A 56479-nucleotide genomic window follows, 5' to 3' on the forward strand; every position below is an offset into this window, starting at 1 on the left:
TCGACTAAACGTGCAGCGTGCGCGGGCCCTCCCGACGGGAAACGAAAAAGCCCGGTTTAAAACCGGGCTCGAACAAACACGCCTATTGACAATGGCTTTCTCATATTAAAAAGGGTGGCCGGATAACCCGACCACCCTTGTGCATCTTCTGGATGCCGCAGACTACTTGCGGACGACCTTAACGATGGCGTCACCGGCGGCGACGGCAGACTCGGCCTCGACGGCGAGCTCGACATCGGCAAACTCGGCGGTGTTGGACACGGCCACGACGACGCAGTCCTTGTAACCGGCGGCAGCGATCTTGGCGCGGTCGATCTTGAGCAAGGGCTGGCCGGCCTTCACGACGTCGTCGGCCTTGACGAAGCCCTCGAAGCCGTCGCCATTCATGTTGACGGTATCGACGCCAACGTGCACCAGAACCTCGATGCCGCTATCGGACTGCAGGCCCACGGCGTGACCCATGGTGACGGTCACCTTGCCGTCGGAGGGAGCGTAGACCAGGTCGTCCTCGGGCCACACGGCGCAGCCCTTGCCCAAAACCTCGCCAGCAAAGACGGGATCGGGCACGTCGGCCATCTTGATGACCTTGCCCTTGACGGGCGAACACAGCACGTCGGCGCCGGCAGAAGCAGAAATGGAGGCCGGAGCAGCGGCAGCCACGGGCTCAGCCTTCTTCTTGAACATATCAAACAGACCCATACGTTTTCTCCTCTTGATTAAGCGCAACGTTATGCGCATACCTATGGTGATTATAGTGCCAAATGGCCAAAATGCTAAGGCAAGGGCCCGAATCACAAGCCCTTCCAAGCCCTTCCAAAACCTTTTCCCCAGTGGCACTCATATTGTCGATTAAGCCTCGATAAGCCCCGGGTGAACAAAAGCGTTCCAGATGCCGTCGTCATCGACGTCGGTGGTCACGTAGTCGGCGGCCGGTCCGGCGTTCGGCGGAACGCCGGGGCTCAATTATTCCAAGCCCTCGGTGCCGTTGGACTTGATGATCTTCTGGTATGCGAAGAAGCTGTCCTTGCGGCGGCGCTCGTAGGTACCGGTGCCGTCGTCGTACTTATCGACGTGAATGAAGCCGTAGCGCTTGCGCATCTCGCCAGTGCCGGCGGAAACCAGGTCGATGGGACCCCACCAGGTGTAGGCTATCAGGTCAACGCCATCGGCAATGGCCTCGCCCATGGCCTTGATGTGGCTCTGCAGGTAGGCGATGCGATACGGGTCATGGATGGAGCCGTCCTCCTCGACCTCGTCGTAGGCGCCCATGCCGTTCTCGACCACCATCAGCGGAATCTCGTAGCGGGCGTAAATCTCGTTGAGGGCGATGCGCAGGCCCAGCGGATCGATCTGCCAGCCCCAGTCGGTGGACTCCAGATAGGGATTCTTGCCGCCAAAGGTCATGTTGCCCTCGGTCATCTCGTGATCCTTGTGGGTGCCCACGGTGCCGGACATGTAGTAGCTAAAGGTGTAGAAATCAACCTTGCCGTCGGCGATATCCTGCAGGTCGCCGTCCTCCATCACGAGCTCGACATCGTTCTCGGCCCAGAAGCGCTTGGCATAGAACGGGTACTTGCCGCGCACCTGCACGTCGGAGCAGTACCAGTTCATGGTATTCATCTCCTGCTGCGTGGCGAACACGTCGGCCGGATCGCACGTGGCGGCGTAGGAAAGGATGAAGCAGTCCATGTTGCCCATCTTAAACTGCGGGTAATGCTCATGGGCATAGCGCACGACGCGGCCGCTGGCGACAAACTGGTGATGCAACGCCTGCATACGAGCCTGCGGCGTGGTGTGGACCGCCGACGCCGGACCCTCAAAGCCCTGAATCATGCTGGTCTCAAAGAGGTTGCCCATGTCCTGAGTACCGCAGTTGATCTCGTTGAAGGTGAGCCAGAACTTGACCTTGTCCTGATAGCGGTCGAAGACGGTCTGGCAGTACTTCTCAAAGAAGCCGATGAGCTCGCGGCTCGCCCAGCCGTTGTATTTCTCGACCAGGTGATAGGGCATCTCGTAGTGCGAGAGGGTCACGAGCGGCTCGATATTGTGGGCGCGCAGGCAGTCGAAGACGCGGTCGTAGAAGGCGAGGCCGGCCTCGTTGGGCTCAGCGTCGTCGCCGTTGGGAAAGATACGGCTCCAAGAGATGGACATGCGGAACATATTGAAGCCCATCTCGGCGAACAGCGCGATATCCTCCTCGTAGTGGTGGTAGAAATCGATACCGTCATGATTGGGGTAGAAGCGGTTGGGGTCGATATCGATCGTAATCTGACGCGGCTCCTTGTAGCTGCCGCCCAAGAAATGGTCGTCGACGGAAGGACCGCGGCCGTCCACGTTCCAAGCGCCCTCAAACTGGTTGGCAGCGGTGGCGCCGCCCCAATAGAATCCCTCGGGGAACTTGATGTTTGCCATGAGCATCTCCTTTGCATCGTGGGTCGATAAGCCGAGTATCGCCCACGCGCGGGACGGGCAGAAGCGGGCGCACCAAACCCGACACTTCTTTTCGCCCTTGCGCCCCGTCACCGCCCCGCCCCTGACACTTCCTGATACCTGCCAAAAAGGGACAGGTTTATTTTGGCAGGTTTTATCTGGGCAAACGCCGGCGGTAGACGGCCGGCGTGCAGCCATAGCGCTCGGCAAACTTTTTGTAGAAGAAGCTCATGTTGGCGTAGCCGGCCTCGCGCGCCGCGGTTTCGGCAGTGGCGCCGGCGTCGAGCAATGTTGCCGCGCGTTCCAGGCGGCTCTCCTGCACGAGCTGCATAAACGTGCGGCCCGTCTGCCGTTTGAGCAGCGCGCTTGCATAGTTGGGACTCAGATGCAGGTGGCGAGCTACGTCCTCGAGCGTACAATCGCAGGCATGGCGCTCGATGTAGCTCACGGCGGCCGCGACCTGCGCCGAAGGCAGCGTGGGCATGTCCGCCTGCAGCAGCGATGTCTCATAGCTTTGCATAAGTTCGACCAGCAGCAACTCAAACAGCCTCGACACGATCTGGGGACTCGCCGCCGTCGGCTCCAGAAGTTCGCACAGCATCTCCTGCATATATCGGCGCACGCGGCGGCTGTTGCCCGTGCGAAAATGCACATGACCGCGGTGGTCGGTTTCGTCATTGAGGGCATTAATGAGGAACTGCGAGACGGCGCTTGACGGCGACAGGCTCTGCTCTAGGCTGCGGTGCAACATCACCCGCGAGATGACGATGCTCAGCATAATGTCATGCTCGCCGAGCTCGCCTACGGCATGCGGACAGGCCGCGTCGAGCAAGAGCACCTCGTTTTGGGCAAGCGTGAGCCGTGCGCCGTTGACGACCTGCGGCGCATGCCCTCGATAGACATAGCTGATTTCGACATAATTGTGCACATGCTCCGGCACGGGGTTAAAGCGCGAGTTGCGCACGATTGACAGGCCCTCAGGCATGCCTTCTTGGTGCAGGGCTCGCGTCGGGTCACCGATTTTATGGATATGTTTTTCACCGATATTCTGCTGATGACCCGAGCTGAACGCATCGTTCCAGTCATAGCGGGTGCCTGCGCAGTAAGCGCGCTCGCTGTCGGTCAGCTTGAGCAAAAGATTGTCCAAACGCGCGATATCCATATCGCCACCATCATTGATTTGGTCATATTCTGCCGTGGTTTTGATATTAGCAGGAGTGTGCGCGCGACGTACTCTGACTTCAATCGATTTAAAAGGTTTGTTTTAGAGGAGTGGATATGGCGGCATACGACAACCATGTGCTTCCGTTCTTGTGGCTCAAGGGCGAGGCGCGCGAGACGATTACCGAATACTTAGAGCAGATTGCCGGGGCGGACATCCACGAGGTCTGCCTCGAATCGCGCACGCATCCCGAGTTTTGTCGCGACGGCTGGTGGTCCGACCTGCGTTTTATCATTGGCGAGTGCAAGCGCCTGGACTTGAAGATCTGGCTGCTCGATGATGCCCACTTTCCCACGGGCTACGCCAACGGCGCGCTTGCAGGCGAGGATGTAGACCCCGCGCTCAAAAAGACCGTGCTTAAGCATCACACGGTAACGGTCGTCGGTCCCCAGCCGTCCACGACCATTAAGCTCGGCAATCTTATGGATCCCACGGAGCACTTTGTGGGCACGGCGACTTTCGACGCAGCCGGTGCACCGCTCGACCTTGAGCTCGCCGTTGAACAGACCGAGGACGGCACTCCCGTCCGCCTGCGCTTTGACGCTCCTGCCGGCATCACCACCCTCGAGCTCTACGTCACCAGCCAAAAGACCGGCTTTCGCGATGAGTACATCAACATGGTCGACGCCGATTCGTGCCGTATGCTCATCAACGCCGTCTACGAACCCACGTTTGAACATCTGGGCGACGAGTTCGGCAAGACCATTCTGGGCTTCTTTACCGATGAACCGGGCTTTATGAACGAGAAGGGTGCGACCCTCGAAGACGCTTCCACCAGCAGCTTTATTGGACGCGGCGATATGGCACTGCCCTGGTCGGATGAGCTTGCCCGCCGCTTGCACGAGGAGTTGAGCGCGAGCTGGCTTGCCGAGCTCCGCGGCCTTTGGACGCGCGACCCCGCCGGCGCTCGGGTCCGCCACACTTACATGGACATCGCCACGCAACTCTACCGCGCGTGCTTTGACGAGCAGATTGGTGACTGGTGCCGCAAGCGCGGCGTCATGCACATCGGACATGTGATTGAGGACAAGAGTTGCCACACGCGCCTGGGCCAGGGCGCCGGACACTACTTCCGCGCGGTCGCCGGGCAGGATATGGCGGGCATCGACGTTGTCATCAACCAGCTTGCCCCCAGCGTCGACCACGGACGTTACAGCTACTTCCACGGCGCGTGGAACATGGAGTTCTTTACCTACGCGCTCGCCAAGTTGGGCTCTTCGGCCGCACGCCTCGACCCCAAAAAGCAGGGGCGCTGCATGGCCGAGGTCTTTGGCGCCTTCGGCTGGCACGAGGGCTTGCGCGAGATGAAATGGATCGCCGACCACATGCTCGTCCGCGGTATTAACTGGTTTACGCCGCACGCGTTTAGCATGGCGCCCTTCCCCGATTGGGACTGCCCGCCGCACTTTTACGCACACGGCAACAATCCGCAATGGCCGCACTTTGGCCAGCTCATGAGCTATATGAACCGTACGGCAACGCTGCTTTCAGGAGGCTATGCCATGCACCCCGTTGCCATCCTGTACCATGCCGATGCCGAATGGGCCGGCAACGCCATGCCTATCGAGCGCGTGGCGGCAGAGCTCACGCGCGCGCAGATCGACTTTGATTTTGTGCCCGCCGAGGCTTTTGAGGATGAGGACCGTTACGAGGTTTCGATTGCCGACGGATTACTTACCGTAAACGATTGTCGTTACCAGGCGTTTGTTATGCCAGGAGCTTCATTTATTGGCGCTACGACGGCGGAGGCAGTGAGACGCATGGCGGATGCAGGCGTTATGGTGCTTGCCGTCGACGAGGCGCCCGGCACATTCTACGATACCGATGGCGCGGTCGAGCTGGGAGGGCTCGTCGCAACGCCGCTGGCCGATGTCGCCCGCGCGCTTGCAAGCGCGGGACTGCAGACCGTTGTGCCTGACACACCGCAGCCTTGGCTACGCGCACTTCGCTACGAGCGGGTGGGCGAGACCTACGTTATGCTCGTCAACGAACACCCACGCGAGCGCGTCGACTGCACGGTTGCACTTGCGACAGGCGAGCGCCTTTGCGGCACGCGGCTCGACCTGCTAAACGGCGCCGGGCCCGTTGCGTTTGACGGTGCGTTGGAGCTCGCACCCTTCGAGAGCTGCATCGTTGTTTTGGAAACGAGCAGCGAGAATGCGCCTGGAGACGGCGCAATCGGCGCTGATACGTCGCTCCGCCTGCGCATCGAAGGCCCATGGACCGTCGCCCTCTCTCCTGCCGGCAGCAATGGCGCCTTTGGTGAATCACAAAAGCTCAAGCACCTGTGCGACCTTACAGCCGATCTGTTCACCGGCACCTGCGGTACCTACCGATATCATGCGTCGTTTGAGCTGGCCAACGATTGCGCCGACGCCACAATCGACCTGGGAGACGTCTACGAAACCGCGACGCTCACGCTCGATGGACGCCCGCTCGGCACACGCATCTGCCCGCCCTATCGTTTTGCCGCCGGCGCACTTTCCGCCGGTGCGCATGAGCTCATGATCGACGTCATCAACACGCTCGACCATGCGATCCCCGACATTTTCGCCCTCACCGAGCCCGTCGCCCCCAGCGGCATCCTCGGCCCCGTTACCCTTTGCGGGCAAAACCTGCCAAAATAAACCTGTCCCTTTTTGGCAGGTTTGGCGAGTGTGGGAGTTCGCATGGATATCAAACGCAAGATCACCGAGGCGCAGGGCCTCACCCCCACCGAGCAACAGCTCGGCATTGCAGCCCTTGCTATCGGTCAGGACATCCGCGGGCTTTCTATTAAGGAATTTGCCGCGCGCACCAACGTTTCGGTCGCGAGCGTGCATCGTTTTTGCAAAAAGCTCGGCCTCGAGGGCTTTAAGGATCTCAAGGTCGAGCTTATTCGCTTGGCAACCGAGGCGGGAAACCGCCGCGACGTGGACATCAACTTTCCCTTTGATGCCACCTCCACCCCCGCGCAGGTTATGGAGCGCATGGAGGGGCTCTACCAGACCACGCTGGCCGAAACGCAGGAGCTGCTCGACCCCACGCAGCTCGACCATGCCGCCAAGCTCATCGCGAACGCCCGACAGGTCGACATCTACACGGGCTCGCACAACCTCTATCCAGCGGGAATGTTCCGCGACCGCCTGCTCTCCGCCGGTAAAAGCGCGACGTGCCACAACGGTATCGAGGCCCAGGTGCGAACGGCGCTCGCCTCGGATCCCGACCATGCGGCAATCGTCATCTCCTACAGCGGCCTTGCCCCCAACCTCAAGGACATCTTGCCGATCCTCAGCAGTCGGCATGTCCCGGTCATCGTCATCGGCACGCCTTATTGCGCTCGCATTCATCCCGGCTTTGCCGCCTACCTTACGGTGAGTGACCACGAGAGCATGACGCATCGCATCACGCAGTTCGCCAGCCACATCGCCGTGCAATACGTACTCGATTCGCTCTACAGCAGCTACTTCGCCAAAGACTACGCCCATTGCTCCGAATTCCTGGAGCGTTCGTTCCCCTATACCCGCCTGCCCGGGCTTAAGTAGTCGTTTAAGAACGTCCCCAATGACTACTCTGGCAACGGCAGCAAGCGGGCCGCATTCGGAGCAAGACAACGCCGCAAGTAGAGGACGGACAGCGAGCGACGTCCAGGGCGAACAAGTTGGCGTGAAAAAGGCGAGGCATTGACCTTCTGGTCATGCCTCGCCTTTTGAATGACAAATTGTCGCCCTGGGCGGCGCGCAGCGTCGGCCGGTTACGGCGTTTGGTAAAACGCCGTAACTACTCCCGAGCTCCGTACTGCTCGTAGTAGGCGTCGATGGCGGTCTTAAGTTCGTCATCGATGACGACCTTGCCATCGATCTCGTGGTTGTAGAGGGTCTCGACGACCTCGGCCATGGAGACGATGCTCGCGACGGGGAAACCGTACTTTGCCTCGATCTCCTTCTGAGCGGTGGTCACGCCACCCTTGCCGACCTCCATGCGGTTGAGAGACACAATCAGGCCCTTGATTTCGACGTCGGCAGCAGCCTTAACCTTGGGATAGGTCTCGTCGATGGACTTGCCGCTGGTGGTAACGTCCTCGACCATGACCACGCGATCGCCGTCCTTGGGCTCATAACCCAGCAGGTTGCCCTTATCGGCACCGTGATCCTTGGCCTCCTTGCGGTCGCAGCAGTACTTGACCTCCTTGCCGTACAGCTCGTGGTAGGCAATTGCGGTCACGACGGCCAGCGGAATACCCTTGTAGGCCGGTCCAAACAGCACATCAAAGTCGTCGCCAAAGTTATCGTGGATGGCCTGGGCGTAATACTCGCCCAGCTTCTTGAGCTGATAGCCCGTCACGTAAGCGCCGGCGTTCATAAAAAACGGGGACTGACGGCCGCTCTTGAGCGTAAAGCTGCCGAACTTAAGAACGTCGGACTCAACCATAAACTTGATGAACTCTTGCTTGTAAGCCTCCATGCGGGCTCCTCTCGTAATCGCGTACGTGCCCTCCAGTTTAGCGCAGGCGAAGCGTCGATGCGGGTGCTTCACGCCGGCCTTTATCTTTTTCGACAGCCTCGTTTGGCGCGCGCTACACCAGGCGCATGGCTTCCTGGACAGCACCGTAAAGGTTGGCGTCGTTGCCGAGCTCGGCCGCCTTTATCTGCGGCACAGGAATGCCGGCAAGGGTCCCTTCGTAACTCGCGAGGGCCAGCGGCATCTGCGCACGCAGGGCATCGATGAGCTCGGGATGGCACGAGATGCCGCCTGCGATCACAAAGACCTCGGGGTCGAGCACGGCCTGCAGGTTGATGAGCTGTCCGTCAAATGAGCGAGCGTAGCGGTCGAGCGCGCGCTGCGCCGCCATGTCGCCATCCGCGATCCACTCAAAGACGCGGCGGCCGTCCACCGGAGAATCCGCAGGCAGGCCCTTCTCGGCAACGACGGTATCACGGAGCGCACGCCAACCGCCCGAACCCGCAAAGGAGTTTCCCATATTCGCGGCAGTCGTGACATCGTTGCGCAAGAAGCTGAACTCGCCTGCAAAGCAGTGCGCGCCGCGCAGGACCTTGCCGTCGATGACGATACCGCCGCCGATGCCCGTGCCGATAGCGAGCACCACGCCAAAACGTATCCCGCGCAGAGCGCCAGCCGCATACTCACCGAGTGCACAGCACTTACCGTCGTTATTGACGGCAACCGGCACCCCCAGTGCCTCGCGAATGAGCTTTCCCAGTGGGCAGCCGTCCATAAACGTGAGCGCACCGCCGCGATGGATCGTTCCTGTGACGTCCCCCTCGTAGATACCGCCGGGTGCGCTGACCACTCATTTAAGTACGTCCCCAATGAGTGCGACGGAATGACCACTCATTTAAGTACGTCCCCAATGAGTGCGACGGAATGGCTCCCTTGGCAGCTTAAAGCTGTCATGCAGGAACCATTCCGTCGCAGCCTCATGAAAGGGACTGGATTGTAAATGTTGGAGAAGAGCCGTTAGCGCCCGGGGGCCAGGATCACCAGTGCGTCGTGCTCAAAGGGATGCTGAGCCACGCGCACGGTGCCGTCACCGTTGTCGCGAACGGGCAGCTTGGCGATGCGCTTATCCTCCATGTCGAGAACCGTCGCCGTCCAGCCGCGCGTGCCGTCGAGCTTAAACTTGAGCGCCGTAGTGCGCGGCAGGTACGTGACGACGCGATCGCCAACGCGCGCCACACGAATGGCCTCGCGCGCGTCATCGAGCAGCTCCTGTGCCGGAACCACGGCAAGCGCGTCGTCGCCAGCCGTAGCGCCCAAGCCGGCAAGCACATGCTCGATCGCGCCAAAGTCCCAAACGCCCGTAAACTGCAGGCACTCCTGCCAGCGGAACGGCATGTCGAAGCCCTCGCCCAGCACCGAGCCCTGGCTCCTGCTGGTCTGCCAGTTCCAAACGCCGTGCGCACCATAGGTCACGCCAGCGCTCGCACCGGCAAGGATCGACGACCACACGCTCGCGCGGCAGTCCTGCGCGGTGAAGCGCCAGTACACGTTGCGTGACGCGCCCATCTGCTCGTAACAGGGCTCGGAGTTGACCATCGGCTTTTTGGGGTAGTTGGCGGTAAAGTCCTGCGGCAGGCGCCAGGCCTCGGGCTGGCCCTCGTAGTTGTGGCCGGGCTGGAACATGTAAAAGTCCAGACGGTCCAGGTACTGTGCCGGAATGGTACGGTTGCCGCGGTTGATATGCATGGTGCGCAACGCCTCGGGCGCGCGCTTGACGACTTCGTCGAGAGCATCCTCGTAGTAGGCGATCGCCTCGTCGCTGGTAAAGTCGGTATCGCCCGTCACCACGTAGACGGGGTCGAACTCGCCCAGGTTCTCGACGACGCGGGCAACGTGGGCACGGACTTCCTCGCGTGGCATAACCTCGGCACCGCAATGCCCAGCGATCTTGGCACCCCAGGTGCCGGGCACGTAGTTGCACCACATAAGCACGAGTGCCGGACGAATGCCGTGCTCGACGGCAGCGCGACACATGGCAGCGGCGCGATCCCAGTACGCTTGGTTGGGGCGGGACCAATCAAAATGCACGCCATCCTCGCTGGCATAGGGCCAAATGCCCAGATCGGGGCAGCAGCGATCCCACTGCGGCAGCGTGTTGATCTGCAGCACGTTCATGCCCTGCTCGGAGCGACGGGTCAGATAGTAGTCCCAATCGGCCTCGGTAATGCTCGTAAACGCGCTCCAGCACGTATCGGCAAACCAAAAGAACGGTTTGCCCTCGCACAAAAAGCCGTCCTGACGACCGTTGACGGCCAGCTTTCCCAAACTCATCTGCATGTCCTTTCGTTTGATAAAGGAGTTGCGAACCGGCAGATTCTTTCGCGGTAACCCCGCGCGAAAGCCCCTGGCGCTTAGCAAGCCCCGGCGAGCAGGCGCCACGCGCCCCCAATCAGTCTACCTTGTAAAAAGGGCCCCGCCGGGCTTGCGCCTGACGGGGCCCTGTCGTGTAGGTAAGGTCGTATGTGACCGAATGGTTTGGCCTTAGGCCTCCATCTCGGCGAGCTCCTCCTTGGAGAAGCCAGTGACAAAGACGACGGCAGCGGCGATGGCAAAGGAGATTGCCATACCGACGATAGCCCAGACGGTGTTCATCTGGCCACCCTGCAGGTAGTTGGTGAAGACCAGGAAGTTGGAGGCACCGCCGGCCAGGTAGTAAGTAACACCCATGAGGCCGGAGAACACGGCACCGATGGCACCGCCGATGAACATACCGAGCATGGTGCGGCGGAAGCGCATGAGGATACCGAAGAGTGCGGGCTCGGTGACGCCGCCGGCGATGGCGGAGATGACGTAGCCCAGAGCAAGACCCTTCTCGTCGGGGTTCTTCATCTTGAGGAAGGCACCGAAAGCGCAGCCCCAGACGGCGGCCATAGCGCAGTTGGTGGAAACGAAGACGAAGGGATCGTAGCCGGCGGCGATGATCTGAACCTGAGCGAGCAGGATGACGGGCATGTGCATGCCGCAGACCACGAAGAGCTGCCAGAAGGCGCCGAGGACGGCCATGACGATCAGGATGCCGATACCGCCAAGGTCGGCGAGACCAAAGAGGGCGTTGGCAATCAGCGTACCGAGCTCGTTGCCGATCGGGGCAAGGACGATGAAGGCGATGGGGATGGTGACGATCATGGTGCAGAACGGCGTGAAGACCGTGGACAGCACGTCGGGCATGACCTTCTTAAAGAACTTCTCAACAAAGTAGAGGACCGGCACCGAGAGGATAATCGGCAGGACGGACTGCTGGTAGTTGGCAGCGGTGATCTGGATGCCATAGACGGAGATGATTCCGCCACCCTCCTGAGTCGCGACACTCACGACGGACGGGGCCATGAGAGCGCCGCCGAGGAGCATGCCCAGAACCGGAGAGGCGCCGAGCTTCTTAGCAGCGGCATAGCCCAAGTAGATGGGGATAAAGGTAAACGTGGCCTCGTACAGGGTGGTGTAGAGGAACGTGTAGGTCGGATCGGTATCGGAGATAACGCCGAGCATGGTGGGACCAAGAACCGCAGCGATGGTGCGGAACAGACCGCCGGCCATGAGCAGCGGAATCAGCTGGGTCATGGAACCCGACAGGTAGTCGAGGATGATGTTGGGCAGGTTCTTGAGCTCGAACTTCTCCTTAGGAGCGTCGAGGTTCTCGTCGACCGCGGCACCCTGCTTGACGCCGGACATGGCGACGAACTCGGCGAGCACCTTGGGCACGTTCTGGCCGATGATGACCTGGAGCTGGCTGCCGGCGAACTGGCAGCCCAGAACACCCTTGACCTTCTTGATCTTCTCCACGTCGGCCTTGCTGTTATCCTTGAGCGTCAGACGCAGGCGCGTCATGCAGTTGGTGGCGACGGTGACGTTTTCCGCACCGCCCACGAGCTCGAGGACATCGGTGGCAATCTGCTTGTTATCTACTGCCATGGGACCCCTCCCCATATCGTCGTGTGCCTAATCGCTTGGGCGCAGGCACGCCTTTGGCCCGGTGACTATAACCCCTTACGGTTACCGAACCCTTGGATACGCTGTCGTAAACAATCTGTTTACTGAACGTTTACAGCGCTTAGTTTACACTCAGCATTGAATTTGTGGCAGTTTTGCCGTTTGCAGTCCGGTGAACGGTAGGAAATCGGGGGTGAACGTAATTGAATGCAGAGGCATTACATATAGTGCCATTTATTTATAAATGGTCTTTTACGTGGGATTTTATATAATCTGGCATCTCAATGCCTTGTTGACTCATCAACAAAAGCCCTGCTAGATAGTAGTAAACGAGTGTTTAGTAGTTCATTGAACGTTTGATGCTACCGTTTACCGAGTTCATCCGCTTATTCTCAAATTCTGCTTTACACTAAACATGTTTAGATTGTATTGCCGCGATTGTTTAGCACGCGCGGCACAAGGGAGGCAGCTCATGGAACTCAAATCGTGCACCTACGCAACCGTCAGCACCTTGGGCGACTTTGGCCCCTGGATCAGCAAGGTCGTTCTCGACCTACCCTGCACCGTGCGCGCCAACGATGTCGATGCGAACACTTTCCATATATATGTAGAGCGTCACGAGCGCACGGGCGAGGTCCTGATGCGCAAGGAGCACGGCGCCGACCATGCCACGCCCTCCGTGGGTTACATCGACGTTCTCGCCGCGTATCCGAGTGACGAGAACGGCCGCAAGCTCGCCGTGGGCACCCATGTGGCACTCGAGGTCGCCGAGCAGCGCCTGACCAAAAAGATCGAAGGCGGCGTCATGGGCTCGCGCATGCTCGATAACCAGCTTCACGTCACGCAGCTCGCGGCTCTTCCCGGCGACGACGGCGAACCCACCTGCGGCCTGGTCTTCGATACCTGTCGCGGCGACATCTGCCCCGCGCTCAAGGGCTGGAGCAATGCCGTGCAAAAGACCGCCGTCAATGGCATCGCGCTCGAGTACGGCTTCTTTGAGCCCAGCTTTAAAGCCGAGGACTCGGCCTGCTTCAATCCCTTCGCGCCCGAGGCCACGGTCGTGCCCCAAAAGGCCCCGCTCGTGGTGTACCTACACGGCGCTGGCGAAGGCAGGGGTGCCACGCAGGGCGAAGGCGCCACGCGCGCCTATATCGGCAACCGTGTGACAGCCATTAGCCAGGCGCAAATCCAGCGCTACTTTGGCGGCTTTGCCTGGGTGCTCGTGCCGCAGTCTCCCACGTTTTGGATGGATAACGGCGTCGAGCAGCTCGGCCGCTCCAACCAGAGCATCTACTCCCCCGTACTCAAGGCGCTCATCGACGAGTTTGTCGCCGAGCATGCCGAGCGCATCGACACCGACCGCATCGTGGTCGCCGGCCTTTCCAACGGCGGCTTTATGACCCTGCGTCTGTGCGCCGACTACCCCGATTTCTTCGCCGCCGGCCTTCCCTGCTGTGCCCCGTGGTACAACGCCACGGACGAGGACGTAGCCGCGCTCGCCAAGACGCCGCTGTGGTTTACGCACTCCAAGGGCGACGAGCTCGTGTCGCCGCAGCAGACCGTGCTGCCGCTCACGGCACGCCTGCGTGACGCCGGAGCCAACGTGCACCTTACCTACTTTAGCCATGTCGAGGACCTGACCGGTCGCTATCGCGAGGCCGATGGCTCGCCCAAGAAGACGTTCAACCACGGCGTGTGGATCCACCAATTCAACGACCTGTGTTATCAAGACTTCGACGGGGGCAGCGTGCTCATCGACGGCGAGCCGGTGGGCTGCTGGGAGTGGTCGGCCAGGGTCAATAGGTAATCCGTCCCGGCGCGGGGACCGGATGTTAGTTTTGCAAACGTCCTCGGGCATGCATGGGGCGGCGCTTTGCGCTTCGCGCTGCGCCTTCCCATGCCCCCTGCGGAATGTTTGCAAAACTAACACCCGGCCCCCGCTGCGTTGCCATTGTCGTTGGCCCTGGCCGGCCGCTTCCGGCAGCACGCCGGGTCGGCGGCGATGGGGACCGGGTCCCGTCTTGCCTTGCGCGTAACTGGCTGAATTGATTTTGATTGGAGCTGTTCCTATGTCCCAAGAGTTAACTCGGGTGATTGTTACTACCGATATGGAAGTCGACGATATGAACTCGCTCGTTCATTTGGCTCTGTATCTTAATGTGCTTGATGTTCAGGCTGTGGTGTACACGGCTTCGCAGTATCACTTTCTTGGGGATGGGGTTCATACGCTGGGCGAGGTGAATTCGCATTGGCGGACCAAAGGGCGTCGCTCTTATGAGTGGGATGTTGTGCCTCATGAGCCCGATCCGCTGGCCGGCGAGCTTCGTGAGTATCGTCCGTTTCCCGAGCATTGGATTGAGAGTCTCTGGAGTAATGAATATGCCCAGGCTTGGCCGCAGTTGCAGGCGAATGCGGGCGCTGCCGGTGAGCCGCCGTTTCCCACGCCCGCCCAGATGATCGAGCGCACCTTTGTGGGAAATGTTGCCTTTGAGGGTGATGTGACTGAGGAAACTGAGGGATCTCGTGTAATTGCGCAGGCAATCTTGGATGATGATCCGCGTACGTTATGGCTGCTCAGCTGGGGTGGCATGAACACCATCGTTCGCGCCCTCATGAGTATTGCCGAGCGTTATCGCGCCACGCCCGAATGGCCTGCCGTGCAGCAGCGGGTCTATCAGAAGGTGCGCGTGATGGGCGTTGCCGATGGCGTGGGGCAGGACAACTCATGGCTCGACCATGGACGCGAGCTCTTTCCCGAGCTCATCTTTTGGTGTGTGCCCTATATGTATGGCGGCTATGTCGATGCCAAGATGGCTCAACCCGATACGTTGCCGCTGTTTAAGGCACCTTGGCCTGAGCAGAATCTCACGCAGGGTAACGGCCCCCTCATGGCACGCTACATGCTCTATGGCGACGGCAAGGTCTACGAAAATGAGCCCGAGCGCTTTCAGTTTGGCAAGCATGCCCGTCTGGATTGGGGTCTAGAAGGCATGCCCGCGATGCAGTTTGAGCGCGGCGACTTTATGGCCGAAGGCGACAGCATGACCTATATTCCGCTGCTGCCGTTTGGCCTGCGCGGCATCGACGACCGCGGCTTCGACACACTGCTCGGCCGCATGTTTCTTGATGGACATCCCGATACGGACGCACCCGCCGGTTTTGCCGCCATCGGCACGCCCGTAGACGGCAACCCCAATCCCTACCTGCGCGCCTATCAGGAAGACTTTGCCGCCCGCGCGCAATGGTGCGCCCATGATCCGGCAGCTTGTTCGCATCCGACACATGTTGTCGAGGTCACGGCCGACCGCAGCGCTACAGCCGGCGAGCACGTCACCCTTGCAGCGACCGTCGTCGACCCCGACGGCAAGGGCTTTGATGCACATTGGGATGTCGCCGTGGACCCGTCGAGCTATGCAGGCACGCAGGATCTTTCGCTGTGGCAGGAATGCACGGTGAGCACCGCTTTTATCGTGCCCGCCGACGCGCAGCCCGGCGACCGCTTCGTGCTCACCCTTACCGTGCAGACGCGCGCCGAGCGCCCCTGCAGCCGCTACGCCCAGGTTGCCGTGACCGTGGCATAGCAGGGACGGCGCCCACATTCGGCAGCCGCCACATTCGGCATGGACTGTCCCCAGCTGCCACTCATTTAAGTACGTCCCCAATGAGTGGCCGAAAATGGGCCATGTGTCCCAGTTGTGGAGACTCGTTGAGCCGTCTGGGTATCGTGAAAGATCGAGCGCTCACCCATCATCAAAAGTGACACACGCTACCTGTTGATGGGAGGCAGCCATGGGCTTCTTTGACAAGATGTTCGAGAAGAAAGAGTGCGCGATTTGCGGTACCGAACTGGGGATTTTGGGAAAGACCAAGATCAACGAAGGCTACCTGTGCAAAGAGTGCGCAGGCAAGCTGTCCCCCTTCTTTAGTGGTTGGCGCTCCAGCACCGCGGACGATATCCGCGAGCAACTCGCCTACCGCGAGGCCAACGCCGAGCGCCTGGCCTCGTTCAACCCAACGCGCACGCTCTCTGCCGGGCGCACCAACATCATGCTCGACGAAGACGCGGGTCTGCTGATCATCACTTCGCAGAGCCGCTGGCGCGACGCCAATCCCGACATCATCGAGTTCTCACAGGTACTCGGCTGCGATATGGATATCGACGAGCATCGCACCGAGATCTATCGCGAGACCAAGGACGGCGAGCGCGAGAGCTACAACCCGCCGCGCTACGACCTGGATTACGACTTTAACCTGACTATTCACGTCAACACGCCGTACTTTACCGAGATCAACCTGCGCGTGAACGACTCCACCATCGATCAGCGTGGCTCCATCGAATATCGCGAGGCCAAGCGCCAGGCAACCGAAGTCCGCGATGCGCTGGTACAGCTGCGTCAGGAGACACGCGACAGCGTCGTGGCCGCCAAGGCCCCCAAGACCGCGGTCACCTGCCCCTTCTGCGGTGCAACCACCATTCCCGATACCAGCGGGCGCTGCGAATACTGCGGCGGCGCCATCGGCGCATAGCCTCCGGCACGGAAAGGACCGATCATGGCCTTCGAGAGTGTCAACTATCAGTGCCCCGCGTGTGGCGGCCCCCTTCACTTTGCCAGTGCCGAACAAAAGCTTGTCTGCGACTACTGCGATTCGCGTTTTGAAGTCGAAGAAGTCGAGGCCCTCTATCGCGAGCGCCAGGACAAGGCAGATGCCAAAGCCGATGCCGCAGCCGCGGCCCCCAAACCTGCTGTCGACGATGCCGTGCAGGATCTGGCCCAAAACGCCGGCTACATCTGCTCGTCGTGCGGCGCCGAGCTGGTCTCGGACGGCACCGTCGCCGTTACCACCTGCCCATACTGCGGCAACTCCGCCGTGGCGCCCGGCCAGCTCTCGGGCGACTTCTCACCCGACCTGGTGATTCCGTTTAAGCTCGGGCGCGATGATGTCATGGCCGCGCTCAAGAAGCATTACAAGGGCAAAATCCTGCTGCCCAAGAGCTTTGTCACCGGCAACCACATCGACGAGGTCCAAGGCGTTTACGTGCCGTTTTGGCTCTACGGCGCCCGCGTGGATGGCGAAGTGTACTTCGATGCGACCAACGAGACCGTGACCGAGGAATCCGACCGCACCGTCACGACCACCAACCACTACGACGCCTACCGTAAGGGCAAAATCTCGTTTGAGCGCGTGCCCGTCGACGGATCGTCCAAGATGCCCGACGGCCATATGGATGCTATCGAGCCGTTTGACTACGACGCGCTGCGCCCGTTCTCGGTCGCGTATATGCCCGGCTACATCGCCAACCGCTACGATGAGGATTGCGAGACCTGCAAGGCGCGCGCCGAGCGTCGTATGGAAGAAAGTACGATTTCGGCCCTGCGCGAGACCGTCGTCGACGAATATGACGATGCCAAGGTCGAAAGCAAGCAGCTCGACTACACCTGGGAAGACAGCAACTACGCTCTGTTCCCCGTGTGGATGCTTTCCACCTCGTGGAACGGCAAGAGCTACCTGTTTGCCATGAACGGCCAAACCGGCCGCATGGTCGGCGAGCTGCCCTGCTCCAAGCCCAAGCTCGCCATCGCCTCGGTGCTGTTCTTTGTAATCGGGTTTGTCCTCTCCCAGATTCTCTTTATGGGCGAGAACGCCTTCGATCCGGACTACCTCACCTTTGATATCGAGGGCATCCTCATCAACATCGTCGCACCGCTGATTATCGTAATCATCGGAGACGTGCTGCTGGTAGGCCAGCTCAAGACGGCCAACGAGGCCACCCACGCCGATTGCTACTGCGGCGAGCTCGACTTGACCGAGAAGCACGACACCTTCAGCCACACCGAGACCACCGTTGTCATGAAGGACAACAAGGACGATTAGCCATTCTGACCAATACCACCCGGCCTTTGACGAGAAAGGAAGATCACCATGGGACTCTTGAAAGCTGGATTGGGAGCTGCCGGCGGCGTCATGGCCGACCAGTGGAAGGAATATATCTATTGCGAATCGATGCCCGCTGACGTCTTGGCCTGCAAGGGCAGCAAGCGCACCGGCGGCCGCAGCTCCAACACGCGCGGCGAGGACAACGTCATCTCCAACGGCTCCGTCATCGCCGTCAACGACGGCCAGGGCATGCTCGTGGTGCAAAACGGCAAGATCATCGAGGTCGCGCTGGAGCCCGGCGAGTTTGTCTTTGACACCGGCAGCGAGCCGAGCGTCTTTAGCGGCAACCTGGGCGACTCCATCAAGGAGACGTTCGCCAATATCGGCAGCCGTTTTGCCTTTGGCGGCGACGCGGGCAAGGACCAGCGTGTCTACTTCATCAACACCAAGGAGATCATCGGCAATAAGTACGGCACCGCCTCGCCTGTGCCCTTCCGCGTGGTCGATAACAACATTGGCCTGGATGTCGACATCTCCGTTCGCTGCAACGGCGAGTATTCGTACCGCATCACCAACCCGCTGCTGTTCTACACCAACGTGTGCGGCAACGTGACCGATAGCTACACGCGCGATAAGATCGACAGCCAGCTTAAGTCCGAGCTGCTCACCGCTCTGCAACCCGCCTTTGCCAAGATCTCGGAGATGGGCATCCGCTACAGCGCTATCCCCGGCCACACCACCGAGCTCGCCCGCGCGCTCAACGAGGTTCTCTCCGCCGACTGGCGCGACCTGCGCGGCGTCGAGATCGTGAGCTTTGGCGTCAACTCCATCGTTGCCTCGCAAGAAGACGAGCAAATGATCAAGGACCTGCAGAAGGCCGCAGTCATGCGCGATCCCACCATGGCAGCCGCCAACATCGCCAGCGCCCAGAGCGATGCGATGCGCGCGGCAGCCGCCAACCCCAACGGCGCGATGGCCGGCTTTATGGGCATGGGCATGGCGGGCGGCATGGGCGGCATGAACGCCAGCCAGCTGTTCGCCGCCGGCCAGGCACAGCAGCAGGCCGCCCCACAGCCGGCTCCGGCACCCGCCCCCGCACCGGCTCCTGCCGCTGCCCCCGCGGCCGGCACGTGGACCTGCAGCTGCGGTGCCACCAACACCGGCAAGTTCTGCCCCGAATGCGGCAGCCCCGCACCCGCCCCGGCACCGGCCAAGTGGTTCTGCCCCAACTGCGGCAGCGAAAACGGCGGCAAGTTCTGCAGCAACTGCGGAACGCCTAGGCCCTAACCCCTCTATCTGGTAATTGGCGGGGGGTCCGCCACCCCCGCATTTGCTTCTATGGGTTTCGTTCGATAAAGGAGGACACCATGAAGACAACGTTCAAAAAGTCCGTACTCGCATTTCTGACATGCGTCCTGGCGCTCGCCTTTGCCCTGACGGGCTGCAGCGGCGGCGGCAAGGACCCCAAGGCCAACTTCGTCGGCAGCTGGGAACTCTCGGGTGGAACCCTGGAGGGCGAAGAGCTCACCGATGAGTACATGGATATGCTCAAGGAGTGGGGCCTCAACTGTATCCTGATCCTCGACGAAGACGGCACGGGCGTCCTCGACATGTTCCTTGAGGTCGCCGACCTGAAATGGGAGGCCAAGGACGCCACCACTGCAACCATCACCGCCGACGGCGATTCGCAGGACATGAAACTCAAGGACGGCAAGCTCGTCCTCGAGGTGGAAGGCGACAAGCTTATCTTTACGAAGTCCGACAAGGATCTGTCCGGTACGGTAAAAAAGGATCGCGAGGCGGCCGAGAAGGAAGAGGAGATCGATGAGGCCGTCGAAGACGACGACGTCCAGAGCGTCGAAATCTCCCCCGCCGTCACCGTCGCCGATGACGATCTGTGCACCATCACCATCACCGAGAAGTTCAAGGACGAATGGGGCGACATCGGCTTTGTCGTCAACATCACCAACAAGAGCGACAAGGACCTGACCTTCTACGCTCCCTCCGGCAAGACCAACGTCAACGGCACCATGAAGGAACCCTGGTTCTCGGCTAACCTGATGCCCGGCACCAACGCCACCGAGGAATTCACGTTCTCGAGCGGCGAGCTTGACAGCCTTGACGACCTGGTCAACACGACCATCGGCATCGACGCCTACCTGACCGATTCCTACGAGGACGTCGCCTCCTACACCGCAACCATCGCGTAGCGGCACGTAACATCAGCCGCGGATTGGCGGACGCATCCGCGCACTTGCCAGGCGGGGCCGCAGGAGTTGATCCTGCGGCCCCGTCGTTTTTATGCCGACAGCACAGCCGCACAAGCAGGCCGACCGTCGTTTTCTGATGCAAAACGGCGGGCGGCCTATCTTTACGGCGCCGGAACACGGCGAGCGCGTCGATTACGGGCGCTCCATGTTGGGGACGATGCTGCCCTCCGTTACCGCGCGCACGGCAAGACGCATGATGTTGTCGTAGCCGGTCTTGCTCAGAATCTCCGAGATGCGACGCTTGATGGTACCCTCACTCATAAACAGCTCGGCCGCGATCTCGCGGCGGCTTTTGCCCTCGCAGGCAAGGCGCAAAATCGACAGCTCGACATCGTCGAGTGCCGCCGTGCCCGAAAAAATGCTTTCGGGCGGCTTGGGAAACGTGCAATAGCCCGCCAGCGTGGAGCGCATCACGGCGAACAGCTCGTCGATACCAACGTTCTTGTACACAAAGCTATCGACGCCCGCCTCGCGAGCCTGGTCGACAAAGGTGATCTCGGGCATACCTGTCATGATGATGACGCGGCACTCGGGCAGCTGCTCCTTGATGCGCGCCGCCGCCACGATGCCGTTTGAATCGTGTTCGGTGCACACGTCCATCAATATCATGTCCGGGCGCTCCTTGAGCGCGACACCCAAGGCCTCGGAGGCATCGGCGATCGCGGCGACGACGGTCATATCGGGCTGGTCGCCAACGGAGCGCGCCAGGCTTTCGCGCAGAATGGCCTGATCTTCGACAATTAACACGCGGATCATGAACTTCTCCTTTGGACCGTGGCGTTGGAGCTCAGCGGGATGGACACCGCAAGCGTAAAGGGCTGGGCGGCGTGGACTTCCAGGCCGCCGCCCAAATCTTGCGCGACATGCCTCATACCTGGGATACCCGTTCCCTCGCGATACGATACGGGGGCCGGGGACCCGTCGTTAGAAATCGTCATGCGCGCGACGGCGCCAGCATTCGTCCCCTCCTGCCACAGGCGCACGTGGACCCGATGCGCCTGCGCATGCCTGGTGGCATTGGTCGAGGCCTCGCGGATAATCTGCAAAAATGCGGCAGCGACACGCGCGTCCTCAGGCAGCGCACCCTCAACATCGATCTGCACACTCACCAAGCCAAAGGCGTGGACGATATCGCTCAGCTGCTCTGCAGGCTCGCTGGCACCGCCACTGCGCAAATCGGCGGCGATTGAGCGCAGCAACGGGTCAATCTGCTCGAGCGACTCATCATCCAGACGTCCCTCCTCCAAATAGCGATGAAGAATGGACAGGCGCTGGCCGATCACATCGTGAACGCGGGCACGCATACGTAGGTAGGCCGCATTGTCGGCAACCTTTTTGGCTTCTTCGATCTGGGCCTGGAGCTCTTGGCCAGCACGCTCAAGCAGGTGGTTGGCTTGCGCCAGACGGTCGTAGGCGTGTGCGTATTCCGTCACGTCCAGGCCGACGACGCGCTCGAACGGACGGCTCGAGACCGTAACGGCGTCACGCACGAACAGACGAATCTCGGAAGGAGAGATCTCGACCACGGCGCGATCCCTACCAAAGCGATCAAGGTCGATATGGGCGCGATTAGCGCTGCTTTCGGGCATTTGCATGCTAAGTTTGCGCAGGTCGTTCCATGTGCTGCTCATGTCGCCCAGGTCGGTGGGCATATGGAGCTCTACGAGGTTTTTGCGCATGCAGCGGTTCATGAGCAGCGGACGGCCCCTCGGGTCTAGATACAGGATGCCCACGGGAATCACGTTGATGGTCTCGATCGTCGAGAACAAGGTGATATCCTCTTGGCGGTTACGGACGTCCATCAAGAGCGCCGCGATGGAACGGAACAGGAAGAACGCTCCCTCTGCGATAAGGACAACGGTCCACGCCGAGCCCATGGCAAAAACCACCGGTGGTGTAACGGCGACAACAAGCAGCAGCTCGACCAGCATGACGGGACGACGATAGTGCACCATAAGTACCACGCCATAGGCAAAGATTGCGGCATTGAGCCACAACGCTCCGCCCATTGCCCTGGCGCAAACGTCAAGCGGCGCCACCAGATACGAGCCAGACGACGTGAACAAGATGAGCGCCGAAATCATCAGGTGAAGCACAAGACTCGCCTCGTAGGCGCAAATCACCTTACGGTTATAGGACGAGCGGCGCGATGCGATGAGCGGGACGTGGATCGTCTGCAGACACGCAGCCAGGGCAAAGACAACATCGAGCGCAACGATTTGGGGAAGTATGAGCGAAATCTGCATCGTCACTCACCCGCCCTCGGCATCAAGACGATCATGCGCAGCTGACCGGACTCGCCCTCAAGGCGGTATGCCACGTTGCGCCCTTGCAAAGCGCTTTCGAGCTCTTGCGCAGCGGGCGTCTGCGAAAGATCTTCATCATCGTTGGAAAAAAGTGTGGCGCGCAGCTCGACGCTGCATCGGTCATGGTCGCCCAAGTGATACATAAGTGCCGGATGATCGGTGGCGTAGGCAAAAAACGCAAAGTCATACACGCAGTCGTACAGCGCGCTTACCGTACTGGCGTGCATCGGGCGCCGTATGGCAATAATCGAGGCGCAATCGACATCGATCGTGCGCAGGTCGCTTGCGAGCTCGTTGGCAATGAGCTGAATGCGGTCGCGGTCAAAACCGCTCTCCCCGTGCTGTGCCAACGTGAGCGACCCCTTCCGTTTGCAATAGGCAACGAGCATCTTGGCGCGCTGCAGCATGCGGTAACGCTCGCGCGAAGATTCCTCGTCAGTCAACGGCGGCAGCGAGCTCAACAAGTCGTACATCTCTTCGAGCGCGCGGGCAAGCGCCTGGTCCACGTCTTGGACTAGCAAGGTCTCGGCCTCTTGATCTGCCAAATGTGTCTTAAGGTCGTAGTCGGCGGCAAGCAGCTCGTTTTGGCGTTGCAGCTCCATGCGACGATGTGCCAGTTCGCGATTGAGCTCGTTGAGCTCCGATACGTCTTGGGCAAGCAGGGCCGATCCCCCCAGCAGCGGAAAAGCACGATACATCACATCGGGATCGGACGCCACGGTAAAGGCATGGGCGCGGCCGTGCTCCTGGGTCCGCAGCTCCTCGCGCACGCCTACCGGCATTGGCTTTGACACCGGCGTGGCATAGACCTCCTGCAGGTCGCGCGTTAGAACTTTGAGGTCAAGCGGCAAGGTGTCGAAGATGCCGGCGATATCGTGGTACGACGGAATGACACCGCAATCGAGACAGATTTCCATCGCCACCACGCACAGGACGCAATAGACGAGCGAAAAGTTGAGCCTCCATGCCCAGGGCACGCGCAGAGCATATGAGATGCCAAAGAATGCGCCGCCCAGCAGCACGAGCGCCGCCGTGCCCGAGAAACGTTGGATGCGAAAGGACGAGGACCGACCAACCAGGATAAAAAAGGCCACGAAGTTAGAGGCCGTCCACACGAGGAAGGCGAAATAACCCCGGCCGTACGTGTAATCGTTGCTCCAGGTGTCGCTTGTACGGTCAAAGCGGAAGACCTGCTGGTGAAAATCGTTGGTGAGTACAAATCCGATAAGCAGGATGGCCACAATCCACAGCGCAGCACGGTAGCGGCGACCCAGGCGGCGTTGCTCCAGGCCCGCAAGGCGCAGGCCGCAGAGCTGGTAGAGCAGCGGAATGAGCGTCATGGGCACGTAGTACAGGTACCACAGCAAGGTGGCATAGAACGGCGTGTACGACTTGTACTTGAGAATGACCTCGATCATCCACAGGGCACAGATGGTGGCGATGGCAACAAGGCGGCGGCGCAACACATAGTCCAAACAACGCAGATAGACCAACACGCCCCAAATCGAAAATACAATTGCGGCGACAAGCAGCGGGAGAGGGCTCGAATGGGTGAGCCCATCCACGACCTCTTCGGACACCTCGCTATAGGCGGGCACGGCGTTAGAAAGTTTGGGGTCGAAGGCGAACAGCACCGGCAAGATCGCCAAAAGCATGAGGAACAGCGCGGTGATGGCGCCGGCGATAGCAAAGACGCGGTGACGGTACACCTGATGCGTTATGCCAACAAGGAATCGCGGCATGGCGAAGAGCCTGCCGCCCCTGGGATCCGCAACCGGAGCGGTCCGGGCGGCCGCGTGGCCGATATGTCGCTCGCGGGTACTCATAGTCCCTTTAGTGTACCGACAGGCGGGCCCAAAAAGCGGGCCGCATGTCCCAAAATCCGCAGACGGCAAGGCGCCCGGCGAGCAATAACTACTCGCCGGGCGCCTTGGTTAGAAGGCTATGAAGTTGAGTGTCTCAGCTTCCTTAGGACAGGTCCTCACCATTAGAAGCAATAACCTTCTTGTACCAGTCGAAGCTCTTCTTTTTGGAACGCTTGAGGGTACCGTTGCCGGCGTCGTCGCGGTCCACATAGATAAAGCCGTAGCGCTTGGACATCTCACCCGTGCCGGCAGACACCAGGTCGATCGGGCCCCAGGTGGTGTAGCCCAGCAGGTCAACGCCGTCCTCGGTCACCGCATCGCGCATCGCGGCGATATGCTGGCGCAGGTAGTCGATACGGTAGTCGTCGTTGATGGAGCCATCCTCCTCGACAACATCCTTGGCGCCCAGACCGTTCTCGACCACAAACAGCGGCTTCTGATAACGGTCGTACAGGTCGTTGAGGGTGATGCGGAAGCCCAGAGGATCGATGGCCCAGCCCCACTGGCTCTCCTGCAGGTAGGGGTTCTTGGCGCCGGCGAAGGCGTTACCCTGGGTGCGCTCGACATCGGGGTTATCGGCACCGGCAGAGCAGCGGGTGCTGTAATAGCTAAAGCTGATGAAGTCGACGGTGTTAGCGGCCAGGATCTCGCGGTCCTCGTCCGTCATGCCCACATCGATGCCTAGACGCTCGAGCTTCTTGACGGCATATGCCGGGTAGTAGCCGCGGCTCTGGACGTCGACGAAGAAGTAGTTGTCCTGGTTATCGAGCTGCGCCTGGCGCACGTCGCCCGGACGGCAGCTGTAGGGGTAGTAGCTACCCGCGGCGAGCATGCAGCCGATCTTGATCTCGGGGTCGATCTCGTGGGCGATCTTGGTTGCCCAAGCGCTGGCGACGAGCTCGTTGTGGGCGGCCAGGTACTCGACGGCCTCCTTGTTCTCGCCCTCCTCAAAGACCAGACCAGCACCCATAAACGGCAGGTGCAAGATCATATTGATCTCGTTGAAGGTGAGCCAGTACTTCACCAGCCCCTTGTAGCGGGTAAAGATCGTGGTCGCGAGGTTCTTGTAGAAGTCGATGAGCTTGCGGTTTCGCCAGCCGCCGTACTCCTTGATGAGGTGAATCGGGCAATCGAAGTGCGTGATGGTCACGAGCGGCTCGATGCCGTGCGCCTGACACTCGCGGAATACTTCCTCGTAGAAGGCCAGGCCAGCCTCGTTGGGCTCGGTCTCGTCGCCGTTGGGGAAGATGCGGGTCCAAGCCAGGCTCATACGGAAGGTCTTAAAGCCCATCTCGGCAAAGAGAGCGATGTCCTCTTTGTAGTGGTGATAGAAATCGATGCCGGTCTGCGCGGGATAGTAATAGCCGTCCTCGAAGTCGAGCATTTTACGCTGGCCGGAGACCACCGCATAGCGCTCGGGGCCGTGCGGAGCCACGTCCACGTTGGCCAGGCCGCGGCCGTCCACGTCGTAGGCACCCTCGCACTGGTTGGCAGCCGTTGCGCCGCCCCACAGGAAGTCATTACGGAAAGCCATGTATCAATCCTTTCGCACGCTGTTGTCATAGGCTCAGTATCCCTGCAAACAACGCGTCGCTCAACGGCGGTGGCACAGGCCGATACTTCTTTTCGCGTGCAGGCGCCCGGCAGCCACCCCGCCTGACACTTTTTGATACCCGCCTGCCCAATTCACCACCAAGGGGACAGGCGCCTTTGTGGCGGTTTGGGGCGATTTGTCTCGATCTGTAACAGGTAGGCCGCCAAAACCGGGCCAGGTGTTACAGATTGAGATTGTTCGGCCAGTCCCTTGCAGTTTGTCTAAATCTGTAACAGGTAGAGACGATTTAGCCCGCTAGATGTTACAGATCGAGACAGAAGATTCTAGTCGCAGGCGATGTCGAGGTTTTTGCCGATGAGACCTACTTAGCCGCCTTCGCTCAGCAACTCATTTGACTGAATAGGAAAAAAAGGAAAAAATAGGAAAAAAAGGAAAGGAGACTTATGACTGAAACCATCTTCTCCCCCTCATTTGGAAATCGCCCGTCCTATCTGGTGGGACGCGGGAGCGTGATTTCGACATTCATCTCCGGCCTTGAGCAGGAGCCGGGCAATCGAGACCGAGCCATGCTCATGCTCGGCCAGCGAGGCAGCGGCAAAACGGTTCTGTTGTGGGAACTTGCCGATCGCGCCCGCAAGCTCGGCTTTGTTGTCGCCACGCCCACCGTAGCCTCCGAGGATATGCTCGAGCGCATTGTTGAGAAAATCCAGGAAGCGGGCGAGCCTTACGCCAACAAGCATCGTCTCCCCAAACTTACAGGTGGCAGTTTGAGCGTCTTCGGTTTCTCAGCCGGCCTCGAGTTTACGCGCGACGTACAGGAAACTAAGAGTTTCCAGTTCAAACTCACGCAGTTGGCACGCAAGTTAACCGAGCAGGGACACGGCATCCTCATCCTCATCGACGAGCTCCAGGCAAATTCACCCGAGATCAGACAGCTCGTCACCGCCTATCAAGAGCTGGTCGGCGAGGGACTCAACGTCGCGCTCGTCATGGCGGGCCTCCCGGGAGCAGTCTCCGCGACACTCAACGACCGCGTACTGACATTTCTCAACCGCGCACGCAAAGTCACGCTCGAACCGCTTTCAGTCGGAGATGTCGATGCCTATTATCAGCGGGCTTTCGAAGAGCTCGACCTTGATATTCCAGGCGATCTTCGCCTCCGTGCCGCTCGTGCAACCCAAGGATCGCCCTATATGCTGCAGCTCATCGGCTACAACATCGCCAATCGCTGCCAGGCAGGAGAATACGTAACGCCAGAGCAAGTCGACGGAGCTATCGAAGCGTCAAAGGCCGATTTCGAAAACGATGTTTGTGAAACGACGCTCGCCGCGCTATCGGACCAAGACGTCGCGTTTCTCGACGCAATGACTGATGACAAAGACGGCGTGTCGCGCATCTCCAATGTGGCCGAGCGCATGTCAGTCACACCCGACTATGCCCAAAAGTATCGCCGACGCCTCATCGACGTCGGCGTTATCGAACAGGCGCGCCGCGGTTACGTGCGTTTCGCTGTTCCATATATGGCTGACTATCTGCGCAGCCAGCTCTAGACAGCCACCACAATGGGGACAGGCACCTTTGTGGTGGGTTGGGCCCGCTTGTCTCGATCTGTAACAGTTAGGCCGTCAAAACCGGGCTTGGCGTTACAGATTGAGATTGTTCGGGCGGCCCCCGTGGTTCGTCTTGATCTGTAACAGATAGAGACGATTTAGCGCGCCAACTGTTACAGATTGAGACGGAAGACCCTAGTCCACGGTGATGTCGAGGTTCTTGCCGACGAGACCTACGTAGCCGCCCTCGGCAGCCTTGGGACTATCTGCGTGGCAGAGAACCCACTTGTCGGCCTTCCAGTAGCAGTAGCTATCACCGGCCGCGGGCATGTCGGCCGCAGCCTCGGGGCGCGGACCGTTGGTGCCGGCGGGCAGCGCAACCATCACCTGGAAGCCACCGTCGTCGACCATGCACGGCGTGTAGTGCAACGTGGTGGCGTAGACCTCGACGAGCGTGCCGGCGGGCGCGCGGAACGCCTTGACCTGCGCGGTGTCGAGCTTGCCGTCGACAATCTGCTCACGCTTGGCGAGCAGCAGAATAAAGTCGCGAGCACCCAGGTTGAACTCGCTCGCGCGGTGATACTCCAAGCAGTTGAGCTTCGTGTTGTGGCCGTTGCACCAGCCCAGCTGGAACGGACGGCCGCCATACATGAGCAGGCCGAGCGCATCGGCGCCCTCGACCTGCTCCAGCTCAGGCGCGGAGGCCACGTACTTGCTGCCCTCGGGGATGGGCGTTGCGGAGAACGCCTCGACGAGCGGGGCGGTCAGGCTGGACGGGACGTCGTCCCACACGCGGCCATAGGACTTGAACTCGGGATCGTTGACAGAATAGATATGCATGTTCGCTCCTGTTCGTAAATGTGACTATACGAACATTCTAGAACAAACATGAGCGATTTTGAACGCTCGTCCAGACCACTCAACAAAAAGGCGCCCCCGCATAAGCGAAGGCGCCCAATGTGCGCGTTTTGGGCGATAAGCCCTTACGCCTGCTGATAGTGCAGGTGCTTCTCGTCGATATCGGCCAGGTCGCGGTCGAGGTAGCGGCGCGCGAGCCAGTTTGCCATGGGAAGGTTCTGGTCCAGGTAGTTGCCGCACTCCTCGGGAGCGGCTCCGGGGACATCGCCCTCAAAGTCGGCGACAAACTCAAACAACTCACGCACGAGCGGCAGGATCTCCTCGCTCGTCACCTCACCAAAAACGACCAGGTAAAAGCCCGTGCGGCAGCCCATGGGGCCAAAGTAGACAATGCGGCTCGACCACTCGGCATGGTTGCGAAGGAATGTCGCGCCTAGGTGCTCGATGGTGTGGCACTCTGCCGTGTTCATGACCGGCTCCTTGTTGGGCGTGGTCAGGCGCAGGTCAAAGGTGGTAACGACAGCGGCGGTCGCCGGATCGCGGTCGATGCGGCTCACGTACACGCCGGGCTCAAGCTGCAAATGGTCAACGGAAAAGCTCGCGATGCGCTCCATGGCAGATCCTCTCGATAGTCAATTTGGGACGGGGCTCTTTTAGCTGGTTCGAATGGTCGCACCAATCATACCAGTCAAAAAAGCCCCGTCCCAAATGAGCTGCCCGGGACGGGGATCAATGAATTTTTAATCCCGTCCTAAAAAATCATTCTAGGCAGTGTATGCAATTGTTGATTTGACAGCGTGGCGCCAGCCGGCGATCTTTTTGGCGCGTTCGTCAGCGGGCATCGACGGCTCCACGATGCCGCGGGCGCCGTAGACATCGACGACATCGCGCGTGTACATGCCCAGCGCGATGCCGCAGGCCCAGGCCGCACCCAGGCCGCTCATCTCGTCGTTGCTCGCGATGCGGATGGGCGAGCCAACCAAGTCGCTCTCAAACTGCATCAGGTACGCGTCGCGCGTGGGACCGCCGTCAACACGAAGCTCGGCCAACGTTGCACCCGAATCCTCAACCATCGCATCGATCACGTCAAAGATCTGATAGGCGATCGACTCGTCGGCGGCCTTCACGAACTCCGCGCGACCCGTGGTGCGCGTCATGCCAAAGACGCAGCCCTCGGCGTCACTCGCCCAGTGCGGCGCGCCCAAACCGGTAAACGCCGGCACAAAGTAGACGCGGCTCGCCGGATTGGCGGCGTAGCACAGGTCGGTAACTTCCTCGGGGTTATTGATGAGTTCCAGATCGTCGCGCAGCCACGTCTTGACGGCGCCGGCGTAGCTCACGTTGCCCTCGAGCACGTACTCGGTCACGCCGTCCATACGCCATGCGAGCGAGCTCGAAAGCCCGTGCGAGCTGGCAACGAACTCGTCGCCGACGTTCATCATGACCGAGCTGCCGGTGCCATAGGTCGCTTTGGCCATGCCGCGGCTGTGGCAGCCCTGCGCGAACAAGGCGGCATGGCTGTCGCCGAGCACGCCGTGAATGGGCACGGGTGCCGGCAAAAAGCCGCCCAGGTCCGTCATGCCGAACAGGCCATCGGAATCGGTCACCTGCGGCAGGCAGGCCACATCGACGCCAAAGGCCTCGCACACCGGCTCGCTCCAGCAGCCACGGCGCAGGTCAAAGAGCTGCGTGCGGCTGGCGTTGGACCAGTCGCAGCGAAACTCCGCGCCGCCCGTGAGCGTCCAGACCACCCAGGCATCGATGGTGCCCAGGCACAGCTCGCCTGCCGCCGCAGCCTCGGCAGCAGCGGGAACGTTCGCGAGGATCCAGGCCATCTTGCCCGCCGGGTAGTAGGGCGAGAGCACCAGACCCGTCGTGTCGCGCACCAGCTCGGCCACACCCTCGCGCGCGTCCAGCTTGTCGCACAGCTCGCGGGCGCGGGCGCACTGCCACACTACGGCGTCGCACAGCGGCTCGCCCGTCGCGCGGTTCCAGGCAACAGTGGTCTCGCGCTGGTTGGAGATGCCGATGCCGGCGATGTCGGCAGGGTCGACCCCGGTCTCCTCCACCACGGCACGCGCCACGGCCAACACGTTGGCGGCAATCTCGGCCGGATCATGGCTCACCCAACCGGCCTCGTTGACAATCTGGCGATGCGAGCGATCGGCACGATGAATCAAATGGCCGCCCTCGTCCACCAGCAGTGCCTTGGTGCCCTGCGTGGATTGATCGATTCCGATGATGTATTTGCTCATGCACTCTCCCATTCCTTCCGCCAAATCAAAGACGACTGGCGGACAAGGAGCGAGCGGCCGTCAAGTGCCGCAGATTGCCGTGAAAGAGGAGCGCCGCGTACTTTGCGTACGCAAGCGACGGTTTGAACGGCAAGGTGCGGTGCTTGGCGGCCGCGCAGCGTCTGTTTCTACTAGTTGCCGAGGAACTCGGCGACGGTCTGCGCGATTCCGGCACCCGTCAGGCCGTAGTGTGCGAAGACCTCGGGGCTCGTGCCGGTGATGACCGGTGCGTCGGGCAGGGAGAGGCACTTGACCGGACGCGGGCAATGCTCGCCCACCACCTGCGCGACCATAGAGCCCAGGCCGCCGAAGGGGCTGTGCTCCTCGACCGTCACGACGGCGCGCGTGGCACCGGCAGCCTCAATCACTGCCTCGGCGTCAAGCGGCTTGACGCAATACATGTCGAGCACCGTTGCCGAGATGCCCTGCTCGGCCAGCAGGTCGGCAGCGTCCACGGCATGGCGGACCATCTCGCCGGTGGCGACGAGCGTCACATCGGTGCCGCGACGCACCCAGGTGGCGCGATCCATCTGGAACGGGCACTCGTCCTCGGTGTACACGTCCTCGACCGGGTTGCGGCCCACGCGAATGTAGGCCGGCTTGTTGTCGGCGACCAGGGCCCGCACGAGCTCGGCGGTCTGGAAGCGGTCGCTCGGCAGATACACGCGCATGTTGGGAATCGCACTCATGGCGGCGATATCCTGCGCGGAGTGATGGCTCATGCCCAAGGCGCCGTAGGACACGCCGCCCGAGATGCCGATGAGCTTGACGTTGGTGTTGGAGTACGAGACGTCGACCTTGCACTGCTCATACGAGCGCGTGGTCACAAAGGACGCCGGCGAGGCGGCCCAGGCCTTCTTTCCGCACGAAGCCATGCCGGCGGCGATGCTCACCAGGTCCTGCTCGGCAATGCCGACCTCGACGGACTGTTGGGGATACTGATCAAAGAACGGCGTGAGCGATGCGGAGCCGCGGGAGTCGGAGCATAGGACGACGATGTCCTTATCGGTCTTCGCGGCCTCGAGCAGCGTGTCGCAGATAACCTTGCGATTGGCGATCTTGTTAGCCATTGACGGCCTCCTTATGGGCAGCGAAATCGGCGATGATCTGGGCATATTCCTCATCGTTGGGCAGGTGATGGTGCCAGGCGGCCTTGTCCTCCATGACGGGCGAGCCATAGCCCTTCACCGTGTTGAGGATGATGACCGTGGGCTTGCCGCAGGTCTCGGCCGCAAGCGTCAGCGCGGCGTCGATGGCCCGGACGTCGTTGCCCGGAATGGAGAGCACGTTCCAACCGAAGGCGGCCCAGCGCTCCTCCTGCGAGTCCTGCTTCATAACATCCTCGGTGCTGCCGCTGATCTGCAGGCGGTTGCGGTCCACGAGTGCGCACAGGTTATCGAGCTGGTAGTTGCCGCCGCTCATGGCGCCCTCCCAGACCGATCCCTCGGCAAGTTCCCCGTCGCCCATGATGGTGTAGACGCGGTAGTCGCGGCCGTCCATCTTACCGGCGAGCGCCATGCCCACGGCCACGGGCAGACCGTGACCCAGCGAGCCCGAGTTCATCTCGATGCCCTTGAGCTTGTTGTTGGGGTGGCCGATGTAGGGGCTGCCGAACTTGGAGAAGCGGGCCTTGACGTCATCGAGGTCAAGATAGCCCTCGTGGCAGAGCACCGCGTAGTAGGCTTCCATGGCGTGGCCCTTGGAGAGCACGAAGCGGTCGCGGTTGGGATCGTCGACGGTCTCGGGTGAAATGTTGAGGTGGTTGGCGTAGAGGGTCATGAGGGCGTCGATCACCGACATGTCGCCGCCGATGTGGCCGCCGGCGCCAGCCATGATGATATCGACGCAATCGCGGCGAAGGTCCCAACGCAGGGACTCAAGCTCTTCGATAGTTGCCATTTCTACTCTCCTCGCAGGTAGGCTTTAACGTCTTCTTCGATGGGGTCGTACAGGTCGGGTTGGATGCCGATATACTTGCACGCCTCGTAGAGCACCGGCACCACGTTGGCGTGAATAGCGACGCAGTGGTGGATGTAGGGACCCTCGACGATCTTGGCCTCGAGGCGCTTGAGGTTGTCGACCTCGACCCACAGATAGGTGCCCATGCCGGCCGGGCCGTCGATGCCGCGGGCGTTACCCAGCAGCAGCGAGTACTCGCCGTTGTCGCCGTCAAAGCGGGCAAGGGTGAGGTCGCCGTGCTTGGCCTCGGCCGTCAGCGCGCCGGGGTGATCGAAAGCCAGCGGATAGGTGAGCTTGGGCTTGACGGCCGCGCAGCTGCAGGGCCAGGGGCCGCAGTGCTGCAGCAGCTCGCCGTTCTCGTTATCGGGATGGCGCACGGTCCAGTCGGCGAACATGCCGCGGTGACGGCCCAGGTCGGCGGCCTCGACCATCAGCGCGGTGATGGCGCCGTGGATATCGGTCTCGCATACGATAGGAATGCCCATCTCGTTGAGGATGGCGTTGGCGGCGCAGGGCATAATGCCCAGCTCGTCCTGGAGGGCGTTCCAGCACTGAATGGCGCCGGCGTTGCAACCGTACTTCTCGACCAGGCGCTTCATGGCGATGGCAAGACCGGCGACCGCGGGAACCTTATCCTCGGGGATGCAGATCTCAAAGCTGTCGTTGATGTGGGCAAGCATGGCAGCCATGGCCTGCTCGTCGGCCTGGGCGTCGCGCACGGCCTGGACAAGCTCGGTCATGGGAATGGGCGAAAGCTGGATGTTGAACTTCTCGAGCAGCTCGCCCTCGTTGCACATGGTCGACCAGAAGTCGAACGGACGGGTGGCCATCTGCAGGATGCGGGTGTGCTTGAAGGTCTTGACCACGTTGCACACGGCCAAGAAGTCCCAAACACCGCGCTCGAACTCGGGATCGGTCAGGCGGCAGTTGGTCATGTAGGTGAAGGGAACCTGGAAGCGGCGCAATACTTTGCCGGTGGCGAACAGGCCGCACTGGCTATCGCGCAGGCGGGTGCCGTCGGGCTCGGGGCGCTCGTCGCGCGGGCCCCACAGCAGCACGGGTAGGCCGAGCTCGCGGGCAAGGCGAGCGCAAACGTACTCGGTGCCAAAGTTGGCGTGGCACAGCATAATGCCATCGACGCCCTCGGCGCGGAACTTCTTGACGATAGGCTCAATGTGGCTGTCGTCGAACAGCAGGCCCTCGTCATTGATGTCGTCGATATCCACGATGTCGACGCCGATCTCGCGCAGGCGATCAGCCGTCAGGCCGCGATACTTGATTGCGTCCGGCGCGCTAAAGATACTGCGGCGCGTGGGCACAAAACCGAGCTTGATCTTGTCCATGTACGTCCTCCCCTAATCACATGTTCAGTAAACAGACGCATGTTTCGTTTTGTTCTGTTTACTAAATTTTTACTCCAGTGTTTAGAAGTTTAACGCGAAATACCCGTGGGCGGTAGAGAAATCAGCCTAAACGGTATGTAAACAAACTGAACATACAAGGGCAACAAAAAGAGGGCCCCGAAGGACCCCTTTTGGATGACGTTATTTTTCTGCCTTAGCGAGCTTTGCCGCCCTGCGGCCCGGCGTTGCCTTTGTCTAGATCTCACGCACGCTCTGACGCTCGACAAAATAGGTCGATACGGCTGTCTTGCAGGTATAGCTCTTGGGATTGCGGATGTTGCCCACCAGGCGGCGCACCGCGATCTCGCCCACCTCGTGCTTGGGAACGTGCACCGTGGTGAGCGGCGGGTTGGAGAAGGCGCCCAGAGATAGGTCGTCAAAGCCGATGATCGAGACATCCTCGGGCACGCGAATACCGTGCTCGTTGAGCGCGCGCATGGCACCCACGGCGAGCACGTCGTTTTCGGCAAAGAAAGCCGTCGGCAGGTCGTCGCGCGAGACGCTGTCGAGCCATGCGCCCATGTCGCGATAGGCGCCCTCGAGCGTGGTGCCCAGCGTAACGCGCCATGTCGGGTTGGCCTCAAGGTCTGCGTCCTCAAGCGCTTGGCGATAGCCGCGCTCGCGATCCTTAAAGTTGCGGATGCGAAGGTCGCCTGCCAGATAGCCGATCTGCCTGTGACCTTTCTCGATGAGGTGATCCACGGCGCGCAGCACCGAGTCGGTGTTGGCAATGACCACGGCATCGAAGTACTGACGATCGCTCCAGCCATCGAGCACGATCAGGTGGGCGGCAGCGTTGGCAAACAGGGCGTAGTCTTCCTCGCCCAGCTCGGTACCCATCAGCACGATAGCGGCGGACGGATCGGCGATCAGGCCCTCGACCTGCGGACGCACGGCGTCCAAGTCGCTAAAGTCGAGCGAGACAAAGCTCGTGCTCATGCCGTGACGACGCGCCTGGCGCTCCACGCCCTCGATGACCGCGGGATGGAAGGTGCTCTCGTCCAGAATGGCGCCCGTCTTGCGCGCGAGCACAAACTGAATGCTCTCGAGCTGCGTCGACTGCTGATAGCCAAGCGATTGCGCGCACTCCAGGATGACCTTGGCGGTCTCTTCACTCACGCTGCGCTTGCGGTTGAGCGCGTTGGACACGGTCGCAGGCGAAAAACCGGTGATGCGGCTGATCTCGCGAACACTTGCTTTGGCCATTGTTCCCCCTAGCAACGGCCGTGGCGGAGCATCACAACTTGATGACTCGACAACTAAACGACCGCAAATTCAATCTAAACAGAGTAGTAAATGTTTATGAGCTAGTTTAGCCTGTTGTCAAGCGAAGTGGCACGACTATTCCCCCAACGGGCACATTTACTCGGTAGCTAAAAAAGCCCCGTCCCAAATTGACTACATGGGGCGGGGCACGGAAATCATCTAGCCAAGAACACGGGCCATGCGCGTCTTGAACTCGGACAGGAAGCGCGGGGCATCCACGGTCAGCGCCACAAGCGCGCTCTTGTCCGGATCGGACAGGCGATGCTCGTCGCAAATGGTGCGGCCGCGATACTCGCCCAGCAGATCAACACGCAGATTGCAGCCGAGCGCACCCACGAGCGTGGGGTCGATCGCCACGGCGACGGCCAGCGGATCGTGCAGCGCACAACCACCCAGGTAGGGTGCGTTCATCTCGTACGAGCCAATGTAGTGCTCGACCATGCTCGCAAACGCACAGCCCGCCATGGTGCCCGAGCCCGTCCATCCGGCAATGTCGCGACGCGTGAGCACCACGCGATGCGTCACGTCCAGACCCACCATGGTGAGCTTGCGGCCCGAGCGCAGCACGGCATCGGCCGCCTCGGGATCGCTTGCCATGTTGGCCTCGGCGCCCGCGCTCACGTTGCCGGGCACGGTCAGGGCGCCGCCCATCACCACCACGCGGCCGATAGACATCACCGCCGTCGCATCGCGCTCCAGGGCAAGCGCCAGATTGGAGAGCGGGCCGGTCGCTACGTAGACCAGATCGGGACCATAAGTGCGCGCGGCATCGATTAGATAATCGACTGCAGCGTTGCCATCGACCGACGTCGCCCCCACCGGCTCATAGGGCGACGCGGGCACGCTCGCGCCGCCGATGCCGTTCTTGCCGTGGATGAGTACGGTGGACGCCGGCGGCGTATAGGGCTCAGTCGCCTGCAGAGGACGGTCGGCACCCAGGTACACCGGCACCTCGGGACGGCCCAACAAGTCGAGCACCGCCAGGCAGTTGCGCGCCGACTGGTCGACGCGCACGTTGCCAAAACACGTGGTAATGCCCACGAGCTCAACCTCGGGGCTCGCGATGGCATAGGCAAGCGCCATCGCATCGTCCACACCCATATCCAGATCAAGGATCAGCTTCTTGGTTGCCATTGTTCTACTCCGCTTCTCCGTCTTGTACTAAACCGTCTAAATCAAACACGCGCTCAACTTCGGTGCGCGTGGGAATCGACTGCTGCGCGCCCAGGCGCGACACCGTCACCGCCGAGGCGCGAGCACCCGCGGCCATGCACTCAAAGAGCGGCAGGCCCTCCAGACGAGCCGCGGCAAGCGCACCGATAAACGTATCGCCCGCGGCCGTCGTATCGACCACCGCGCTCGAAAGCGCCGGCATGCGCAGCAACTCGCCGTCGTCGCCGAGCGTAACCGAGCCGGCGCCGCCCAGCGTGATGACCGCAGCTCCGGCACCTTTGGCGAGCAGGGCATTGAGCGCCGCGACGCAGCTCGCATCGTCTGCAGGCAAGATGCCCGTCAGTACCTGGCACTCAGTCTCGTTGGGACAGACCAGGTCGACTGCAGGCCAGACCTCCGCAGGCAACTCGCAGGCTGGCGCTGGATTAAAGACCGTATAAAACCCCAGCTCGTGAGCGCAAGCAAGCGCCTCGGCCGTCGCTGCAAGGTCACATTCGCCCTGGGCGATAAAGACGCTTCCGGCAGCCGGGGCAATCTCGCTGGCGTTGCCATCGAGCTCATCGGTCACCAGACGCCTCAGCGCGCGGGCAACGTCCTCGCCCGCAAGTGCATGGTTGGCGCCCGGCGATAGCACGATGCGGTTATCGCCCTCACAGCGAATGATGGTCGCCGTTCCCGTCTCCACGTCGTCGCGGCGCGCCACAAAGTCACAGTCCACGCCAGCATCTTGGAGCCCCGCCACAAGCGACGAGCCAAACGCGTCGCGGCCGACCGCGCCGATCATGTGCGTGCACGCGCCCATGCGCGCAGCTGCTACGGCCTGGTTGGCGCCTTTGCCGCCGGCGTTGGTGATAAACCCGCTGCCGCCGACGGTCTCGCCCGCACGCGGCATGCGCTCGCACGCCACCGAAAGGTCCATGTTCATGCTGCCGAACACCGCAACGATGCCGCAATCTGCCATGGAAACCTCCTCGTCCGCGGGCTCTGCACCCGCTGTCGGCCGTCAATCGTGCGCTCTCGCACCTCTATAACTTTAGTTCACTTTGATGTGGACGCGCGCTTGAGCTTACGCCAGCAGCAAGCATTCACAGGAGTAGGCGGCTACAATGAAAGCGTGCTGATTATTCTCGTCATTGGATGATGTTTTATGGAACAATTCCCGCGATCGAGCTCGCGCAGCTCACGCCATGCGAGCGATCAACAAGCGCCGCACGAACGTTCGCGCACTAACCGCCAAACCACCGAGCCGCGCCGCGCTGCAGGCTCCCGTCGCTCGCCCGCCAACAAGGGCGCCCGCACCGACAGCGCCGCAAAAGAACAGGCGCCTACGCGTCCCAAATCTCGCTACATCCCCGCCCTCGACGGCCTTCGCACGCTCGCCGTTGTCGCGGTGGTGCTCTATCACCTCAACCTCACGTGGGCTCAGGGCGGCCTGCTCGGCGTCACGATCTTCTTTGTGCTCTCGGGATACTTGATCACGCGCCTGCTCCTCAACGAAATCGCAAAGACCGGTCGTATCGATCTCAAGAGCTTCTGGATCCGCCGCATCCGTCGCCTGTTCCCCGCCGTGGTAACCGTCGTGGTGGTGACCTGCGCACTGTGCACTGTCTTTAACCATGTGATGCTCACCAAGATGCGCCCCGACATCCTGCCGTCGCTGCTGTTCTTTAATAACTGGTGGCAGATCATGCAGGACGTTTCGTACTTTAACGCCCTGGGCGACCCCTCGCCGCTCACGCACTTTTGGTCGCTTGCCATCGAGGAACAGTTCTATCTTATTTGGCCGCCGCTGCTGCTCGCCATGGTATCCATGCATGTGAGCAAGCCCAACACGCGCCGCGTGGTCCTGGGCCTCGCCGCCGTCTCCGCCGTCGCCATGATGGTGCTCTACAACCCCGCCACCGACCCCAGCCGCGTGTACTACGGCACCGACACCCGCGTGTTCTCGTTGCTGCTGGGCGCCTGGATGGCCTTTATCCCCGACCGCGACCTGGCGCCTGCGCGCCTTGTCCGCCATCTGGGGCTCGACCGACTGGCCGGCGCCGCCAAGCACGACAAGTCAAAGAGCGACACCGCCGAGGCCGCCACGACAAAGCCAAGTGAGCTCGCACGCTTTTGGTCCTCCCCCGCATCCATCGATTTGATGGGCGTCGTTGGCCTGGTCGGACTCGCCGCCATGGTCGCGCTCACCAACGGCTATACCGCGTTTCAGTATCGCGGAGGCACGCTGCTGTGCTCCATCCTCACACTGATGGTTATCGCGGCATGCGTGCAGCCCCAGGGCATGGTCGCACGGGCCTTGGCCGCCGAGCCGCTCGTATGGATCGGCAAGCGCTCCTACAGCATCTACCTGTGGCATTATCCGCTGCTGCTGCTTATGAACCCGGTCGCCAACATCAACGATACGCCCTGGTGGCACTACATTTTGCAGGTGTTGTTGGTGGTCGCCGTGGCCGAGTGCTCCTATCGCTTTATCGAAACGCCGTTTAGGAAGGGCGCTTTTGGGCGCACCGTTTCCGAGCTCCGCGACGGCACCACCACGCCCGCCGGCTGGATGCGCGCACATGTCCCCACCTGCGCCGTTTGCGCCGTCGTGCTTGTTGTGGCGCTGGGCGGCCTGGTCTTTGTGCCCGACACATCCGCGCTGAGCGGCGAGGGCGCCGAAATCCTAAACAAGGAGGCCAAAAATGCAAAGCCTCAAGATCAACAGGCGGCCGACGACTCCGACAAAGACGACGACGGCTTCCCCGACGGAGCCTACGACCTGCTAATGATTGGCGACTCCGTGTCCCTGCGCGCCGTCGATGCCTTTGACGGCGTGTTCCCGCACAGCCACATCGATGCCGAAAAGGGCCGCCAGTTTGATGCGGGCCGCGCGACATTTGAGGGCTATATCCAGCAGAACCTTGCCGGCAAGATCGTGGTCTTTGCCCTGGGCACCAACGGTTTGGTAACGGACGCCCAGGTCGACGCGATCATGGCCGACGCCGGTGATCAGCGTATTGTCGTGTTTGTAAACACGCGCAGCCCGCAGCCGTGGGTCGGGTCCACGAACCAAGCCATTGCCAACGCCGCCAAGCGCTATAAAAACGTGCGTGTTATCGACTGGTACGGATACAGCACAAATCGCAACGACCTGTTCGATGGCGATGGCACGCATCTTTCGACCGCCGGTGTGACCGAGTACCTTAAGCTCATCCACGATGCCGCCAAGAAGGACCTACCCGTGCACCCCGAGGACCACGTTAACGATCCGCAGCCGGCGGCTGTCAAATCCGCTGCCGAGGCACTCGTCAACGCCCTCGCCTACAAACCGCACAAGCTAGGCACCGACAAGTAACGCACCGCCAAATCTGCTTACAATCCGGCACTTGGGACCACTTCCGCGACTTACAAAGCCGCCTCTGGGCTGTTAATTCACCCCAGAGGCGGCTTTATAGCTGCACATCGGTATATAACTAGCACCCTATAGCAGACAAAAACAGGCCGCAGCCCATGGCGGCGGCCTGTTTAGAGTCCAAGAGAGGCGCTACGCGCTGTAACCCATCGCTTGCAGAACAAACATGACGACCGTCAGCACCGTAATAACGCCGATAGTCGCCCAAGTGAGCACATTCCACACACGGCCGTTGCGGTTGGCGCCCATAATGTGTCGATCGGCGGCAATAACCACCTGGAACACCAGAACCACGGGCAGCAACACGCCGTTGATGACCTGCGAGGTCATCATAATCTGGAACAGGTCGACGCCGGGCATGAGCACCAGCACGGCAGAAATGCCAATGATTGCCGTAATGATGCCGCGATAGACCGGGGCCTCGTCCCAGCTGCGATCGGCACCGCGTTCCCAGCCAAACGCCTCGCAGATAGCGCTGGACGTAACGCCCGGCAGCACACAGGCGGCCAAGAAGCTCGCCGCGACCAGGCCCGAGGCAAACAGCACCGTGGACCACTGGCCCGCAATGGGCTCCAGCGCGCGGGCAGCGTCTGCAGCATCGCTAATCTGAATGCCCGCGGGGAACAATACCGTACCGGTCGTGATGATAATAAAACCGGCAATGACATCGGCGGCAATCGAGCCGCTCACGGTATCGATGCGCTGCAACACGATATCGTCCTCGCCCGCATTCTTATCGACCACGTTGTTCTGTGCCAGGAAAATCATCCAGGGCGCGATGGTGGTACCGATCGTCGCGACCACAAGCGACACGTAGCTGGGGTCATTTTGAATGTTGGGTACAACCAGATCGACCGCCACCTCGCCCCAACTGGGACCAGCCATAATTGCAGCGACAATGTAGGTCACAAACACGCAGCTCACCAGCAACAGAATCTTCTCGATGCGCTGGAAGCTACCCGACATGGTAAGCATCCAAACCATCAGCGCCACAAGCGGCACCGAGATGCTCGCCGGCACGCCAAAGAGGGCAAGGCCGCTCGCGATACCCGCAAACTCCGAAATGGTCACGGCTGTGTTGGCAATCAGCAGCGCCGCCATGGCCAGCACGCTCTTGCGCACGCCAAAGCGCTCGCGAATGAGCGAGGCCAGGCCCTTGCCCGTCACGCAGCCGCAACGTGCCGCGGTCTCCTGCGTCACGATGAGCAGCACGGTCATGACGGGAAGCATCCAGAGCATCTTGTAGCCATAGCTGGCACCGGCGCTGGAATACGTGGCGATGCCGCCGGCGTCATTGCCCGAAAGCGCCGCCAGAAGGCCAGGACCCATGGCACCAAAGATGGCCGCGATGGTCAGCTTTTGCTTGGTGCCCTGCTTTTGCTTGCTATTTTGCACGCGACCACCTAACCCATGACCGACATGGTGTGCAGCACCGCAGCGGCACAGTACGCCACGCACGAGATCATGACGGCAATGACGTTCATGGCGGTACCCGACGTATTGAGGTCGTGCTCGTCGCGCCAGAACAGCACCATCAGGTAAATCACAGCGCTCATGTTGCCAATCAGGCAGACGGTGGCCGCGATGTTAAAGCAGCCGGTAAAGAGCTGCTCCTCAAGCATGGGCGCGTCGGGGAACGCCGTGGTGCGCACCAGCTGAGCGCACAGGTAGGTCACGAGCGACAGGATCAGGCCCATGCCCGTGCTCTGGAAGAAGAATCCCAGATACGGCTTGGGTTCATCGTCATGGCCGTCGTACTCCAGGAAGTAGTTCTTGACGAACGACACCATACGCGAGGCAGCCAGCAGCACGAGCGGCATGGCGCACATGGGGAACACCACCAGATGCGCGGAGCCCAGCGCCGTCCCCAGCACTGCCGCCATGATGCACGAGGCAATGCCCCACACGACAACCCAGTACTGGCGATGCACAAACCAGCTGAGCACATTCGTCGAGTCGTCGGACGCGCTATCGCCCGAGCCGACGCCTGCGATCTGCAGGTCCTCCTGGTGCTCCTCGGCGATAACGTCCATGGCGTCGTCGAAGGTCACAATGCCCAAGATGTGGCGGTTCTCATCGCAGACGGGGATGGCGACCAGGTCGTACTTGGTCATCTCGTCCGTTACGTCTTCCTGGTCCTCGTCGGGCGACACATAAACCAGGTCGCGGTAGGCCAGCTGGCCCAGCGTGGCGTCGCGGTCGGCCACGATCAGCGTGCGCAGCGAGAGCACGCCGGTCAGCATACCGCTCGGATCCTCGGTATAGACGTAGTAGACGCTTTCGAAATCCTCGTCGAGCTTGCGGATCGCCTCGATGGCGTCACCGACCGTCGCCGTGGCAGGCAGGGAGACAAACTCCGAGGTCATAATGCGGCCGGCAGTGTTTTCCTCATAGCCCAGCAGGTTACGAATCGCCTTCTCCTCCTGAACGCCCATCAGGCGCAGGAGCTTCTCGGCCTTCTCGTAATCGAGCTCGTCGATCAGGTCGGCGGCGTCGTCCGGGTCCATCATGGCCAGCATCGACGACGCATCCGTGTCGGACAGGCCCTCGAGCATCTCGGTCATGAGCTCGTCGTCATCGAACTCCGAGATGGCCTCGGCGGCCTGGGCGGTGTCGAGCTGCGCGAACACCTGCGCGCGCAGGCGAGGATCGAGCTGCTCGATAATGTCGGCAATGTCGGCAGGATGCAGCTCGCCGAGCGTCTTATGCGACACCGACAGCTGGATGTTCTTAGTCGAGCGATCGAGCAGGTCCATGTAGGACCAGGCGATGATGTCCTCGCCGAGCGGTTTGCCCAGGTGCTTCATAAAGCCCTCGACGACATGTTCAAGAGCGGGGCTGATTGCACGCAGCAGACCGCGGGCACCGACTTCGGCACCCAGCAGGCGCAGCTGATTTTCGCCCGACATGGAAAACTTGATGTCGTTTACGCGCACAACCTTCATGCCCTGCGTGTCGACGATTTGTTTGTTGAGCACGTCGCGCGCGAGCAAAAGTTCGGTCGGCTGCAGGTACGAAAAACGGATTTCGGTAGCCGACGTCTTAAGGTATACGCCCGTCTCGTCGATACGGTCGACCCATTTTCGCCAGCTGATCATAAACGGCGTCTTGCCGGGACCGCGGAACGCGAGCGACGTCACGTGCGGAAAAACTTCGCCGGTAGCAATGCCAAAATCGTTCACAACGCCGAGCTTTTCGCCATCGACGTCCAAGACCGGCAGCTTGAGCATCTCACTCAGATAATTCACTGGTGCTCCCCATCATTATTCCTTCGGACCGTGGCCATGCCGGCACGCCATCCGTGGACTTTTAGATATGTATACGCATGCGCGGGCGGCACACCGCTCGGCGCTCACACCCCGTGCATGCGCAAGAAGCACCTGCAAGGGGTCATCGACTGTATGGTCGAGGTTTGGATTTCACCTGCAACCTTTCTCTTGACCCTTGTTATCCGCAGTAACTATAGCATCAGCATCGCGCCGTGACGCCAAATTTATGCTCCAAACATCGCAGGCATACCAAACGCTGACGCATCCGTGACATAGTCGTTTAAAAACGTCCCCCGTGACTAGTCTGTGGTGTCGTTATCTTCGGCGAGCTGGGGAAACACGGCGTTCTTGGGCATGGAAGTCTTCGTTAGCGAGGTGAGTTTTTTGCTCAGCGACGTATCCGTCTTAACCAGATCGCTCAGCGTCACGATCTTGTAGCCCTTGGCGACAAGGCCATCGATGATCTGCGGCAGCGCTTCGAGCGTCTGTTCGGAGCACTCGTCGCTATCGGTGAACAAAACAATGTTGCCCGGAGTCACCGATTCGAGCACTGTCGAAACCTGTTCGTCGGCGCCGTTGAGCAGCCAGTCGCCCGAATCGATATTCCACGAGACCACGGCAGACACCAGGTCCATCGCATCGATCCAGTTTTGCTCGTCAAACGCGGCGTAGGGAGCACGCAGCAACATCGTCTCGACGCCGGTCGCCGACTTAATCGCCTCGGTGCCCTTCGTGATCTGCTTGCGCACCGCCTCGCGATCCTTGCCCTTGAGCGAATCATCGCTGTAGCTGTTGGAGCCGATCTCGCATCCGGCATCGACAATCGCTTTGGCAGTAGCGGGCGAGGCTTCCGCAGCATCGCCCGAAAGGAAGAACGTCGCCGTGACGCCCTTTTCCTTGAGCACCTGCAAGACCTGCTTGGTCGCGCCGCTCGGGCCCTCGTCAAATGTCAGGGCCACGTACTTTTCGTTGCCCTTGGGCGCTACGCTCGCGCACTCGACTACACAGTCGGTGGCGGGCACGACCTCGCCGCGGTCCTGCGTCTTGCCCGACTGCTCGCCGACCCATACCTCGGAGCGGCCCCGAACGCCCCAGGTTTTAACGTATTCGATAGCGCCCGTGCCCTCGACCTTCAACTTGGGCTCAATGGTCGTGACCTGGACCTCGTGCTTCTCGTACGTGTCGCGGCCGTCTTTGACCGTCACTTTCTCGCCGCCCGTTAGCTCGCGGCTATTCCACTTGCCCTGCTTCACCCGTTTGCCGTCCACCTTCACCGACAGCTTTTCGCCGCCACGGCGGGTAAGCACGCTATCGTCGACAGCCAACAAGTCGCCGGCATCGTAGGTGTCGGTCAGGCCTTGATCATCGATAAGGTTCTGCAACGTGGAGCCCACGCGCACCGAAGCCTGCTCCCCATTGAGCACAATGTCCACGCTGCGATTGACATAGCCCACGACGGCAGCGATAAACAGCACGAGCGCACAGCCGACAGCGATGAGCGCATAGGGCAGGCGGGACGGTCGGCGCGGTGAGCGCCCGTTGCCGATGCGCGCGCTGCGATCGCTAAACCCACGGCTATGGTTGAGGTACATCGCGCCGGGTTTACGGCGACGTCGACGCTGACCGCTGGGCAGCTGCCCCAGGTCGCGTCGCGCCGTCGGACGCGCACCCGAGCGCCCGTTTAAGTTAGATCCGTTTTGGCGCATGTGCCCTCCCCCATAAACACAGCGAGCCGGAGCAACATGTCTCCGGCTCGCCCCCCATCATTTGGTACGTCGCTATTTGCTAGCTTTTGACGAGCCCCCGCTCGCCTTTTGATATTCGTCCTTAAAGGCCTTGAACATACCGCGCGTCTTGCCGAGCTGCTTGCCCAGTGCGCGACTGCCCTTGTCCACGGCGGCCGATCCCTTGTCATCGAGCACCTTGGCGCCCTTCTTGACCTTATCGCCCACCACGACACTGGCCTCGGCAGCCTTGGCGGCCGCGCCACCCGAATACCCGAGCGACTTGACCTCGTCCGAGACAATCATCGCGCCGTTCTCGTAGCCGAGCAGCATCGTCGGCGGCATCTGTGTGTCGCCCACCAGCACACTCGAGGCAGTGCCGGCGGTCACGTAGAACGTCTGCACGATACCCGAACGCGGCTTGAACTCAACGTCCGAGCAGTAGCCCACGACGTCGCCCGATTCCGTGCGCACGTCCATGCCAACCCAGATGATGCAATCGTCCAGGTTGATATCGAGGCGCTTGGCCGCGGCGGCATCGTAGGTGCCCTTGACATCGTCGACCGCGACAGCACCCTCATAGACGCCGATGGCATCGAGCGCCACAAATCGATCGGGGCGCTCGATCATGCCCGCGATATCGGACTGGCGAACCATAAAGCCCACCACGCGCGTACCGCCCGGGGTAAAGACCGGAAAGTGAATCTTGCCGAGCTTTTTGGGGCTGCGCGGCGTGCCGTCCTTTTTGGTGCGCTTGTCTTCGGCAGGCTTACGATAAACCTTGACGCCGACAAAATCCCCTGCGCGCATTATGCCTCGGTCGAGGGCTCCGTGGCCTCGGTGTCGGCCTCAGTGACGTTCTCGACCACGACGTCGGCAGCGGGCGTCACGTTGCCGCCCGAGATGGCGTCGTTGAGCTGCTCGCGAAGCTGGTCCATGCGCTCGCGGGCCAGGTCGACCTTGGCGCGCAGGTCATCGGTCTTGGCGTCGACCATCGGACCAAAGTCGTTGACCGCGGCACGAGCCTCCTCGGCACCGTGCTCGTAGGTGTCGCGCATGTTGTCCCAGGCATCGTTGGCGATATCGGCGGCCATGGCACGGGTCTCGGCACCCGAGCGCGGGGCCAGAGCAACGCCGATGATAGCGCCGGCGGCAGCGCCAAAGAGCGCACCGGAAACAAAGCTGAAAGTCTTTCCCATGATCATTCCTCTCCTGCGGGCACCTCGATGCCCACCGTTTGAATGCTGTCCATTATACCCGCAGCGCAACACTTGCCGTCGCGCTCATCTGCGTACGGTAAAAGCGCAGGTACATGATGGTGATAAGCGAGTGAGCCTACTCCTGCGGTATGGCAGGCATGGCCACCGTGGCGGCCGGGTCCTCGCCGGCGCCATCAACGAGCGGAAGCGCACCTTCCTGTGCGGGGCCTGTCGGAACCGTCGCCGCGCCACCGTAGACGGCAGCGGGGGCCTCGTGGCTCTCGGCGGTCGCGCCCTCGGTATCGATTGCCTCCTGCAGCTCATCGTCAAAGCTCGGGACACCCTGGGGCTCCGCGGGCTCGGACTCGACAGCTTCCTCAGCAGCTGCCTCGACGCCGGGTTCGGAATCGGCAGGAGCCTCGCCTTCGGCCACATCCTCGGCGTTTGCGGCGGCGATGGCCTCGTGCGGATCCTTGCCCTCGGCCTCGGCGCGCATACCCAGCACCAGGTTGCGCAGGCCCGCGACCGTGCCCTCCACGTCAGGGGCAGGCTGGTCGGCGTGCAGATAAGCCCAGTCCATCATAAAGGTCGCCGAAGACAGCGCGCCGATGGCCAGCGCGTCATCGGGGCATGAAAGCTCAACCTCAAAGACACGCTCATCGTGCTCGCTTACGCGGGTACGGCCGCACGAAATGCTGCCGGCGAGACCGGTCTCGTTCATGAGCTCCACTGTCACGTGCTCCAGCAGATGGCAAAGCTCGGTCTGGCCCATGCAGTCCTGGAATTCACGACCGGAATCGCCTAGGCACAGGTGCTTGGCAATCGCGGGCACCAGGTAATACACGCGCGCCGTGGCCTCGATGTCCTCCGAGGTCATGAGCGGCATGCCGGGGTTCACCAGCACATGCGCGCAGATCTTGTCCTCGCTGACGGTGACCTTAAGGATGTTGAACAGGCCTGCCATAACTCTCCCCTACTCTTCCTTGCCCTACTCGTCGCCGTCGTGCGGGCCCGCAGAGCCCGCGCCCGGCGTCGCCGGATTATCTGCCGAGGACTCGGAATCCTTCTTATCGGTTTCGGCCGGAGCGATCACGCGAATAAGCGAGATGCGCTGGCCACGCATCGACTGCACCTTGAACTTGTACCCTGCAACCTCAAACACCTCTCCGATGTCGGGCACCGAGTCGCAAAGTTCCAAAATCCAGCCGGCGATGGTCTCATAATCATCGCTTTCCTCGAGCGGCCAACCAAGCTCAATCGCATCATCGCACGAAAAACGCCCATCGACGAGCCACTCACGGCGCGAAAGACGCGTGAGGTACTTGTTGTCGGGGTCGAATTCGTCCTCGATCTCGCCCACGATCTCCTCGACGATGTCCTCGATGGTAATGATGCCAGCCGTGCCGCCGTACTCGTCCACGACCACCACGATCTGGTCGTGCGAAGTCTGCATCTCGGACAGCAGCGGCAGGATGTCCTTGGTGTCGGGCACAAAGGTGGCGTCGCGCAAATAACCGGCGATGGGCTGGTCGCCCTCGCCGTCGAGCGAGGGCTGAATCAGGTCCTTGATGTGCGCGATGCCCGCCACGTTGTCGGGATCTTCGTGATAGACGGGGATGCGGCTAAAGCCGGTCTGGCGCATAGTGGACAGCACGTCGGCGACCGTCTCGTCGTCCTCGCACATGGTGGTGTCCACGCGCGGCACCATGACCTCGCGGGCAACGGTATCGCCCAGGTCGAAGATCTCGTGGATCATACGCTTTTCCTCGTCGAGCAGGTCGTCCTGCTCCGAGACCATGTACTTAATCTCTTCCTCCGAGACGTTTTGGCGATCGTCGGCGCTCTTGATGCGCAGGATGCGGGCCAGACCATCGGAGCAAGCACCAGTCAGCCACACGAGCGGACGGGCGATCTTTTGGAAAAACGACAGCGGCCCCACGACCTGCTTGGACACGCCTTCGGCATTGGCCAGACCAATGCGCTTGGGCACAAGCTCGCCAATCACGATGGACACGAAGGCGACCGCAACGGTGATGATGACCGGCGCCAGTCCGCGCGCGATGGCAGAGAGCGGCGCGATGCCAAAGCTCATGAGCCACGTGGCGAGCGGGTCGGACAAGCTCGTCGAGGCGACGGCGGACGAGGCAAAGCCCACGAGCGTGATGGCGACCTGGATGGTGGCGAGCAGCTGGTCGGAGTCGGCAGCCAGCTTAACGGCGCGCTCGGCGCGTTTGTCGCCTTCCTCGGCCTCGTGCTCCAGCACGGCGCGCTTTGCCGTGGTGAGCGCCATCTCGGACATAGAGAAGTAGCCGTTGATGAGGGTCAAAACGAGGGTGGTGATAAGGGAGATGGTTATGTCCATCGGGAGTTTCTCGAACCTCCAAGATTCGGGACGTTAGGTAGTAAGCGTAGATAACGGATAGGGCAGTTGCGTCCGGCGGCCGCTTGGATGGGTCCGCAGGCACAGACGTGATCGCTAGATTACGAAGAGGATCACCGCCATGAACTGGAAGATACTGCCGGCGAGCACCCACAAGTGAAACACACTGTGCAGGTAGCGCACGTTTTTAGCGATGTAGAACGGCACGCCCACGGTGTAGCACACGCCGCCGACAGCGAGCAGGGCAAGTGCCACGGGGTTGAGCAGCGACACGAGCTCGGGCAGCTTAAAGACGACGAGCCAGCCCATCAGCAGGTAGACCAGGCCGCTTACCCAGTGCGGTTGACGCTCGCGCATAAAGCACTCGAGGGCGATGCCGATAATGGCGATGGCCCATACGGCAAAGAACAGCATAGGGCCGCCATCGTTTGCGAGCGTGATGAGGCAAAACGGCGTATAGCTGCCGGCTATGAGCAGGTAGATGCAGCTGTGGTCGATGATGCGAAACACGCGCTTGGCGCGTGCGGGCTGAATCGCGTGGTAGAGCGTAGAGGCTAGGTATTCGAGGATAATGCTGACGCCATAGACAATCGCCGCGGCCATGTGAGCCGGGCCTCCGCCGCGAAGAGCGGCAAATACGATCAGGAGCACCAGGCCCGCGATGCCCAGCAGGCAACCGACACCATGGGTGACGGAGTTCATGATCTCCTCACCCACCGTGTAGTGTGGAACGGCCGCGGTCTTGGGTCGCGGCTTAGAACTGTCGCTCGAATCGGACATGCCGGTTACATCCTCCAACGTAAAGAGTTCTCAACACTATATCAAAGCGTCTGGGTACGTGCGAAATTTGCACCATACGTGACCCCTTGTTTACCCATTCTTTTCTTGTTGACGCATCAACGGCGAACAATCATGGTTGATTACAGCGCTGGAGGACCGTTTTGGCTCCCGCCTTCGGAAGTATGCGGCAAAATCTGGAACTGCCGACCAGACCGCAGTTTTACCAACAATTTATCAGGGGTTTTGTTGCCAAAAAATGTCGTGTGCTCGGCGGTCTCGAAATTTGCCGCATACTTCCGGAAAGCCGCCCGTGAGCGCTGTGCTCGCGGGCGGCTTTTGCTCGAATTACGCCACAAAGGCGCTTATATTGTCCAATAGCTAGGCGCTATTTGACCTCGATAAGCTCGTACTTGCTCGTGCCCAGGCCGATCTTCTCGGCGTGCGCGATGCACGCGCGCCAGTCGGTGTCGGGATGCGTGATGCAGAAGGGGTCACGCGCCTGCTCGCCCTCCAGATGCTCGTGGTTATGCTCCATCTTGGCCGCGCTATCGGTGAGCTCGGTGTTGGGCAGCGGCTCGGACGCCATGACGGCATCGGCACAGGCCTGGTCGATGGCGACCGGGTCGAAGCTCGCGAACATGCCGATATCGTTGACGATAGGCGTATCGTTTTCGGGATGGCAATCACAGTTGGGGCTGATATCCATGGCAAGCGAGATGTGGAAGCTCGGGCGGCCGTCGACGACGGCCTTGGTGTACTCGGCGATCTTGCAGTTGAGCACGTCGGCCGCGGCGTCATAGACGGGCTTGATGGCGTCCTGGTTGCACACGCCGATGCAGCGTCCGCAGCCCACGCAGCGATCGTGGTCGATGGCAGCCACGTGCACCGTGCGAGTAGCGCCGCTGGCAAGCTCGCGCTCGCGGGTGTCGTCGAACGAGATAGCGTTGTGCGCGCAGATCTTTTCGCAGGCACGGCAGCCAATGCAGTGCTCGGTCGCGACGTTCGGCTTGCCGGCGGCATGCTGCTCCATCTTGCCCGCACGGCTACCGCCCCCCATGCCCAGGTTCTTCATGGCGCCGCCAAAACCGGACTGCTCATGGCCCTTAAAGTGGGTGAGGCTAATCACGATATCGGCATCCATGAGCGCCTGGCCGATCTTGGCCTCGCGCACGTACTCTCCGCCCTCGACCGGGACGAGCGTCTCGTCGGTACCCTTAAGGCCGTCGGCGATGATGATCTGGCAGCCCGTGGCATACGGGGTAAAGCCGTTCTGATAAGCGGTATCGATGTGCTCGAGCGCGTTTTTGCGGCTACCGACATAGAGCGTGTTGCAGTCGGTGAGGAAAGGCTTGCCTCCCAGCTCCTTCACGACATCCGCGACGGCGCGGGCGTAGTTGGGGCGCAAAAAGCTCAGGTTGCCCAGCTCGCCAAAGTGAATCTTGATAGCGACGAACTTGTTCTCAAAGTCGATCTGCTCAATACCGGCGCGGCGGATGAGGCGCTTGAGCTTGTCGAGCTGGCTCTCGCGAGCATGCGTACGCAAGTTGGTGAAGTACACCTTAGCGGGTGCTGTGGGTGAAGTTGCGGTCATATATATCCCCTCGGTCTATATGGCGTTACAGACATAGAGGATGGTACCCGTTAAAGCGGGGTCAAAGTCAAGTACGGCGCCTAGTCATTGGGGACAGACTTAAATGAGTGACTACTCATTGGGGACAGACTTAAATGACTGAAACCACTCATTGGGGACGGACTTAAATGAGTGCCTCGCCACCTGGCGGCTAGGGACGTTCCTTTCCTGCCGGCAGCTGGGGACAGCCCTTGCCAACCCTGCCGGCGAGCCGGCGAATCGGCAAAGACTGTCCCCGATGACTAGTCGTTTAAGTCTGTCCCCAATGACCACCCTTGGTCGTTTAAGTCTGTCCCCAATGAGCACCCAATGACTAGGTGGCTAGGCGTGGGATTTGGCGTGAGTGAGGGCTAGGCCTACGGCGGCGATGGCCATGGCAAAGAGCACCGTGACGCCCAGATCGCAGACGATGTCGCCCAGCACGGTGGACGTCAGGTCCGACGAGAGCGCCTTGCCGATTGCGTCGTTCACCCAATACGTCGGCACAAAGTGCGCCACCGTCTGAACGGCCGGGCCCATCAGCGACAGCGGCATCCAGGCGCCGCCCAAAAACGTCATGAGCATGCCAAGCAGGTTGCCCACACCGTTGAGCAGCTCCTCGCGCGCGCCCAGGCTCGACAACGCAAAGCCAACGGCCAGCGGCGTGCACGCCAGGGCAAACGTTGCCGCCAGTGCCAGGCATACACGACCCACGCCGACCTCGGCGACCGCGCCGGCAAAGCCCACGACGCCCATCATGCTCGACACAAACCAGATGCAGACGGCGAGCACGGCGGCGGCCGCAAACACGGCAAGCGAGCGCTGACGCTCGGAGACCGGACTGGCCTCCGAGCGGCGCACGCGCTCGGGCTCGTTCATGCCCGAGAACACCAGCCCCACCGATACGATGACCGACGAGATAATCGCGTACGTGCCAAAGTTGAAGTACGACTCAAGCGTGGAGGCGGCTGTCGAGTCGACCTTGACCTGCTCAATCTCGACCTCCGCGCGCTTGACGGCGGCATGCTCGGCGGCCTTGGCGACGTCACCGTCGGAGGCAGTAGGATCAAGTGCGGCCGCAGCGCCCGCGAGCGAGATCCAGCGCGAGGCCTCGGCAGACGAAAGCGCCGCCGCCATGGTGCCGGCACCGTAGGTCACATCGAGCTTGGGCAGGGACTCCCCCGCACGGGCGGCTGCAACGAGGTCGCCCTCAAACCCCTCCGGGATAAAAAACACGCAATCGGCGCTGCCCTTGGCGCTGTTGCTCTTGGAGAGCGCGTCCGCAAGGTCGTAGGTGTCCTCGCCGATACCCGTGACCAGATCAAAGCGCGAGCCCAGGTGCTTGGTAAGCGCACGCGAAAGGTCGCTGTCGTCGCGGTCGACCACGATCACGTTGGTGTCGTAGGGCTCGTACTCGGTGAGCTGCGACGAGTTCCAGCTCACCGATGCCGCGATGAATACGCCCATGAGCGAGATGAACACCGTATAGATGAGCAGGTAGAACGGGTGCGCCAGTGCCATGCGAAGCGCGGTCTTAAAGGTGCTCATAGCGGCTCCTTCCAAAGATCAGCGTGGCGGCGGCAACGAACAGCAACGCCATAAGGGCCAGCGCGCCAGCGCGAACGGCAAAGGGACCCAGGTCCTCAAAGAAATACAAGCGGTTGAACATGTCGCAGATGAGCTTGACGGGATTGAGCCAACTCTCGGCCGGGCAGGCGCGGGCGACGTCGTCGGCAAGCGCCATCGCCGGCTCGCCATAAAGCCCGGCGAACAGGGCACACGTGGTGGCAAAGCCTGTGAGGATGCCCGACTTGGACGCCTTGCCGCCCTTAACGGGAAGCGTGCCCACAAAAAGGCCCAGACCCGTGGCGGCAAGCGCGGACACGGCGCCGCCCACCAGGCAGAGCCCCTCGCGCCCGCCAAAGTCGACCCCCACGACCAGGCGCACGTAGCCGATCGCGATCGTCATCGAGACAAAGGAAACCAACCACGCGCCCACAAAGATGCCGGCCAGCGACGCCGTCTTGGAAAGGCCACCCACGCAGCGACGCGCACCAAGGCCAGACAGATTGGGCTGCAGGTCGACGACGCTCAAGGCGGCAAACTCGGCAGACATCATCGCGACCAGGCCAAAGAGCGCGTAGTAGTAGATGACCGTGCCATCGGGCGTGGCACGCGTCAGGCTCACACGGCGAGTGCCGCCTTCGAGCGACAGGGCGCGCGCAACCGCCTCCGGGTCGGCGAGCGCCGCCGGGTTGTCCTGGGCAATCTGGCGCATGAGCTCGGCATTTTGCGTATACGAGCTTGCCACCGTCTCCAGGATGCTGCGGTCGGTGAGCACCGACGTCGCACGCGAGCTGTCGTAACTCGATAGCAACGTGAGTTTGGGCGTGCCCGCGTCGTCGACCGCATAGATGCCCGCGACCTCGCCGGCCTTAAGAGCACGGTTCGCATCGACTGCATCGTCGCACTCGTGGATCTCGAGCAGTTGGTCGTCGCCTTCCTTGGCAAGCGACGTCGCCACGTCCTTAAAGGTCGAGGCGCCCCAGGCCTCATCCGCCACGACGGCCACCGGCACCGGGTCGACCGTGCCGTCGGAGCTCAGATTCGCAAACATAAACATGAACATCGTGGAAAGCGCGACGGGAAAGATCGCGCCCCAAACCCACGTGCTCGGCCGACGCAGCAGCGTCTTGACCGTAATGATAATGGTGTTGAACATGGCCGCCCCCCTAGTCGCGCAGCTCGCGGCCGGTGATCTCGAGGAACACGTCGTTGAGGGTCGGCGGCTCGCTCCACACGCGGCCGAGCGCCACATCGGCAGTGCGCAGCGTGTCGAGGATGTCAACCAGGTTGTGCGGGCTCGCTTCGCAGGTGCAGATGAGCTCGCCGCCGGAAAGCTCAACCGAAAGCACGTGCTCGAGGGCGCGCAGTCGCTCGACCGTGGCGAGCTCGACGGCGCCGACCTCGACGGTCACGCGCTCGCCCATCTGAATCATGCGCTTGAGCTCGTCGTTGGTGCCCTGCGCCAGTACGCGCCCGCCGTCCATGATCATGATGCGGCTGCAGATCTGTTCGACTTCCTCCATGTAATGGCTGGTATACACCACCGTGGCGCCTTCGTCGCGCAGGCGGCAGATGCCCTCCAGAATGGCATTGCGGCTCTGCGGGTCGACGGCCACCGTGGGTTCGTCGAAGAAGATGAGCTCGGGCTTGTGCGCGATGCCGCAAGCGATGTTGAGGCGACGCGCCAGGCCGCCCGAGAGCTTGCCGGGGCGAAACTTGGCAAAGTCGCCCAGCCCGACAAAGTCGATGGCCTCGTCGACCAGCTCGCGACGGCGCTTGCGGTCGTTGACGTAGAGGCTGCAGAAATAGTCGATGTTCTCGCGGACGGTAAGCTCGTCGAACACCGCCACCTGCTGCGGCACCACGCCGATGCGGCGCTTGAGGTCGTAACGCGTGGGCGTCATGGGCTCGCCGAACAACTCGATGGTGCCTTTATCGTAGGCGAGCAGCTGCAGAATGCAGTTGATGGACGTGGTCTTGCCCGAGCCGTTGGGGCCCAGCAGGCCAAAGATCTCGCCGGGGGCGATGCTCAGGTTAAAGTGGTCGAGCGCGATAAGATCGTCGTAGCGCTTGACGAGGTTTTCGACGTGGACGATGTCTGTCATGAGGTGGCCCTTCCGTTGATTGCGGCCCGGTACGATTGCATCATCGCAGGTGCGGGCGGCGCGCACCAGTGAGCTTTGTCACGAGTGCGGCGGGGGCGGGCGGGAGGAATGTCACGGTTGCGGCGCCTGAGCAATCGTCGCGCGCACCATCGCGTACAATACCCGTATGAACAGGCTATTCGACAAATCGATCGTGCTGGCGTGCTGCATTGCGGCCGCAATGGGCCTTGCCGTGGACGCTTGCTTGGTCGCGGCGTTTTGTCTTGGCGTCGCAGTCGCCTCGCTTACGGAAATTGCACAAGGCGAACGTGCCCGCCGCGCCGGTGAGGCCGCGAGCTACGCTTACATTATGGTGGCCGTCTTTGTGCCGTCGTTTGTGCCGTTTGCGCCCCTCGCCCTCTATGACATCGCGCGACGCGTGCGCCGTGAACACGTTTGGGTCGCGCTGGGCGCCGGCGCCATCTTTGTCTGCGCACTCGTCGCATATGCCCACGCCGGCGCGCTTCCCACCCGTGCGCTGCTGTTGACCGCCATCCTTTCAGTCGCCGCCACCTTGCTGTCTCTGCGCACCGCTCAGCTGGAGCGCGAGCAGGAGCGCATGCGTCGCACCCGCGACGAGCTGCAGGAGCGAGCCCTCGCGCTCGAGGCGCGCAACCGCGACCTTGCCGACCGCCAGGACTACGAGGTCGAGCTCGCAACGCTCGCCGAGCGCGCCCGCATCGCACGCGAGATCCACGATAACGTGGGGCACCAGCTCACGCGCGCCTCGCTGCAAACCGAGGCCCTACGCGTGGTCCACGCCAACGAGCCCGGCGTCGCCGCCGACTTCGCTGACGTCAAGCGCACCGTGGACGAAGCGCTTCAGCTCGTGCGCTCGAGCGTCCACGCGCTCAACGACAACGCGGCGAATCTCTCCGTACAGCTCGAGCGCATCGTGGAGGGCGCGCGCTCAGATGGCGGGCCGCAGATTGAACTTGAGGTTTTGGCCGAGCATGCGCCCGCAAATGTCGCCAACTGCTTTGCGGCGGTCCTGCGCGAGGCGCTTTCCAACGCCATACGCCATGCTTGCGCCCATGCTGTCACCGTACGATGCATGGAGCATCCGTCGTTTTACCAGCTCATCGTTACCGACGATGGCGCAGGCGGGGCTCAAGCAAGCGGCCGCAACGTCACAGGAGGCATGGGGCTCGGCTCCATGCGCGAGCGCGTCGAGGCGCTTGGCGGCACCTTCACCGCCGGCCCGCGCGCCGGCGCCGGCGGCTGGCGTGTGTTTGCCACCGTTCCCAAACAGCAAGGAGATGAGGGTCGATGAGGCTCATCGTTGTCGACGACGACCGCTTGGTGGTCGATTCGCTCAAGATAATCCTGGGCGCCCAGCCGCAGATCGAGGTGGTGGGTACCGGCGCCGACGGCAACGACGCAGTGGCTCTTTATGCCGAACACGCACCCGATATCGCGCTGCTCGACATTCAGATGCCGGGGCGCGACGGGCTTTCGGCGGCCCGCGAGATCCTTGAGCGCGACCCTGCGGCGCGCGTGGTGTTTCTGACGACATTCTCGGATGACGAGTACATTGTGTCGGCGCTCAAACTGGGTGCCCGCGGCTACCTGATCAAAACCGATGTCGCTGCCATTCCGCCGGCGTTGGCCCAGGTCATGGACGGCAAACGCGTGCTCGAGGGTAAGGCGATCGAGGATATCAACTTTGATGGGGCGGGCGTCGAGGTGGGCACGACCCGCCGGCCCGCGGCCTTCGTCAGCCTGACCGACCGCGAGTTCGAGGTCGCCGAGCTCATTGCCCGCGGCCTCGATAACAAGGAGATTGCCGCCACCGCCTATATGGGCGAAGGCACCGTGCGAAACCACATCAGCTCAATCCTGGCCAAGACGATATGAGAAAGCCATTTGGGTCGCCTCCCCCGCGGCGCAGCTTCTTTTCGCGGGCTCGGGATGCCACAATGGGCTTTGAGTATCGGCCCGTGCGGTAGCCCTTAC

44 protein-coding genes are annotated in these 56479 nt (G+C 61.4%); 12 read left to right on the forward strand and 32 right to left on the reverse strand.

What is annotated here, in order from left to right; translation table 11 throughout:
* Positions 1-162: 162 nt before the first annotated feature.
* From ACTNBY_RS06810 to ACTNBY_RS06820, 3 genes are all read right to left on the reverse strand, one after another.
* Complete coding sequence (locus tag ACTNBY_RS06810; RefSeq protein WP_441015348.1) at positions 163-699, reverse strand: PTS sugar transporter subunit IIA; 537 nt, start codon at positions 697-699, stop codon at positions 163-165.
* A gap of 264 nt (positions 700-963) precedes the next feature.
* Complete coding sequence (locus ACTNBY_RS06815; protein ID WP_441048944.1) at positions 964-2412, reverse strand: glycoside hydrolase family 1 protein; 1449 nt, start codon at positions 2410-2412, stop codon at positions 964-966.
* Positions 2413-2584: 172 nt separating this feature from the next.
* Entirely contained in the window at positions 2585-3592 is a 1008-nt protein-coding gene (locus tag ACTNBY_RS06820) for an AraC family transcriptional regulator (protein WP_441063910.1), read from the reverse strand.
* Positions 3593-3708: 116 nt separating this feature from the next.
* Between ACTNBY_RS06820 and ACTNBY_RS06825 the strand changes: the two genes are divergently transcribed.
* Both ACTNBY_RS06825 and ACTNBY_RS06830 read left to right on the forward strand, forming a co-directional pair.
* Positions 3709-6279 carry a glycosyl hydrolase gene (locus ACTNBY_RS06825; protein WP_441063911.1) on the forward strand — a complete coding sequence of 857 codons (2571 nt, stop codon included), beginning with the start codon at positions 3709-3711 and terminating at the stop codon, positions 6277-6279.
* Positions 6280-6321: 42 nt separating this feature from the next.
* Positions 6322-7176, forward strand: a complete 855-nt coding sequence (locus tag ACTNBY_RS06830) for a MurR/RpiR family transcriptional regulator (RefSeq protein WP_441063913.1) — start codon at positions 6322-6324, stop codon at positions 7174-7176.
* Between the two features lie 235 nt (positions 7177-7411).
* On the opposite strand, the gene pyrE is transcribed toward ACTNBY_RS06830, so the two are convergent.
* From pyrE to ACTNBY_RS06850, 4 genes are all read right to left on the reverse strand, one after another.
* On the reverse strand, positions 7412-8095 hold the full coding sequence (gene pyrE, locus ACTNBY_RS06835; RefSeq protein WP_117848347.1) for an orotate phosphoribosyltransferase: 684 nt from the start codon (positions 8093-8095) through the stop codon (positions 7412-7414).
* A gap of 112 nt (positions 8096-8207) precedes the next feature.
* A complete protein-coding gene (locus ACTNBY_RS06840; RefSeq protein ID WP_441063914.1) occupies positions 8208-8942 on the reverse strand; it encodes an ROK family protein in 735 nt (244 codons plus the stop codon).
* A gap of 167 nt (positions 8943-9109) precedes the next feature.
* Positions 9110-10423, reverse strand: coding sequence for an apiosidase-like domain-containing protein (locus ACTNBY_RS06845; protein ID WP_441063915.1), 1314 nt, complete (start codon positions 10421-10423; stop codon positions 9110-9112).
* A 210-nt stretch (positions 10424-10633) separates the two neighbouring features.
* Positions 10634-12061 (reverse strand): PTS transporter subunit EIIC, encoded by a 1428-nt coding sequence (locus tag ACTNBY_RS06850; protein ID WP_441048950.1) that lies wholly within the window; start codon positions 12059-12061, stop codon positions 10634-10636.
* 490 nt (positions 12062-12551) lie between these two features.
* On the opposite strand from ACTNBY_RS06850, the gene ACTNBY_RS06855 reads away from it, so the two are divergent.
* From ACTNBY_RS06855 to ACTNBY_RS06880, 6 genes are all read left to right on the forward strand, one after another.
* Positions 12552-13886, forward strand: a complete 1335-nt coding sequence (locus ACTNBY_RS06855) for a prolyl oligopeptidase family serine peptidase (RefSeq protein WP_441048951.1) — start codon at positions 12552-12554, stop codon at positions 13884-13886.
* A 262-nt stretch (positions 13887-14148) separates the two neighbouring features.
* A complete protein-coding gene (locus ACTNBY_RS06860; protein ID WP_441048952.1) occupies positions 14149-15660 on the forward strand; it encodes a nucleoside hydrolase-like domain-containing protein in 1512 nt (503 codons plus the stop codon).
* A gap of 208 nt (positions 15661-15868) precedes the next feature.
* Entirely contained in the window at positions 15869-16606 is a 738-nt protein-coding gene (locus tag ACTNBY_RS06865; RefSeq protein WP_441063916.1) for a DUF4428 domain-containing protein, read from the forward strand.
* A gap of 24 nt (positions 16607-16630) precedes the next feature.
* Positions 16631-17953, forward strand: coding sequence for a hypothetical protein (locus ACTNBY_RS06870; RefSeq protein WP_441063918.1), 1323 nt, complete (start codon positions 16631-16633; stop codon positions 17951-17953).
* Positions 17954-18001: 48 nt separating this feature from the next.
* Positions 18002-19243: an SPFH domain-containing protein gene (locus ACTNBY_RS06875; RefSeq protein ID WP_441063919.1), complete on the forward strand. Its 1242-nt coding sequence runs from the start codon at positions 18002-18004 to the stop codon at positions 19241-19243.
* A gap of 80 nt (positions 19244-19323) precedes the next feature.
* Positions 19324-20166, forward strand: a complete 843-nt coding sequence (locus ACTNBY_RS06880; protein ID WP_441015338.1) for a hypothetical protein — start codon at positions 19324-19326, stop codon at positions 20164-20166.
* A gap of 192 nt (positions 20167-20358) precedes the next feature.
* Here ACTNBY_RS06880 and ACTNBY_RS06885 read toward each other — a convergent pair whose 3' ends face one another.
* From ACTNBY_RS06885 to ACTNBY_RS06900, 4 genes are all read right to left on the reverse strand, one after another.
* A complete protein-coding gene (locus tag ACTNBY_RS06885; RefSeq protein WP_418825693.1) occupies positions 20359-20982 on the reverse strand; it encodes a response regulator transcription factor in 624 nt (207 codons plus the stop codon).
* Positions 20979-22478, reverse strand: coding sequence for a sensor histidine kinase (locus ACTNBY_RS06890; RefSeq protein WP_441063920.1), 1500 nt, complete (start codon positions 22476-22478; stop codon positions 20979-20981). The genes ACTNBY_RS06885 and ACTNBY_RS06890 overlap by 4 nt, the downstream gene beginning before the upstream one ends.
* The gene (locus ACTNBY_RS06895) at positions 22475-24358 is read right to left on the reverse strand and encodes a histidine kinase N-terminal 7TM domain-containing protein (RefSeq protein WP_441063921.1); all 1884 of its coding nucleotides are present in this window, start codon (positions 24356-24358) and stop codon (positions 22475-22477) included. Before ACTNBY_RS06895 ends, ACTNBY_RS06890 begins: the two co-directional genes overlap by 4 nt.
* 142 nt (positions 24359-24500) lie before the next feature.
* On the reverse strand, positions 24501-25931 hold the full coding sequence (locus ACTNBY_RS06900) for a 6-phospho-beta-glucosidase (protein ID WP_441048958.1): 1431 nt from the start codon (positions 25929-25931) through the stop codon (positions 24501-24503).
* Between the two features lie 464 nt (positions 25932-26395).
* Between ACTNBY_RS06900 and ACTNBY_RS06905 the strand changes: the two genes are divergently transcribed.
* The gene (locus ACTNBY_RS06905; RefSeq protein ID WP_441048959.1) at positions 26396-27502 is read left to right on the forward strand and encodes an ATP-binding protein; all 1107 of its coding nucleotides are present in this window, start codon (positions 26396-26398) and stop codon (positions 27500-27502) included.
* A 195-nt stretch (positions 27503-27697) separates the two neighbouring features.
* Here ACTNBY_RS06905 and ACTNBY_RS06910 read toward each other — a convergent pair whose 3' ends face one another.
* The 9 genes from ACTNBY_RS06910 to ACTNBY_RS06950 all read right to left on the reverse strand — a co-directional run bounded on the left by ACTNBY_RS06910 (position 27698) and on the right by ACTNBY_RS06950 (position 37416).
* A complete protein-coding gene (locus ACTNBY_RS06910; protein WP_441063922.1) occupies positions 27698-28342 on the reverse strand; it encodes a DUF4867 family protein in 645 nt (214 codons plus the stop codon).
* A 143-nt stretch (positions 28343-28485) separates the two neighbouring features.
* Entirely contained in the window at positions 28486-28974 is a 489-nt protein-coding gene (locus ACTNBY_RS06915; RefSeq protein WP_427727273.1) for an S-ribosylhomocysteine lyase, read from the reverse strand.
* Positions 28975-29124: 150 nt separating this feature from the next.
* Positions 29125-30615 carry an FGGY family carbohydrate kinase gene (locus ACTNBY_RS06920; protein ID WP_441063923.1) on the reverse strand — a complete coding sequence of 497 codons (1491 nt, stop codon included), beginning with the start codon at positions 30613-30615 and terminating at the stop codon, positions 29125-29127.
* Positions 30616-30785: 170 nt separating this feature from the next.
* Complete coding sequence (locus tag ACTNBY_RS06925; protein WP_427718099.1) at positions 30786-31724, reverse strand: transketolase family protein; 939 nt, start codon at positions 31722-31724, stop codon at positions 30786-30788.
* Complete coding sequence (locus ACTNBY_RS06930; RefSeq protein WP_427718096.1) at positions 31717-32553, reverse strand: transketolase; 837 nt, start codon at positions 32551-32553, stop codon at positions 31717-31719. Before ACTNBY_RS06930 ends, ACTNBY_RS06925 begins: the two co-directional genes overlap by 8 nt.
* A 2-nt stretch (positions 32554-32555) precedes the next feature.
* Complete coding sequence (locus ACTNBY_RS06935) at positions 32556-33956, reverse strand: L-fucose/L-arabinose isomerase family protein (protein WP_441063924.1); 1401 nt, start codon at positions 33954-33956, stop codon at positions 32556-32558.
* A gap of 255 nt (positions 33957-34211) precedes the next feature.
* Complete coding sequence (locus tag ACTNBY_RS06940; RefSeq protein ID WP_427793677.1) at positions 34212-35222, reverse strand: LacI family DNA-binding transcriptional regulator; 1011 nt, start codon at positions 35220-35222, stop codon at positions 34212-34214.
* A gap of 219 nt (positions 35223-35441) precedes the next feature.
* Complete coding sequence (locus ACTNBY_RS06945) at positions 35442-36416, reverse strand: nucleoside hydrolase (RefSeq protein WP_441015326.1); 975 nt, start codon at positions 36414-36416, stop codon at positions 35442-35444.
* A 4-nt stretch (positions 36417-36420) separates the two neighbouring features.
* Entirely contained in the window at positions 36421-37416 is a 996-nt protein-coding gene (locus ACTNBY_RS06950; protein ID WP_441063925.1) for a ribokinase, read from the reverse strand.
* A 186-nt stretch (positions 37417-37602) separates the two neighbouring features.
* On the opposite strand from ACTNBY_RS06950, the gene ACTNBY_RS06955 reads away from it, so the two are divergent.
* Complete coding sequence (locus tag ACTNBY_RS06955) at positions 37603-39795, forward strand: acyltransferase family protein (protein WP_441063926.1); 2193 nt, start codon at positions 37603-37605, stop codon at positions 39793-39795.
* 189 nt (positions 39796-39984) lie between these two features.
* Here ACTNBY_RS06955 and ACTNBY_RS06960 read toward each other — a convergent pair whose 3' ends face one another.
* From ACTNBY_RS06960 to ACTNBY_RS07015, 12 genes are all read right to left on the reverse strand, one after another.
* Entirely contained in the window at positions 39985-41181 is a 1197-nt protein-coding gene (locus tag ACTNBY_RS06960) for an Nramp family divalent metal transporter (RefSeq protein WP_427747655.1), read from the reverse strand.
* 74 nt (positions 41182-41255) lie between these two features.
* Positions 41256-43100 carry a magnesium transporter gene (locus tag ACTNBY_RS06965; protein ID WP_441063927.1) on the reverse strand — a complete coding sequence of 615 codons (1845 nt, stop codon included), beginning with the start codon at positions 43098-43100 and terminating at the stop codon, positions 41256-41258.
* A gap of 320 nt (positions 43101-43420) precedes the next feature.
* A complete protein-coding gene (locus ACTNBY_RS06970; protein WP_441041526.1) occupies positions 43421-44827 on the reverse strand; it encodes a polysaccharide deacetylase family protein in 1407 nt (468 codons plus the stop codon).
* 72 nt (positions 44828-44899) lie between these two features.
* Positions 44900-45655: a PRC-barrel domain containing protein gene (locus tag ACTNBY_RS06975; protein ID WP_441048966.1), complete on the reverse strand. Its 756-nt coding sequence runs from the start codon at positions 45653-45655 to the stop codon at positions 44900-44902.
* A complete protein-coding gene (locus ACTNBY_RS06980) occupies positions 45655-46044 on the reverse strand; it encodes a YtxH domain-containing protein (protein WP_154516595.1) in 390 nt (129 codons plus the stop codon). Before ACTNBY_RS06980 ends, ACTNBY_RS06975 begins: the two co-directional genes overlap by 1 nt.
* A gap of 136 nt (positions 46045-46180) precedes the next feature.
* Complete coding sequence (locus ACTNBY_RS06985) at positions 46181-47008, reverse strand: cyanophycin synthetase family protein (protein ID WP_441063928.1); 828 nt, start codon at positions 47006-47008, stop codon at positions 46181-46183.
* A 24-nt stretch (positions 47009-47032) separates the two neighbouring features.
* Positions 47033-48406, reverse strand: coding sequence for a hemolysin family protein (locus tag ACTNBY_RS06990; RefSeq protein ID WP_441063929.1), 1374 nt, complete (start codon positions 48404-48406; stop codon positions 47033-47035).
* 114 nt (positions 48407-48520) lie between these two features.
* Entirely contained in the window at positions 48521-49204 is a 684-nt protein-coding gene (gene trhA / locus ACTNBY_RS06995; RefSeq protein ID WP_427747617.1) for a PAQR family membrane homeostasis protein TrhA, read from the reverse strand.
* A gap of 385 nt (positions 49205-49589) precedes the next feature.
* Positions 49590-50795 carry a DUF362 domain-containing protein gene (locus ACTNBY_RS07000; protein WP_441063931.1) on the reverse strand — a complete coding sequence of 402 codons (1206 nt, stop codon included), beginning with the start codon at positions 50793-50795 and terminating at the stop codon, positions 49590-49592.
* 360 nt (positions 50796-51155) lie between these two features.
* Positions 51156-52361 (reverse strand): ABC transporter permease, encoded by a 1206-nt coding sequence (locus ACTNBY_RS07005; RefSeq protein ID WP_441063932.1) that lies wholly within the window; start codon positions 52359-52361, stop codon positions 51156-51158.
* Positions 52348-53535, reverse strand: a complete 1188-nt coding sequence (locus tag ACTNBY_RS07010) for an ABC transporter permease (protein ID WP_441063933.1) — start codon at positions 53533-53535, stop codon at positions 52348-52350. Before ACTNBY_RS07010 ends, ACTNBY_RS07005 begins: the two co-directional genes overlap by 14 nt.
* A 10-nt stretch (positions 53536-53545) precedes the next feature.
* Complete coding sequence (locus tag ACTNBY_RS07015) at positions 53546-54484, reverse strand: ATP-binding cassette domain-containing protein (protein WP_441063934.1); 939 nt, start codon at positions 54482-54484, stop codon at positions 53546-53548.
* Between the two features lie 166 nt (positions 54485-54650).
* Here ACTNBY_RS07015 and ACTNBY_RS07020 point away from each other — a divergent pair, with 166 nt between their 5' ends.
* Together ACTNBY_RS07020 and ACTNBY_RS07025 are read left to right on the forward strand one after the other, a co-directional pair.
* Positions 54651-55796 carry a sensor histidine kinase gene (locus ACTNBY_RS07020; protein ID WP_441063936.1) on the forward strand — a complete coding sequence of 382 codons (1146 nt, stop codon included), beginning with the start codon at positions 54651-54653 and terminating at the stop codon, positions 55794-55796.
* Positions 55793-56380: a response regulator gene (locus tag ACTNBY_RS07025; protein WP_441063937.1), complete on the forward strand. Its 588-nt coding sequence runs from the start codon at positions 55793-55795 to the stop codon at positions 56378-56380. Before ACTNBY_RS07020 ends, ACTNBY_RS07025 begins: the two co-directional genes overlap by 4 nt.
* The last annotated feature ends 99 nt before the right edge of the window (positions 56381-56479 follow it).

It is taken from the genome of Collinsella sp. HCP28S3_E12 (assembly GCF_052065595.1).
In the GTDB taxonomy this organism is placed as follows: domain Bacteria; phylum Actinomycetota; class Coriobacteriia; order Coriobacteriales; family Coriobacteriaceae; genus Collinsella.

Excerpts from the sequence above, each read along its gene's own strand:
- ACTNBY_RS06810 (WP_441015348.1), bottom strand. The coding sequence starts at position 699 with ATGGGTCTGTTTGATATGTTCAAGAAGAAGGCTGAGCCCGTGGCTGCC.
- ACTNBY_RS06815 (WP_441048944.1), bottom strand. The coding sequence starts at position 2,412 with ATGGCAAACATCAAGTTCCCCGAGGGATTCTATTGGGGCGGCGCCACC.
- ACTNBY_RS06820 (WP_441063910.1), bottom strand. The coding sequence starts at position 3,592 with ATGGATATCGCGCGTTTGGACAATCTTTTGCTCAAGCTGACCGACAGC.
- ACTNBY_RS06825 (WP_441063911.1), top strand. The coding sequence starts at position 3,709 with ATGGCGGCATACGACAACCATGTGCTTCCGTTCTTGTGGCTCAAGGGC.
- ACTNBY_RS06830 (WP_441063913.1), top strand. The coding sequence starts at position 6,322 with ATGGATATCAAACGCAAGATCACCGAGGCGCAGGGCCTCACCCCCACC.
- pyrE (WP_117848347.1), bottom strand. The coding sequence starts at position 8,095 with ATGGAGGCTTACAAGCAAGAGTTCATCAAGTTTATGGTTGAGTCCGAC.
- ACTNBY_RS06845 (WP_441063915.1), bottom strand. The coding sequence starts at position 10,423 with ATGAGTTTGGGAAAGCTGGCCGTCAACGGTCGTCAGGACGGCTTTTTG.
- ACTNBY_RS06850 (WP_441048950.1), bottom strand. The coding sequence starts at position 12,061 with ATGGCAGTAGATAACAAGCAGATTGCCACCGATGTCCTCGAGCTCGTG.
- ACTNBY_RS06855 (WP_441048951.1), top strand. The coding sequence starts at position 12,552 with ATGGAACTCAAATCGTGCACCTACGCAACCGTCAGCACCTTGGGCGAC.
- ACTNBY_RS06860 (WP_441048952.1), top strand. The coding sequence starts at position 14,149 with ATGTCCCAAGAGTTAACTCGGGTGATTGTTACTACCGATATGGAAGTC.
- ACTNBY_RS06865 (WP_441063916.1), top strand. The coding sequence starts at position 15,869 with ATGGGCTTCTTTGACAAGATGTTCGAGAAGAAAGAGTGCGCGATTTGC.
- ACTNBY_RS06870 (WP_441063918.1), top strand. The coding sequence starts at position 16,631 with ATGGCCTTCGAGAGTGTCAACTATCAGTGCCCCGCGTGTGGCGGCCCC.
- ACTNBY_RS06875 (WP_441063919.1), top strand. The coding sequence starts at position 18,002 with ATGGGACTCTTGAAAGCTGGATTGGGAGCTGCCGGCGGCGTCATGGCC.
- ACTNBY_RS06880 (WP_441015338.1), top strand. The coding sequence starts at position 19,324 with ATGAAGACAACGTTCAAAAAGTCCGTACTCGCATTTCTGACATGCGTC.
- ACTNBY_RS06885 (WP_418825693.1), bottom strand. The coding sequence starts at position 20,982 with ATGATCCGCGTGTTAATTGTCGAAGATCAGGCCATTCTGCGCGAAAGC.
- ACTNBY_RS06895 (WP_441063921.1), bottom strand. The coding sequence starts at position 24,358 with ATGAGTACCCGCGAGCGACATATCGGCCACGCGGCCGCCCGGACCGCT.
- ACTNBY_RS06900 (WP_441048958.1), bottom strand. The coding sequence starts at position 25,931 with ATGGCTTTCCGTAATGACTTCCTGTGGGGCGGCGCAACGGCTGCCAAC.
- ACTNBY_RS06905 (WP_441048959.1), top strand. The coding sequence starts at position 26,396 with ATGACTGAAACCATCTTCTCCCCCTCATTTGGAAATCGCCCGTCCTAT.
- ACTNBY_RS06910 (WP_441063922.1), bottom strand. The coding sequence starts at position 28,342 with ATGCATATCTATTCTGTCAACGATCCCGAGTTCAAGTCCTATGGCCGC.
- ACTNBY_RS06915 (WP_427727273.1), bottom strand. The coding sequence starts at position 28,974 with ATGGAGCGCATCGCGAGCTTTTCCGTTGACCATTTGCAGCTTGAGCCC.
- ACTNBY_RS06920 (WP_441063923.1), bottom strand. The coding sequence starts at position 30,615 with ATGAGCAAATACATCATCGGAATCGATCAATCCACGCAGGGCACCAAG.
- ACTNBY_RS06925 (WP_427718099.1), bottom strand. The coding sequence starts at position 31,724 with ATGGCTAACAAGATCGCCAATCGCAAGGTTATCTGCGACACGCTGCTC.
- ACTNBY_RS06930 (WP_427718096.1), bottom strand. The coding sequence starts at position 32,553 with ATGGCAACTATCGAAGAGCTTGAGTCCCTGCGTTGGGACCTTCGCCGC.
- ACTNBY_RS06935 (WP_441063924.1), bottom strand. The coding sequence starts at position 33,956 with ATGGACAAGATCAAGCTCGGTTTTGTGCCCACGCGCCGCAGTATCTTT.
- ACTNBY_RS06940 (WP_427793677.1), bottom strand. The coding sequence starts at position 35,222 with ATGGCCAAAGCAAGTGTTCGCGAGATCAGCCGCATCACCGGTTTTTCG.
- ACTNBY_RS06945 (WP_441015326.1), bottom strand. The coding sequence starts at position 36,416 with ATGGCAACCAAGAAGCTGATCCTTGATCTGGATATGGGTGTGGACGAT.
- ACTNBY_RS06950 (WP_441063925.1), bottom strand. The coding sequence starts at position 37,416 with ATGGCAGATTGCGGCATCGTTGCGGTGTTCGGCAGCATGAACATGGAC.
- ACTNBY_RS06955 (WP_441063926.1), top strand. The coding sequence starts at position 37,603 with ATGGAACAATTCCCGCGATCGAGCTCGCGCAGCTCACGCCATGCGAGC.
- ACTNBY_RS06960 (WP_427747655.1), bottom strand. The coding sequence starts at position 41,181 with ATGGGTCCTGGCCTTCTGGCGGCGCTTTCGGGCAATGACGCCGGCGGC.
- ACTNBY_RS06970 (WP_441041526.1), bottom strand. The coding sequence starts at position 44,827 with ATGCGCCAAAACGGATCTAACTTAAACGGGCGCTCGGGTGCGCGTCCG.
- ACTNBY_RS06975 (WP_441048966.1), bottom strand. The coding sequence starts at position 45,655 with ATGCGCGCAGGGGATTTTGTCGGCGTCAAGGTTTATCGTAAGCCTGCC.
- ACTNBY_RS06980 (WP_154516595.1), bottom strand. The coding sequence starts at position 46,044 with ATGGGAAAGACTTTCAGCTTTGTTTCCGGTGCGCTCTTTGGCGCTGCC.
- ACTNBY_RS06985 (WP_441063928.1), bottom strand. The coding sequence starts at position 47,008 with ATGGCAGGCCTGTTCAACATCCTTAAGGTCACCGTCAGCGAGGACAAG.
- ACTNBY_RS06990 (WP_441063929.1), bottom strand. The coding sequence starts at position 48,406 with ATGGACATAACCATCTCCCTTATCACCACCCTCGTTTTGACCCTCATC.
- trhA (WP_427747617.1), bottom strand. The coding sequence starts at position 49,204 with ATGTCCGATTCGAGCGACAGTTCTAAGCCGCGACCCAAGACCGCGGCC.
- ACTNBY_RS07000 (WP_441063931.1), bottom strand. The coding sequence starts at position 50,795 with ATGACCGCAACTTCACCCACAGCACCCGCTAAGGTGTACTTCACCAAC.
- ACTNBY_RS07005 (WP_441063932.1), bottom strand. The coding sequence starts at position 52,361 with ATGAGCACCTTTAAGACCGCGCTTCGCATGGCACTGGCGCACCCGTTC.
- ACTNBY_RS07010 (WP_441063933.1), bottom strand. The coding sequence starts at position 53,535 with ATGTTCAACACCATTATCATTACGGTCAAGACGCTGCTGCGTCGGCCG.
- ACTNBY_RS07015 (WP_441063934.1), bottom strand. The coding sequence starts at position 54,484 with ATGACAGACATCGTCCACGTCGAAAACCTCGTCAAGCGCTACGACGAT.
- ACTNBY_RS07020 (WP_441063936.1), top strand. The coding sequence starts at position 54,651 with ATGAACAGGCTATTCGACAAATCGATCGTGCTGGCGTGCTGCATTGCG.
- ACTNBY_RS07025 (WP_441063937.1), top strand. The coding sequence starts at position 55,793 with ATGAGGCTCATCGTTGTCGACGACGACCGCTTGGTGGTCGATTCGCTC.